At 65.0% G+C, this 55119-nt stretch carries 57 protein-coding genes (2 of these 57 cut by a window edge); 27 read left to right on the forward strand and 30 right to left on the reverse strand.

Features of this window, described 5'->3' with window-relative positions:
* Positions 1–249: the 5' portion of a hypothetical protein gene (locus tag DT069_RS14165; RefSeq protein ID WP_119460951.1), read on the reverse strand. It extends 180 nt beyond the left edge of the window; 249 of the gene's 429 nt are visible here — the first part of the coding sequence; its start codon is at positions 247–249; its stop codon lies beyond the left edge, outside the window.
* 8 nt (positions 250–257) lie between these two features.
* Positions 258–578 (reverse strand): hypothetical protein, encoded by a 321-nt coding sequence (locus tag DT069_RS14170; RefSeq protein WP_119460952.1) that lies wholly within the window; start codon positions 576–578, stop codon positions 258–260.
* Between the two features lie 431 nt (positions 579–1009).
* On the opposite strand from DT069_RS14170, the gene DT069_RS14175 reads away from it, so the two are divergent.
* Positions 1010–2554: a PAS domain-containing hybrid sensor histidine kinase/response regulator gene (locus DT069_RS14175; RefSeq protein ID WP_119460953.1), complete on the forward strand. Its 1545-nt coding sequence runs from the start codon at positions 1010–1012 to the stop codon at positions 2552–2554.
* A 20-nt stretch (positions 2555–2574) separates the two neighbouring features.
* Here the strand turns inward: DT069_RS14175 and DT069_RS14180 are convergent, their stop codons facing one another.
* The 9 genes from DT069_RS14180 to DT069_RS14220 all read right to left on the reverse strand — a co-directional run bounded on the left by DT069_RS14180 (position 2575) and on the right by DT069_RS14220 (position 12097).
* On the reverse strand, positions 2575–3258 hold the full coding sequence (locus tag DT069_RS14180) for a response regulator (protein ID WP_119460954.1): 684 nt from the start codon (positions 3256–3258) through the stop codon (positions 2575–2577).
* Between the two features lie 321 nt (positions 3259–3579).
* Complete coding sequence (locus tag DT069_RS14185; protein ID WP_425450244.1) at positions 3580–5256, reverse strand: ABC transporter substrate-binding protein; 1677 nt, start codon at positions 5254–5256, stop codon at positions 3580–3582.
* 195 nt (positions 5257–5451) lie between these two features.
* Complete coding sequence (locus DT069_RS14190) at positions 5452–5724, reverse strand: DUF2160 domain-containing protein (RefSeq protein ID WP_119460955.1); 273 nt, start codon at positions 5722–5724, stop codon at positions 5452–5454.
* 15 nt (positions 5725–5739) lie between these two features.
* Positions 5740–6537 (reverse strand): carbohydrate ABC transporter permease, encoded by a 798-nt coding sequence (locus tag DT069_RS14195; RefSeq protein WP_119460956.1) that lies wholly within the window; start codon positions 6535–6537, stop codon positions 5740–5742.
* Entirely contained in the window at positions 6537–7406 is an 870-nt protein-coding gene (locus DT069_RS14200) for a carbohydrate ABC transporter permease (RefSeq protein WP_119460957.1), read from the reverse strand. Before DT069_RS14200 ends, DT069_RS14195 begins: the two co-directional genes overlap by 1 nt.
* A complete protein-coding gene (locus DT069_RS14205; RefSeq protein ID WP_119460958.1) occupies positions 7403–8497 on the reverse strand; it encodes an ABC transporter ATP-binding protein in 1095 nt (364 codons plus the stop codon). Before DT069_RS14205 ends, DT069_RS14200 begins: the two co-directional genes overlap by 4 nt.
* Complete coding sequence (locus DT069_RS14210) at positions 8497–9612, reverse strand: ABC transporter ATP-binding protein (RefSeq protein WP_119460959.1); 1116 nt, start codon at positions 9610–9612, stop codon at positions 8497–8499. Before DT069_RS14210 ends, DT069_RS14205 begins: the two co-directional genes overlap by 1 nt.
* The gene (gene glpD, locus DT069_RS14215) at positions 9609–11132 is read right to left on the reverse strand and encodes a glycerol-3-phosphate dehydrogenase (protein WP_119460960.1); all 1524 of its coding nucleotides are present in this window, start codon (positions 11130–11132) and stop codon (positions 9609–9611) included. Before glpD ends, DT069_RS14210 begins: the two co-directional genes overlap by 4 nt.
* Before the next feature lie 149 nt (positions 11133–11281).
* On the reverse strand, positions 11282–12097 hold the full coding sequence (locus DT069_RS14220) for a DeoR/GlpR family transcriptional regulator (RefSeq protein ID WP_119460961.1): 816 nt from the start codon (positions 12095–12097) through the stop codon (positions 11282–11284).
* 177 nt (positions 12098–12274) lie between these two features.
* Here DT069_RS14220 and glpK point away from each other — a divergent pair, with 177 nt between their 5' ends.
* On the forward strand, positions 12275–13783 hold the full coding sequence (glpK, locus tag DT069_RS14225; protein WP_119460962.1) for a glycerol kinase GlpK: 1509 nt from the start codon (positions 12275–12277) through the stop codon (positions 13781–13783).
* A gap of 19 nt (positions 13784–13802) precedes the next feature.
* Here the strand turns inward: glpK and DT069_RS14230 are convergent, their stop codons facing one another.
* Positions 13803–14819 (reverse strand): proline racemase family protein, encoded by a 1017-nt coding sequence (locus DT069_RS14230; protein ID WP_425450237.1) that lies wholly within the window; start codon positions 14817–14819, stop codon positions 13803–13805.
* 121 nt (positions 14820–14940) lie between these two features.
* Here DT069_RS14230 and DT069_RS14235 point away from each other — a divergent pair, with 121 nt between their 5' ends.
* The gene (locus tag DT069_RS14235; RefSeq protein ID WP_119460963.1) at positions 14941–16179 is read left to right on the forward strand and encodes a Zn-dependent hydrolase; all 1239 of its coding nucleotides are present in this window, start codon (positions 14941–14943) and stop codon (positions 16177–16179) included.
* A 36-nt stretch (positions 16180–16215) separates the two neighbouring features.
* Here DT069_RS14235 and DT069_RS14240 read toward each other — a convergent pair whose 3' ends face one another.
* Positions 16216–16626 (reverse strand): DUF2000 family protein, encoded by a 411-nt coding sequence (locus DT069_RS14240; protein WP_119460964.1) that lies wholly within the window; start codon positions 16624–16626, stop codon positions 16216–16218.
* Positions 16627–16636: 10 nt separating this feature from the next.
* On the opposite strand from DT069_RS14240, the gene DT069_RS14245 reads away from it, so the two are divergent.
* From DT069_RS14245 to DT069_RS14260, 4 genes are all read left to right on the forward strand, one after another.
* The gene (locus DT069_RS14245; RefSeq protein WP_425450238.1) at positions 16637–17494 is read left to right on the forward strand and encodes an AraC family transcriptional regulator; all 858 of its coding nucleotides are present in this window, start codon (positions 16637–16639) and stop codon (positions 17492–17494) included.
* A 498-nt stretch (positions 17495–17992) separates the two neighbouring features.
* A complete protein-coding gene (locus tag DT069_RS14250) occupies positions 17993–19930 on the forward strand; it encodes a serine protein kinase (RefSeq protein WP_119460966.1) in 1938 nt (645 codons plus the stop codon).
* A gap of 88 nt (positions 19931–20018) precedes the next feature.
* Positions 20019–21215, forward strand: coding sequence for a YeaH/YhbH family protein (locus DT069_RS14255; protein ID WP_119460967.1), 1197 nt, complete (start codon positions 20019–20021; stop codon positions 21213–21215).
* Positions 21216–21255: 40 nt separating this feature from the next.
* Entirely contained in the window at positions 21256–22689 is a 1434-nt protein-coding gene (locus tag DT069_RS14260) for a SpoVR family protein (protein WP_119460968.1), read from the forward strand.
* A 47-nt stretch (positions 22690–22736) separates the two neighbouring features.
* Here the strand turns inward: DT069_RS14260 and DT069_RS14265 are convergent, their stop codons facing one another.
* The 3 genes from DT069_RS14265 to DT069_RS14275 all read right to left on the reverse strand — a co-directional run bounded on the left by DT069_RS14265 (position 22737) and on the right by DT069_RS14275 (position 25236).
* Entirely contained in the window at positions 22737–23648 is a 912-nt protein-coding gene (locus tag DT069_RS14265) for a methionyl-tRNA formyltransferase (RefSeq protein WP_119460969.1), read from the reverse strand.
* 272 nt (positions 23649–23920) lie between these two features.
* Positions 23921–24151, reverse strand: coding sequence for a hypothetical protein (locus DT069_RS14270; RefSeq protein ID WP_119460970.1), 231 nt, complete (start codon positions 24149–24151; stop codon positions 23921–23923).
* 95 nt (positions 24152–24246) lie between these two features.
* Complete coding sequence (locus tag DT069_RS14275; RefSeq protein WP_119460971.1) at positions 24247–25236, reverse strand: hypothetical protein; 990 nt, start codon at positions 25234–25236, stop codon at positions 24247–24249.
* A gap of 291 nt (positions 25237–25527) precedes the next feature.
* Here DT069_RS14275 and DT069_RS14280 point away from each other — a divergent pair, with 291 nt between their 5' ends.
* From DT069_RS14280 to DT069_RS14310, 7 genes are all read left to right on the forward strand, one after another.
* Positions 25528–26376: an ABC transporter permease gene (locus DT069_RS14280; RefSeq protein WP_119460972.1), complete on the forward strand. Its 849-nt coding sequence runs from the start codon at positions 25528–25530 to the stop codon at positions 26374–26376.
* Positions 26373–27296 (forward strand): ABC transporter permease, encoded by a 924-nt coding sequence (locus DT069_RS14285; protein ID WP_425450239.1) that lies wholly within the window; start codon positions 26373–26375, stop codon positions 27294–27296. The genes DT069_RS14280 and DT069_RS14285 overlap by 4 nt, the downstream gene beginning before the upstream one ends.
* Before the next feature lie 73 nt (positions 27297–27369).
* Entirely contained in the window at positions 27370–28998 is a 1629-nt protein-coding gene (locus DT069_RS14290; protein ID WP_119460974.1) for an ABC transporter substrate-binding protein, read from the forward strand.
* Between the two features lie 120 nt (positions 28999–29118).
* The gene (locus tag DT069_RS14295; protein ID WP_119460975.1) at positions 29119–30063 is read left to right on the forward strand and encodes an acetamidase/formamidase family protein; all 945 of its coding nucleotides are present in this window, start codon (positions 29119–29121) and stop codon (positions 30061–30063) included.
* A 79-nt stretch (positions 30064–30142) separates the two neighbouring features.
* Entirely contained in the window at positions 30143–31159 is a 1017-nt protein-coding gene (locus DT069_RS14300; RefSeq protein WP_425450240.1) for an ABC transporter ATP-binding protein, read from the forward strand.
* Positions 31156–32139, forward strand: coding sequence for an ABC transporter ATP-binding protein (locus DT069_RS14305; RefSeq protein ID WP_119460976.1), 984 nt, complete (start codon positions 31156–31158; stop codon positions 32137–32139). Before DT069_RS14300 ends, DT069_RS14305 begins: the two co-directional genes overlap by 4 nt.
* Positions 32140–32226: 87 nt before the next feature.
* Entirely contained in the window at positions 32227–32442 is a 216-nt protein-coding gene (locus DT069_RS14310; protein WP_119460977.1) for a hypothetical protein, read from the forward strand.
* A gap of 13 nt (positions 32443–32455) precedes the next feature.
* Here the strand turns inward: DT069_RS14310 and DT069_RS14315 are convergent, their stop codons facing one another.
* Positions 32456–33292 carry a methyltransferase domain-containing protein gene (locus DT069_RS14315; RefSeq protein ID WP_119460978.1) on the reverse strand — a complete coding sequence of 279 codons (837 nt, stop codon included), beginning with the start codon at positions 33290–33292 and terminating at the stop codon, positions 32456–32458.
* 40 nt (positions 33293–33332) lie between these two features.
* Complete coding sequence (locus tag DT069_RS14320; protein WP_119460979.1) at positions 33333–34148, reverse strand: helix-turn-helix domain-containing protein; 816 nt, start codon at positions 34146–34148, stop codon at positions 33333–33335.
* A 125-nt stretch (positions 34149–34273) separates the two neighbouring features.
* On the opposite strand from DT069_RS14320, the gene DT069_RS14325 reads away from it, so the two are divergent.
* Positions 34274–34636 (forward strand): nuclear transport factor 2 family protein, encoded by a 363-nt coding sequence (locus DT069_RS14325; RefSeq protein ID WP_119460980.1) that lies wholly within the window; start codon positions 34274–34276, stop codon positions 34634–34636.
* A gap of 14 nt (positions 34637–34650) precedes the next feature.
* Positions 34651–34983 carry a putative quinol monooxygenase gene (locus DT069_RS14330; RefSeq protein ID WP_119460981.1) on the forward strand — a complete coding sequence of 111 codons (333 nt, stop codon included), beginning with the start codon at positions 34651–34653 and terminating at the stop codon, positions 34981–34983.
* On the opposite strand, the gene DT069_RS14335 is transcribed toward DT069_RS14330, so the two are convergent.
* Positions 34952–35443, reverse strand: a complete 492-nt coding sequence (locus DT069_RS14335) for a methylated-DNA--[protein]-cysteine S-methyltransferase (protein WP_119460982.1) — start codon at positions 35441–35443, stop codon at positions 34952–34954. The two genes, DT069_RS14330 and DT069_RS14335, sit on opposite strands and share 32 nt — an antisense overlap.
* Before the next feature lie 344 nt (positions 35444–35787).
* Here DT069_RS14335 and DT069_RS14340 point away from each other — a divergent pair, with 344 nt between their 5' ends.
* Together DT069_RS14340 and DT069_RS14345 are read left to right on the forward strand one after the other, a co-directional pair.
* Positions 35788–36711, forward strand: coding sequence for an aldo/keto reductase (locus tag DT069_RS14340; RefSeq protein WP_119460983.1), 924 nt, complete (start codon positions 35788–35790; stop codon positions 36709–36711).
* Complete coding sequence (locus DT069_RS14345; protein ID WP_119460984.1) at positions 36711–37418, forward strand: DUF6064 family protein; 708 nt, start codon at positions 36711–36713, stop codon at positions 37416–37418. Before DT069_RS14340 ends, DT069_RS14345 begins: the two co-directional genes overlap by 1 nt.
* Before the next feature lie 38 nt (positions 37419–37456).
* On the opposite strand, the gene DT069_RS14350 is transcribed toward DT069_RS14345, so the two are convergent.
* The gene (locus tag DT069_RS14350) at positions 37457–38236 is read right to left on the reverse strand and encodes an isocitrate lyase/PEP mutase family protein (protein ID WP_119460985.1); all 780 of its coding nucleotides are present in this window, start codon (positions 38234–38236) and stop codon (positions 37457–37459) included.
* Positions 38237–38400: 164 nt separating this feature from the next.
* Here DT069_RS14350 and cls point away from each other — a divergent pair, with 164 nt between their 5' ends.
* The gene (gene cls, locus DT069_RS14355; RefSeq protein WP_119460986.1) at positions 38401–39852 is read left to right on the forward strand and encodes a cardiolipin synthase; all 1452 of its coding nucleotides are present in this window, start codon (positions 38401–38403) and stop codon (positions 39850–39852) included.
* A gap of 17 nt (positions 39853–39869) precedes the next feature.
* Here the strand turns inward: cls and alkB are convergent, their stop codons facing one another.
* The 5 genes from alkB to DT069_RS14385 form a co-directional block, all read right to left on the reverse strand.
* Positions 39870–40520: a DNA oxidative demethylase AlkB gene (gene alkB / locus DT069_RS14360; protein WP_119460987.1), complete on the reverse strand. Its 651-nt coding sequence runs from the start codon at positions 40518–40520 to the stop codon at positions 39870–39872.
* Between the two features lie 12 nt (positions 40521–40532).
* Entirely contained in the window at positions 40533–41276 is a 744-nt protein-coding gene (locus DT069_RS14365) for a 2OG-Fe(II) oxygenase (protein ID WP_119460988.1), read from the reverse strand.
* On the reverse strand, positions 41273–42358 hold the full coding sequence (ada, locus tag DT069_RS14370; protein ID WP_119460989.1) for a bifunctional DNA-binding transcriptional regulator/O6-methylguanine-DNA methyltransferase Ada: 1086 nt from the start codon (positions 42356–42358) through the stop codon (positions 41273–41275). Before ada ends, DT069_RS14365 begins: the two co-directional genes overlap by 4 nt.
* A 445-nt stretch (positions 42359–42803) precedes the next feature.
* Entirely contained in the window at positions 42804–43139 is a 336-nt protein-coding gene (locus DT069_RS14380) for a DMT family transporter (RefSeq protein ID WP_425450245.1), read from the reverse strand.
* 15 nt (positions 43140–43154) lie between these two features.
* Complete coding sequence (locus tag DT069_RS14385; RefSeq protein WP_119460992.1) at positions 43155–43733, reverse strand: TetR/AcrR family transcriptional regulator; 579 nt, start codon at positions 43731–43733, stop codon at positions 43155–43157.
* A gap of 105 nt (positions 43734–43838) precedes the next feature.
* Here DT069_RS14385 and DT069_RS14390 point away from each other — a divergent pair, with 105 nt between their 5' ends.
* The 3 genes from DT069_RS14390 (at position 43839) to DT069_RS14405 (ending at position 45791) form a co-directional block, all read left to right on the forward strand.
* A complete protein-coding gene (locus DT069_RS14390; protein WP_119460993.1) occupies positions 43839–44360 on the forward strand; it encodes a GNAT family N-acetyltransferase in 522 nt (173 codons plus the stop codon).
* Positions 44361–44563: 203 nt separating this feature from the next.
* Positions 44564–44836 carry an ABC transporter permease subunit gene (locus tag DT069_RS14400; protein WP_425450241.1) on the forward strand — a complete coding sequence of 91 codons (273 nt, stop codon included), beginning with the start codon at positions 44564–44566 and terminating at the stop codon, positions 44834–44836.
* Positions 44837–44873: 37 nt separating this feature from the next.
* A complete protein-coding gene (locus tag DT069_RS14405; protein WP_119460994.1) occupies positions 44874–45791 on the forward strand; it encodes an FkbM family methyltransferase in 918 nt (305 codons plus the stop codon).
* Between the two features lie 37 nt (positions 45792–45828).
* On the opposite strand, the gene DT069_RS14410 is transcribed toward DT069_RS14405, so the two are convergent.
* Positions 45829–46638 (reverse strand): HAD-IIB family hydrolase, encoded by an 810-nt coding sequence (locus DT069_RS14410; protein ID WP_425450242.1) that lies wholly within the window; start codon positions 46636–46638, stop codon positions 45829–45831.
* A gap of 156 nt (positions 46639–46794) precedes the next feature.
* On the opposite strand from DT069_RS14410, the gene DT069_RS14415 reads away from it, so the two are divergent.
* Positions 46795–47112 (forward strand): hypothetical protein, encoded by a 318-nt coding sequence (locus DT069_RS14415; protein ID WP_119460995.1) that lies wholly within the window; start codon positions 46795–46797, stop codon positions 47110–47112.
* Positions 47109–47312: a hypothetical protein gene (locus DT069_RS14420; RefSeq protein WP_119460996.1), complete on the forward strand. Its 204-nt coding sequence runs from the start codon at positions 47109–47111 to the stop codon at positions 47310–47312. Before DT069_RS14415 ends, DT069_RS14420 begins: the two co-directional genes overlap by 4 nt.
* A gap of 45 nt (positions 47313–47357) precedes the next feature.
* Here the strand turns inward: DT069_RS14420 and DT069_RS14425 are convergent, their stop codons facing one another.
* A complete protein-coding gene (locus tag DT069_RS14425; protein WP_119460997.1) occupies positions 47358–48500 on the reverse strand; it encodes a VanZ family protein in 1143 nt (380 codons plus the stop codon).
* 145 nt (positions 48501–48645) lie between these two features.
* Complete coding sequence (locus DT069_RS14430) at positions 48646–49533, reverse strand: phosphatase PAP2 family protein (protein ID WP_162913197.1); 888 nt, start codon at positions 49531–49533, stop codon at positions 48646–48648.
* Between the two features lie 207 nt (positions 49534–49740).
* On the opposite strand from DT069_RS14430, the gene DT069_RS14435 reads away from it, so the two are divergent.
* A complete protein-coding gene (locus tag DT069_RS14435; RefSeq protein ID WP_162913198.1) occupies positions 49741–50040 on the forward strand; it encodes a hypothetical protein in 300 nt (99 codons plus the stop codon).
* On the opposite strand, the gene DT069_RS14440 is transcribed toward DT069_RS14435, so the two are convergent.
* Complete coding sequence (locus DT069_RS14440) at positions 50037–50396, reverse strand: hypothetical protein (RefSeq protein WP_162913199.1); 360 nt, start codon at positions 50394–50396, stop codon at positions 50037–50039. The two genes, DT069_RS14435 and DT069_RS14440, sit on opposite strands and share 4 nt — an antisense overlap.
* A 222-nt stretch (positions 50397–50618) precedes the next feature.
* Here DT069_RS14440 and DT069_RS14445 point away from each other — a divergent pair, with 222 nt between their 5' ends.
* A complete protein-coding gene (locus DT069_RS14445) occupies positions 50619–53789 on the forward strand; it encodes a CheR family methyltransferase (RefSeq protein WP_119461001.1) in 3171 nt (1056 codons plus the stop codon).
* A 130-nt stretch (positions 53790–53919) separates the two neighbouring features.
* Positions 53920–54327 carry a response regulator gene (locus DT069_RS14450; protein WP_119461002.1) on the forward strand — a complete coding sequence of 136 codons (408 nt, stop codon included), beginning with the start codon at positions 53920–53922 and terminating at the stop codon, positions 54325–54327.
* 63 nt (positions 54328–54390) lie between these two features.
* Here DT069_RS14450 and DT069_RS14455 read toward each other — a convergent pair whose 3' ends face one another.
* A protein-coding gene (locus tag DT069_RS14455) for an FAD-dependent oxidoreductase (protein ID WP_119461003.1) crosses the window boundary here: on the reverse strand, positions 54391–55119 show its 3' end. 801 nt of this gene lie beyond the right edge of the window; the window shows 729 of its 1530 coding nt (coding positions 802–1530); the start codon falls outside the window, past its right edge; it ends in the stop codon at positions 54391–54393.

Here is a 55119-nt window from a genome sequence, read left to right on the forward strand (position 1 = left end):
CTTTTCCCATTGCGCCTGCATGGTCGGGTTCTGGCCGAGCGACTCCCAGGTGAGGCCCTGCCAGGTTACGGTGCCATCCTCGGCCTCGATCTGCGTGACCCCGTCGGGAAGCACCGTTTCGGTCGCACCGCCGGTGAGCCCCAACAGGATCGGCAACAACAGCGCCGCATAGACCAGCGCCATCAGGAAGAACGAATCGATGAACTGCCCCAAGCCGCTCTGCTTGGGGGGATCGTATTTCTGAGCCATGAGTCGCCTCACTCTGCGGGTTGTCGGACACCGCCTTGAACCGACGCCGCGGCACGGCGCTCGTCGAGGTGGCGAATGTCGAGACCGTAGATGAACTCTTTATCGTGCGCGTAGTGGCGTACCATGGCGAAGATCGCAGCGGTATTGAACACCAGCAGAACGATCGCGCTCACCACCATCACGGTCCGAACACCGTCGCTAGGGGCAAGGGGATAGATCGAAAAGAACACGAACCCAACAACGAGCCAAAGCACGAGCACGAACCCCCAGGCAAAGAGGCGATCGCGCAAAAACATGGCATCGATGCGGGAAGCGAGATTGGCTGTCATCAACAGTATCCTTCCCTGTTGCGTTGCGTGACTGCGCAACCAGCGGAGCTTCTTGTTGACGACCCCATGAGAGGGCCTGGCCCGGCTCCTTGCTGTTCGTTAGGGATGTTTGTTTCCCTGACGTAAACTTTAATTCCCGCGATGAGAATTAAGTCGCTACCCTGAGGCTCCAGTCGAATGTTGTCTATCGCCCATTTGGCGGAGAGGCACATAGCCATTCGATGGTACAAATCGGATCGTATTAGGGGGAAGCATCCTCCTATCGGGGGGTGCATACTCCCCAGTCTTGCGCTAGGCTTCGCGACCCAGCGATAGAGTCGAAACGGTGCCTTCCGAACCGATCGACATGCAGGAGGTCGACCATTCCAAAGCAGACGCAGTCTTCCCTCGCTTGGTTGCTTGACGCGATCTCCGGCCTGCCGCAGGCAGGAATGGAGGCCGTCGACCTGGGCGAGCGGGAGGCGTCGCAGGTCGACCGCCTGTTCGAGGCGATCGCCAACTATACCTACGACTGGGAAAGCTGGATGGGCGATGACGGTCGGCCACGCTGGATCAATCCGGCGGTCGAGCGCATGACGGGCTACACGGTCGCCGAATGTCACGCCATGTCCGACTATCCATTGCCGCTCGTTCACGAGGACGATCGCGCCGACATGGCCGCCCACCTGCGAAACGCGGCGGCCGGCCTGAGCGGCAACGACATCACCTTCCGCATCCGGCATCGGGCCGGCGAGATCCGGTGGGCGGCGGCATCCTGGCAGAGCGTGCTCGACGAAGACGGCCGGTCGTTGGGCTATCGCACCAGCATACGCGACATCACCAGGCGCAAGCAGGCTGAGAATGCCTTGCAGGAGGCGCATGCGGAGGCCGATCGCGCGAATCGGGCGAAGTCACGGTTTCTCGCCGCCGCCAGCCATGACCTTCGACAGCCGCTGCAGGCGATCAGCATGTTCGTGTCGGCGCTGAAGAGCACCGCGAGCGGGCCGGCGAACGAGGAGATCATCGCCGCCCTCGAGGATTCGCTGCGCGCGACCAACGGCCTTCTTGACTCGCTGCTCGAGATGTCGCGGCTCGACGCAGGCGTCCTCGAGCCAAAGCCGCGCGATTTCGCGATCGGCGATCTGCTCGACCGCATGGAGCATGAGTTCGCGGGTCCGGCCGCGGAGAAGGGCATCGGCCTTCGTGTGGTCGCGTCGAGCGCCTTCGTCCATAGCGACCCGACCCTGCTCGATCGGATGCTGCGCAATCTTGTCTCCAATGCGGTCCGCTACACCAGCAAGGGCCGCATCCTGATCGGCTGCCGTCGGCGCGGATCGACCCTTCGGGTCGAGATCTGCGACACCGGCATCGGCATTCCCGCCGACAAGCTCGATGCCATCTTCGAGGAATTCTTGCAGCTCGGGAATCCGGAACGGGACCGGACCCGCGGCCTGGGACTGGGACTCGCGATCGTTCACCGTCTGGCGAAGCTGCTCGGGCACCGCATCGACGTCCGGTCCGAGCCGGGCCGAGGGTCGCGCTTCGCCGTCGAGATGCCCGTCGCCCATGCCAGCGCACCGGTCGGACGATCGACCGAGACGGCCGCGGACAGCCTCGCCGGCGCCTTGCTCGTGGCCATCGACGACGAAGCGATGCAGCTTCGCGCCATGAGCGAGGTCTTCCGGCGCTGGGGCTGCGTCGTGATCGCCGCCGTCTCCGCCGCCGAGGCGATCGATAAGCTTTCGAGTGACGGTCGGGTGCCGGCCGCCGTCATCGCCGACTACCGGTTGCGCGATGGCGCGACCGGGGTGGAGGCGATTAGCGCGATCGGCAGCAGCGTGGGCCGCCCGGTACCGGGCATCATCCTGACCGGCGACATCGAGCCGGTCCGTTTGCAGGAAGTGGTGGCGACGGGGCTCGTGCTGCTGCACAAGCCGATCGACGCGGAGTCGCTCCGCCAGGTGCTACAGAGGCTCGTTGGGCAAGACGCGGATTAGTTAGAGCGCCGAAGGGCCGCTCACACCGGCGATTTGTCGGTGAACTCCGGCTGCGGCCATCCCAGATCGGCGGCCACCATGGCGGCCTGGGTTCGGTTCGCCACGTTCAGCTTGCTCAGGATGATCTTCACATGCGCCTTCACGGTGCTCTCGAGCAGCCCGAGATTCCGCGCGATCTCCTTATTCGACTGCCCGCCCATCAGCAGCGTCAGCACATCGCGCTGGCGCGGCGTCAGGGTGCTGAGAGGATTGTCCGACGACAGCCGCAAAGGGGGGTTTCCGGCACCACCGACCCAGCGGCGCTGGCGATCGAGAAACGCGTCGGACGGGATGTAGGTCTCTCCGGCAAGGACCAGTGACAGCGCATGCTTCAGCGTTTCGTCGCTCGCCGACTTGAGGATATAGCCGCGTGCCCCGGATTCGATCGTGCGGACGATATCGTCAGGATTGGAGATGGCGGAAAGAATCACGATCGGTGCCTTGGGAAGACGCTGCGCCAAGGCCTGCAGCCCCTTCAGCTGCTCCATGCCCGGCATCGCGAGGTCGCAGAGGATGAGATCGAGATCCGCCTGCTCGTTGGCGATTCGCAAAGCGCCGTCGGCGTCCGCCGCCTCGACCGCATCGATGTCGTCATAAAGGCTCGACAGCAGGAGCCGGAGGCCCCGACGGAAGAGCGTATGGTCGTCGGCAATGAGCACTTTCATGACGAAGCGGCTTCCTGACCCGCGGAACGGAACGTTCTGTTGGCAATCATCCGAGCGACCGGGCGACACATTCGCCAAGTAGGTCGGTTGGAGTCATGCAATCCTGGAGGACACTGAGATCTTCATCTGCCGAAGATAGATCCAGCCCCGACGCGGCACAAGCGGAGTCCCGCCCTGGCCCTTTTGGGGCCGGCCTCGGTCGATCCGTCGGATGGCGGCCGGCCTCGCCCGGTCTTGATGCGACGACGCCGGAAGACGAAGCGAAGAAGGGGACGGTGCGATCACACCGTCCCCTCCCGTCGCTTTACCGCCGGACCGGGACTACCGAACCCGGCCTTCCTTCCAGGCCTGGAGAAGCTGGTCATAGGGCACGGTCTCGCCCTGCGGCTTCTCGTTGGCCAGCTTCGGCTTCGGTGCGCCGGGCTGGTCGAGCCAGTACTGGGCGTCCTGCTCCTCATTGAGCTTCGGCGCGCATTCCTCCATGCCCGCCCGTTCGAGGCGCTGCAGCACCCGGTCCATCTCCTCGGCCAGGTTGTCCATCGCTTCCTGCGGTGTCCGCTCGCCGGTGACGGCCAGCGCGACGTTCTGCCACCAAAGCTGCGCCAGCTTCGGATAGTCGGGCACGTTCGTGCCGGTCGGCGACCAGGCGACGCGGGCCGGGCTGCGATAGAACTCGACCAAGCCGCCGAGCTTGGGCGCGGCGTCGGTCATCGCCTGGCTGTTGATGTCCGACTCGCGAATCGGCGTCAGGCCGACCAGCGTCTTCTTCAGCGACACCGTCTTCGACACGACGAACTGGGCATAGAGCCAGGCCGCCTTGCGCCGCTCGAGCGGCGTGCTCTCCAGCATGGTCCAGGACCCGGCATCCTGATAGCCGAGCTTCATGCCCTCCTCCCAGTAGGGCCCATGCGGCGAGGGCGCCATCCGCCATTTCGGCGTGCCGTCCTCGTTGACCACCGGCAGGTCGGGCTTGGTCAGCGCCGCAGTAAAGGCGGTGTACCAGAAGACCTGCTGGGCAATGTTGCCCTGGCCGGGCACCGGTCCGGCTTCGGAGAAGGTCATGCCGGACGCTTCCGGCGGCGCATACTGCTTCAGCCAGTCGATATATTTGGTCAGCGCATAGACCGCCGCCGGGCTGTTCGCGCCACCACCGCGGGTCACGCTCGAGCCGACCGGATGGCAATCCTCGACCCGGATGCCCCATTCATCGACCGGCAAACCGTTCGGGATGCCCTTGTCGCCCTCGCCGGCCATTGACAGCCAGGCATCGGTGAAGCGCCAGCCGAGCGACGGGTCCTTCTTGCCGTAATCCATATGGCCGTAGACGCGAACGCCGTCGATCTCCTTCACGTCATTGGTGAAGAAGTTGGCGATATCCTCATAGGCTGACCAGTTGACCGGAACGCCCAGCTCGTAGCCATACTTCTCGCGGAACTGTTGCTTGAGGTCTTCGCGCGCGAACCAGTCGGCGCGGAACCAATAAAGATTGGCGAACTGCTGGTCGGGAAGCTGATACAGCTTGCCGTCCGGCCCGGTGGTGAAGCTCTTGCCGATGAAGTCGTCAATGTCGAGCGTCGGCAGCGTGACGTCCTTCCCCTCGCCCGTCATGAAGTCGGACAGCGGGATCACCTTGCCATAGCGGAAATGCGTGCCGATCAGGTCGCTGTCGTTGACATACATATCATAGACGTTCTGTCCCGACTGCATCTGAGTCTGCAGCTTCTCGATAACGTCGCCTTCCTGGATCAGATCGTGAGTCAGCCTGATCCCGGTAATTTCGGAGAAGGCCTTGGCGAGAGTCTCCGATTCATAGACATGCGTGTCGATGGTCTCGGAGACGACGTTGATCTCCATGCCAGCGAACGGCTTCGCCGCATCGACGAACCATTGCATCTCTTCGAGCTGCTGCTCGCGCGTGAGTGTGCTCGGATTGAACTCGGAATCGATCCACCGTTCCGCCGCCGCCATGTCGGCCTCGGCGGGGCGTGGATCGACCATGACGGCCGCGGCGATCGCGAACATCGCGACGCCGGTCAGCAGCGCCCCCTTATCAAGAATTCGAGAACGTTTCCTCTGCATTTGCATTCTGTTCTCCCTCATTGCCCCTTCGCTTTTCTTCATCGGCGTGGATCGCGGTGCACGGAAGGGGATTATCCACCGCCCGGGGCGACACCCGGTTCTCCGAAGCCGAATTCAGCCCCAGCGCATGACGCCGGCCAGATAGAGCACCGACAGGACGACCGCACCCCACTGCGTCCAATCGGTGAGGCCGAGCCAGGCGAGATTGATGAACGCGCTGCCGAGCAGGCCGATGAACAGGCGATCGCCGCGCGTCGTCGCCATCGGCAGGAAGCCGCGCCGCGGCACCGAGGGGGAGGCCAGCTCCCACAGGGTCATCGTCGCCAGGATCAGCGCGATGACGACGAAGAACACAGCGGTCGGCAGCGTCCAAGCCATCCATTCCATGGGCCACTCCCCTCGTCACACTCGTCCCAGGGCGAAGCCCTTGGCGATGTAGTTGCGGACGAACCAGATCACGAGCGCGCCCGGCACGATGGTGAGCACGCCGGCCGCCGCCAGCACTCCCCAGTCCATGCCCGCCGCGCTGACCGTTCGCGTCATGGTGGCGGCGATCGGCTTGGCGTCGACCGTCGTCAGGGTCCGCGCAAGCAGAAGCTCCACCCAGCTGAACATGAAGCAAAAGAAGGCGGTCACGCCGATTCCGGACCGGATCAACGGCAGAAACACCCGGACGAAGAAGCGCGGGAAGGTATAGCCGTCGAGATAGGCGGTCTCGTCGATCTCACGCGGCACGCCGGACATGAAGCCCTCGAGGATCCAGACCGCGAGCGGCACGTTGAACAGCATGTGGGCAAGCGCCACGGCGAGGTGGGTGTCGAACAGGCCGATGGTCGAGTAGAGCTGGAAGAAGGGTAGCAGGAACACCGCCGGTGGCGCCATCCGGTTGGTCAGCAACCAGAAGAACATGTGCTTGTCGCCGATGAACCGGTAGCGTGAGAAGGCATAGGCCGCCGGCAAGGCCACCAGCACGGACAGCACCGTATTGATGCAGACATAGATGATCGAGTTGATGTAGCCGCTGTACCAAGCCGGGTTGGTGAAGATCTCCACGTAGTTCGTCAGGGTGGGATTCTCGGGGAGCAGCGAGAAGCCGACGAGGATTTGGTCGTTCGTCTTCAGCGACATGTTCACCATCCAGTAGATCGGCAGGAGGATGAACAGGAAGTAGACGATGAGGGCGAGGCTGCGCTTTCTCATTACCGGGGTGCCCGACCTAGGTTTTCGATCACGGTGTAGAAGATCCAGCAGAACAGCAGGATGATCAGGAAATAGATGATCGAGAAGGCGGCTGCCGGGCCAAGGTCGAACCGCCCCACGGCCAGCGTCGTGAGGAACTGGCTGAGGAAGGTCGTCGAGTTGCCGGGCCCGCCGCCGGTGAGCACGAAGGGTTCGGTATAGATCATGAAGCTGTCCATGAACCGCAGCAGCACGGCGATCATCAGCACGCCGCGAAGCTTCGGCAGCTGGATGTAGCGGAACACCGCCCAGGCGGAGGCGCCGTCGATACGCGCCGCCTGATAGAAGGCGTCGGGAATGGCGCGCAGGCCGGCATAGCAGAGCAGCGCCACCAGCGGCGTCCAATGCCAAACATCCATCACCAGCACGGTCAGCCAGGCGTCGAACGGCTCGGCCGTGTAGTTATAATGAATGCCGAGCCGATTCACCGCGACGCCGGCAAGGCCGATGTCGGGGCGGGCGAAGATCTGCCAGATCGTTCCGACGACGTTCCAGGGAATCAGCAGCGGCAGCGCGATCAGGACGAGACAGAGCGAGGCCAGCCAGCCGCGCACAGGAAGCGCCAGCGCAATCGCGATGCCGAGCGGAACCTCGATCAGCAGAACCCAGAAGGAGAACAGGAGCTGCCGCTGCAGCGCCTCGTGCAGGTCGCGGTCCTGGAGCACCATCTCGAAGAATTCGGTGCCGACGAAAACGCGGTTATAGGGCCCGAAGATGTCCTGGACCGAATAGTTCACCACGGTCATCAGCGGGATGATCGCGCTGAAGGCGACGGTGACGAACACGGGCAGGACCAGGAACCAGGCCCGGTTGTTCGGGATCTTCTTCATTGCCCCGCCTCCACCACCTTCCCATCCGCATAAAGCCGCGTCCATTCCGGCGGAAAGATCAGCCAACCGGCATCGCCGGCGATTTCCGCCTCCTCGGGCAGCTTGACCTTCAGCATCTGGCCGTCGAGCCGGGCGGTCATGATCTTGAAATTGCCGAGATCCTCGACCACGGCGATGTCCGCCGGCACGGCACCCGGCTCGGCGGTCGTGGAATAGCGAAGGAACTCCGGCCGGATGCCCAGAGTCAGCTCACCGCCGACAGCGCTTGCCTGGGCTGCCAATTCCGGCGCCAGCGGAATGCGGTGATCGCCGACGCGCGCGGCGCTCCCTTCCAGCCGGCACGGCAGCAGGTTCATGCCCGGGCTGCCGATGAAATAGCCGACGAAGGTATGGACAGGGTCCTCGAACAGCGCCTGCGGCGTGCCGAGCTGCACCACCTGGCCGTCGACCATCACCACCACCTGATCGGCGAAGGTCAGCGCTTCGACCTGGTCGTGCGTGACGTAGATGAGGCTGAGCCGGAACTCCTGGTGGATCTGCTTCAGCTTGCGACGCAGGATCCATTTCAGATGCGGGTCGATGACGGTGAGCGGCTCGTCGAACAGGATCGCCGCCACATCCTTGCGCACCAGCCCGCGGCCGAGCGAGATCTTCTGCTTGGCGTCGGCCGCCAAGCCGCTCGCGCGGTTGCGGAGATCGTCCGTCAGCTCCAGCATCTCGGCAACCTCTTGCACGCGCGCCCGGACCTCCGCCTCGCCGACCCGCCGGTTGCGCAGGGGGAAGGCCAGATTATCGAACACGGTCATCGTGTCGTATATGACGGGGAACTGGAACACCTGGGCGATGTTGCGCTGCTGCGGCGGCAGGTCGGTGACGTCGCGACCGTCGAACAGCACCCGGCCGTGGCTCGGCCGGATCAGGCCCGAGATGATATTGAGAAGCGTCGTCTTGCCGCAGCCGGAGGGGCCGAGCAGCGCATAGGCGCCGCCATCCTCCCAGACCATGTCCAGGGTCCGCAGCGCGTAGTCCTCAGGCCGTTCCGGCGCCGGCTGATAGCTATGGGCGATATCCTTCAGCTCGATACGTGCCATCAGGCTGCTCCGCTGACGGTGCCGGGCTGGCGCTCAGGCGCGGCGATCAGCCGCCCGTCGGCATCGAAGGCGAACAGGCGCTGCGGATCGAGATGGAGGGCAACCGTCTCGCCGATACGATAGCTATGGACGCCCGCGGTGTGCGCGACGATGGCAAGATCATTGTGCCGCCCATGGATGAAGGTTTCCGACCCGCTGATCTCGGCCAGCTCGACCGTCGCCGGAATCGCGATGTCGGCCGGCGAGGACGGCGCCAGGGCGACATGGCTGGCCCGCACGCCGAGCCGGCAGGGGCCCGGCGGAAGCGCCCGCATATGGGATGGCAGGGGGAACGACAGATCGGGCGAGAGCCGCACGACGCCGCTGCCGCGGCGTTCGATGGCGACCGCCAGAAGATTCATCGGCGGATCGCTGAAGATCTCTCCGACGCGGACGGAGGCCGGCCGGTGATAGACATCAAGGGTCGCGCCGAACTGGATCAGTCGACCGGCGTCCAGCACCGCCGCCTGGCCGCCGAGCAGCAGCGCCTCCTGCGGCTCGGTCGTGGCGTAGACCACGGTCGTGGTGTGGCGCGCGAAGATCTCGCGCATCTCGGCGCGCATCTCCTCGCGGAGCTTGTAGTCGAGATTGACCAGCGGCTCGTCGAGCAGCAGCAGATCGGCCTCCTTGACCAGCGCCCGGGCGATGGCCGTGCGCTGCTGCTGACCGCCGGACAGCTCGCCGGGCAGCCGATCGAGCAGCTTGTCGATATGCATCATCTCGGCGACCGCAAGGACCTTGCGGTCGATCTCGGCCGCGCTCAGCCGTCGCCCGAGGCGGAGCGGCGAGGCGATGTTCTCGTAGACGGTAAAGGAGGGATAGTTCACGAACTGCTGGTAGACCATCGCGACGCTGCGCCCGCGCACACCCAGGGAAGTCACGTCGCGGCCGTCGATGCGGATCTTGCCAGAGGTCGGGTGGTCGAGACCCGCCATAAGCCGAAGCAGCGACGTCTTGCCGGCGAGCGTGGGTCCCAGCAGCAGATTGAACGACCCCGGCTCCAGCGTCAGGCTGATGTCGTCGAGATGCATCGACCGGCCGACCCGCACGCCGATGTGATCGAGCACGAGCTTCATCGTGCCCCCGCCTGCGCCAGAGGCGGCGCCTCGCTCAACCATGCCTCCAAGGCGGCGCGCGTCGCCGGCGCGACATGCAGCCCGAGCTTCGAGCGGCGCCACAGGATGTCCTCCGCGGTTCGCGCCCATTCATTGGTGATCAGATAATCGACTTCGCGGCCATAGAGATCTTCGCCGAAATGCGGCCCGAGATCGGCCATCCCGCCGGCGCCATCGAGCAGCCGGTCGGCGCGGGTGCCGTAGGCGCGCGCATAGCGCCGCGCCAGCGCGGCAGGCAGCCACGGGAACCGGGCGCGGAACGCGGCCAGGAAATGGTCGAAATCGGCCTCCGGCATGTCGCCGCCCGGCAGGGGCACCTGCGCCGTCCAGGACGGGCCCATCGCGGGAAAGCGGGGCTGCAGCTTCGTCAGCGCATGCTCGGCCAGCCTCCGATAGGTCGTGATCTTGCCGCCGAACACCGACAGGATCGGCGCCCCGCCGGCCTCTTCGAGGTCGAGCACATAGTCGCGGGTGACGGCGGATGCGCTCTGCGCCTCGTCATCATAGAGGGGGCGAACGCCGGCATAGGTCCAGACCACATCCTGCGGCGCAACCTGCGGAATGAAATGGCGGTTCACGACACCGCACAGATAGGCGACCTCGGCGTCCGAGATGCTGACGCTCGCCGGATCGCCGTCGAAGGCGATATCCGTGGTGCCGATCAGGGTATAGTTCCGCTCGTAGGGGATCGCGAAAATGATGCGGCGATCCTCGTTCTGCAGGATATAGGCATGCTCCCCGTCATAGAGCTTGCCGACGACGATGTGGCTGCCCTTGACGAGACGGAGCCGGTGTTGCCCGCGACTCCCGAGCGCCTCATCGACGAACGCGGCAGCCCAGGGGCCGGCGGCGTTGATCAGCGCCCGCGCCCGGACGGAGTCGCGCTCGCCGGTCGCCACATCCTCGATCACCGCCTCCCAAAGATCATTGCGCCGTTCGGCGGCGATGCAGCGCGTCCGCGGCAGGATTCGCGCGCCCCGTTCGGCGGCGTCGAGCGCATTCAGCACCACGAGGCGCGAATCCTCGACCCAGCAGTCGGAATAGATGAAGCCCTTGGTCAGCGAGCGCTTGAGCGGCGCACCGACGGGATCGCGCCTGAGGTCGACGCCGTGCGAGCCGGGCAGGCGCTTGCGGCCGCCGAGATGATCGTACAGGAACAGGCCGAACCGGATCATCCAGGCCGGCCGCAGCGACTTCTCGTGCGGCAGAACGAACCGCAGCGGCCAGATGATGTGCGGCGCCTGGGCGAGCAGCACCTCGCGCTCGATCAGCGCCTCGCGTACCAGCCGGAATTCGTAATATTCGAGATAGCGCAGGCCGCCATGGATCAGCTTGGTGCTGGCCGACGAGGTCGAGCTGGCAAGGTCCGCCTGCTCCACCAAGACCGCACTCAAGCCCCGACCGACCGCATCGCGGGCTATCCCGGCGCCGTTGATGCCGCCGCCAACCACCAACAGGTCAACGATCGCGTCGACCGGCAAGGCTCGTCCTCCCGTCGCGCCTGCGATCCCGTTCGCCTCCGCAAAGGCGCCTCGGCCACAGGCATTGCAAGCTTTGCCGGTCAGGCTAATGCGCGCCGATAATTTTCACAATCGAAAATTCACGGCCGCGATGTTTGCGGAAAGGAAAATCAGTCGGCCGCATCGATTGGCGCTGCGGCCGTGTTGTATCCGGCTTCCTCGGCCTCGTCGGCGACATAGAGGCGGACGCCGCTGGCGGCGAGCAGTTCGGCGACCGGCGCCGGCGGTGGCGCATCGGTGAAGAAGGCGCTGAGGTCCTGGAGCCTGCCCAGCCGCACCATCGCATTGCGCCCGAACTTGCTGTGGTCCGCGGCAAGGAAGACCTGGCGCGCATTGGCGATGATGGTCTGCGACACGCGGACCTCGCGATAGTCGAAATCGAGGAGCGCGCCGTCGGCGTCGATTCCGCTGATGCCGATGATGCCGTAATCGACCTTGAACCGGTCGATGAAATCGACCGTCGCCTCGCCGATGATCGCGTGGTCGGCGCTACGAACCACCCCGCCGGCGACGATCACCTCGAAATCCTTCTTCTGCGCCAGCGTGCTGGCGACGTGGAGATTGTTGGTGATCACGCGCAGGCCATGATGCTTCAGCAGGGCCCGGGCGACTTCCTCGGTCGTCGTGCCGATATTGATGAACAGCGACGCCTCGTCCGGGATGTGGCGCGCGACCATGGCGGCGATGCGCCGCTTCTCCGCGAGGCAGAGGATTTGACGCGTCTGGTAGGCGGTGTTCTCGACGCTGGACGGCAACCCGGCGCCGCCGTGATAACGGCGCAGCAGGTCGCGGTCGCACAGCGCGTTGATATCCCGCCGGACGGTCTGGGGCGTGACCGCGAAATGCTCCGCCAGCGCCTCGATCGAGACAAAACCACGCCGCCGTACCAGATCGACGATTTGTTCCTGACGCGAATTTTGAGGCATGGCCGCCGATCCTGCTCCGAATGCACAGTCTAGCCGGTTGCGAATGTTCGCAAAACAACAAAGATCGGGGATCTCGCGCATCTGCGCGTTGCGCTTTTCGCTTCCGAAGCCGGCGCCTTGACAGGGCTTCGGCCGGCCCGGATCATCCAGTAATCTAAGAGATAGGGAGGTTCGGCCATGGCGTCCCCGCGCATGGTCCTGGCGATCGACCAGGGAACGACCAGCACCCGGGCGATTCTGTTCGACGACAGCGGCATGGCGGAGGCCGCCGTCCAGCAGGAGCTGCCGCAGATCTATCCGGCGGACGGCTGGGTCGAGCATGATCCGGAGGAGATCTGGCGGGCGACCCTGGCGGTCTGCCGCGGCGTTCTCGACAAGGCGCGCCTGGCGCCGACCGACGTCGCCGCCATCGGCATCACCAACCAGCGCGAGACGACGGTGCTGTGGGACCGGGCGACGGGGCGGCCGCTGCATAATGCGATCGTCTGGCAGGACCGGCGCGGCGCGGCGCTGTGCAGGCAACTCGCCGCCGACGGTCACGAGCCGCTGGTGCAGGCGCGCACCGGGCTGCTGGTCGACCCCTATTTCTCGGCGACCAAGATCGCCTGGATTCTAGATAATGTCGCCGGCGCGCGCGACGCGGCGGAGCGCGGCGACGTGGCATTCGGCACGATGGACAGCTTCCTGCTCTGGCGCCTCACGGGCGGCAAGGTGCATGCGACCGACGCGACCAACGCCGCGCGCACCATGCTCTACGAAATCCACAAGCAGGATTGGGACCAGGAGCTCCTGAAGATCCTGAACATCCCGCCGCAGATTCTGCCCCGGGTCCTCGACAATGCCGCCGATTTCGGCACGACCGAGAAGGATCTGCTCGGCGGCCCGCTGCTGGTCGCCGGCATGGCGGGCGACCAGCAGGCGGCGGTCGTCGGCCAGGCCTGCTTCGCGCCCGGCATGATCAAGAGCACCTACGGTACCGGCTGCTTCGTGCTGCTGAACACCGGCGAGCGGGCGGTGCCCTCGCAGAACCGGCTGGTGACCACCCTCGCCTACCGGCTCGACGGCAGGCCGACCTATGCGGTCGAGGGCAGCATCTTCGTCGCCGGCGCGGCGATCCAATGGCTGCGCGACGGGCTGAAGCTGATCGCCGCCGCCGGTGAGAGTCAGGCGCTCGCCGCCAGCCTCGCCGGCAATAGCGGCGTCTATCTCGTCCCGGCCTTCACCGGCCTGGGCGCGCCCTATTGGGACCCGGAGGCGCGCGGCGCGATCTTCGGGCTCACCCGCGACGTCGGCATCGCCGAGATCGTGCGCTCGGCGCTCGAGGCGGTCTGCTACCAGACCCGTGACCTGATGGAGGCGATGGCCTCGGACGGCGCAGCGCAGGGCACCGAGCCGCCGACCACCCTCAGGGTAGACGGTGGCATGGTGGCGAACGACTGGGTGATGCAGTTCCTCGCCGACATCCTCGACCTGCCGGTCGAGCGTCCAGTGGTGACCGAGACGACGGCCTTGGGCGCCGCCTATCTCGCCGGCCTCAAGGCCGGGATGTTCCAGTCGACGGATGACATCGCCCAACGCTGGCAGATCGACCGCGTTTTTCAGCCGCGTATGTCGGCCGATCAGCGCGAGTCGCTCTATGCCGGCTGGAAAGAGGCGGTGGCGCGGGTGCAGACGCAGGCAAAATAGACTGGGAAAGCAAGCCCGATCATCGAAGAAGAAATCCGCTTCCCAGCGAATCGTCGGGCTCGACGGTGAAGCGGCAGCTCCCGGTGTAGTAAGCTTGCCCGCCAACCTCGACGGTGACGGCGTCGAACGGGCCGGCCGTCGTGCGAGCGACCGCCCGGCCGGTGAACCGCGCGCCGGTGACGCTTTCGAACAGACGTTCCTGCCCCAGTTCGATCAGCCCACGGGCATGCTGCACAGCGATGCGCGCGGTGACGCCGCTGCCTGTGGGGCTGCGGTCGACCTCGCGCTCGGCGAAGACGCAGATGTTGGCGGTAGGCTCCGAGCCGTAGGTGTCGGAGCCGTCGGTCAGGATCGTGCCGTAGAGAAAGGCCAAATCCGGGTCGTCTGGATGGGAGAGTGGAATTTGCGCCTTCGCCGCCTCTGTCACGCGCACGGCCGCATCGACGAGATCGCGTACCGCCGAGCGGCGCACGTCCAGACCGAACACCGAAGCAGGCACGAGCGCATAGAAAGCGCCGCCATAGCCGATATCCACCATGATTCGGCCATGCCCCGGAACCTCCACCGGTGCGTCGAGCGCGAAGGCGAAGGCCGGCACGCTCTCGAACCGCACCGCGCCTGCCCGGCCGTTCTCGATTGCGACGCGGGCGCGCACGAGGCCGCAGGGGCATTGGATGTTGACCCGCGTCTCCGGCTCGCGGAGCGGAACCCGGCCGGTATCGACGGCCCAGCGGCCGAGCGCGATCACCGCATGGCCGCACATGGTGCTGTAGCCTTCATTGTGCATGAACAGCACGGCGAGGTCGACCTTCGGCAGGTTCGGCTCGACCGGGATAACGCCATACATATCGTAATGGCCGCGCGGCTCGAACATCAGCATGCGGCGCAGATGGTCGAGATGCTCGCGGGCGTGGCGCCGCTTGGCGAGGATCGTCGCGCCGGGAATCGGCGGATAGCCGGACGTCACGATCCGCACCGGCTCGCCGCCCGTGTGCATCTCCGTCGTTTCGATGACCAACGACTCCGAGTCCGCCATATCGACCTCTTGTGACGCCATGCGCCCGAAAGGGTACCCCTCGCCTTGGCGGCGGCGCAAGAAAGCGTCAAGATGCGATACCCGTCGCAACGGATCGGTATCGAAAGCAGGGGAGGCAGACATGGCCACCAACGTCCGGATTAACGGTCAGCGGCTGTGGGACAGCCTGATGGAGATGGCGCGGATCGGCGCGACGGCGAAGGGCGGCGTCTGCCGCCTGGCGCTGACCGACCTCGACCGGCAGTCGCGCGACCTCTTCGTGCGCTGGTGCAAGGAGGCCGGCTGCAGCATCACGGTCGACAGGATGGGCAACATCTTCGCCCGCCGGCCGGGCAAGGACGACTCGCTGCCGCCGGTGATGACCGGCAGCCACTTGGACAGCCAGCCGACCGGCGGCAAGTTTGACGGCGCCTATGGCGTGCTAGCCGGCCTTGAGGTCGTCCGCACGCTGAACGACGCCAACTATGAAACCAACGCGCCGATTGAGGTCGCGGTCTGGACCAACGAGGAGGGCTCGCGCTTCGCCCCGGCGATGATCGCCTCGGGCGTCTTCGCCGGCGTCTTCGACCTCGATTACGGTCTCGGCCGCGCCGACACCGAAGGCAAGACAATGGGCGAGGAGCTGAAGCGCATCGGCTATGCCGGCGATGCCGAGGTCGGCGGCCGCGACATCGGCGCCTTCTTCGAGGCGCATATCGAGCAGGGGCCGATCCTCGAGGCGGAGGGCAAGACCATCGGCGTGGTCCGAGGCGTCCAGGGTATCCGCTGGTACGAGATCACCGTAACCGGCCAGGAGGCCCATGCCGGGCCGACCCCAATGCCACGCCGCAAGGACGCACTGGTCGGCGCCGCCCGCATGGTCGAGGCGGTCAACCGCATCGGCCTGGAGAACCAGCCCGATGCCTGCGCCACCGTCGGCATGATGCAGGTGAGCCCGAACTCGCGGAACGTCATCCCCGGCACGGTCTTCTTCACGGCCGACCTCCGCCATCCCGACGCCGACACCCTGGCCGCCATGAGCGCCGCCTTGCAGCAGGAATGCGAGACGATCGCCGAGAAGGCCGGCCTGACGCTCGATTTCAACGAGATCTGGTACTCGCCGCCGGTCGGGTTCGCGCCGGAATGCGTGGCCGCGGTACAGAAGGCGGCCGACGACCTCGCGATCCCCAACCGCAAGATCGTCAGCGGCGCCGGCCACGATGCCGTCTATCTGTCGCGGGTTGCGCCCACGGCAATGGTCTTCGTGCCCTGCGAGAACGGCATCAGCCACAATGAGATCGAGAACGCGACGGCGGAGGACCTTGCCGCTGGCTGCGACGTGTTGCTGCGGGCCATGGTCGAGCGCGCGAACGCGGTGTGAGCCGATCCCTATGAGCCGATCGCCACCCCGTTCGAATCACGGATGCAGCGCCAAGTCCTTCGTCACCTTGTCCACATCCTTCCGGCCGGCATGAAGCGCCAGGCCGACGAGGTCCAGGGCATCGGTCGGCACCGCGGCGACGGCGGCTCGGTTGTCCGCGTCGTTCTTGGTGGCGAAGAGCTCATAGGTGTAGATCGAGACGCGGAGTCCCCGCTCGGTAGCTCTCCGCAACGCCTTGCCCAGCTCGTCGGCCCCGGCCGCGAACAGGAGGATGGGTTGGCGGACCAGCGGGCCATAGGCCCTTCCGGAGGCGTCCGCATAGGGCTCGCCGACGATCTCGGGGCTGGAGCCGGCGAGTCCGCCGGCCAGGAAGCAGGCGACATTGAGCTTCTGCCAAGTGGCGAGGTCCTCGCGGACGATGACAGCGATCTTAGTTTCATAGCGCATGGACAGGATCTTGCACGACAGCACCCTGCCCGGTCTTGAACGATCTTGCGGTCCGTCCCACGACTGGGTGAAGCTCGCCCCGTCGCGCCCCGGCCTGATGCGGATCGAGGCGTCCTTCGCGGGCCACGCCTACGACCCGCATCGGCACGATACCTATGCCATCGGCGTGACGGTGGGCGGCGTTCAGTCCTTCGACTATCGCGGGTCGCGAGCCGACAGCTTGGCGGGCCATGCCATCATCCTCCACCCCGACGAGGTCCATGACGGCCGCGCGGGGACGGAAGCCGGCTTCCGCTACCGGATGCTCTATCTGGAGCCCCGCCTGATCCAGGAGGCACTGGACTATAGCCGGAGCCTGCCGTTCGTAAAGACGGCGGTCTCGACCGACCGCCGTCTGCTCCGGGCGCTACATATGGCCCTCGACGACCTGGACCGGCAGCCGGAGGAGCTGGAGACCGACGGAACCGTCCTCGCCATCGCCGAGGCGCTGGCGGCGCTCGACCCTAGCGTGTCGGGCCGGTCGCACCCGGCAGCCTGTGCGCATGCCGTCACGAAGGCGCGGCAGTTCCTGGACGACAATCTGGACCGAACGGTCGGCTCCGGGGAACTCGAGGCCGTCACAGGGCTGGACCGCTATTTGTTGGCGCGCCACTTCCGTGCCATCCTGGGCACGAGCCCTTACCGTTACCTTGTAATGCGCCGGCTCGACCGGGCGCGGTTGCTCATCAGGGATGGGCGCTCCCTCGCTGAGGCCGCCATGGAGGCGGGATTCGCGGACCAGAGCCACATGACGCGCCACTTCGGGCGCGCCTTCGGGCTGCCGCCAGGTCGCTGGCGAACGCTGCAGAGCCGCCTCTCCGCCCGCTGATCGGGAAAATAAAAACAGTTGTGTGCGGTTTCGTCGACAAAACGCCGGCGCCGCAGATTTGCCGTCTTTCTTCGTCACCATCGAAACCGAAGGTCGACGCGGGCCCGATGCAGCCATGCCCTGCGCCTCCTACCGGCGACAGACGTCCGGCCAGTGAAACTGCGGCTGTGAAATTGCGTCTGTCGGAACGCAACTTTAAGCCGCGTCACGCAGTTAATCCTTACGTGTGCAAAAAGGATGACACAGGCGGTTTTAACCATCTTATGTTAACCATTCCTGGGCGATGCTGGACGGGCTGCCGGACCGAGGCGCGGGTGCCGGACGATTTGCCCGAAGCCCGCCGCAGGGCCGGTGAAATCAGGGCGACAAGGGGTTGATCCCTTACCCTACGCGGTCCACGTCAAGAGGGAGGTTGGAGAGCAAGAGAACGGATCACGGGAACCATAGGGAACAACGTCAGGCTCAGGGCTTTTAACCATTCGGTGTTTGGGAGTGGCCATGGACAAGCAGAAAGAAACGCGTTCGTTCGTCGAGCTTATCGAGAAAGATCGGAGCCTCCGCGAGGCCCAGTTCTGGCGCGGTAGTTTTCTGCAGTACCTGGAGAAAGTGAAAGAAGATCCGAGCGTCCGCGAGCTCGCCCATGCCCGGCTCTACGACATCGTCATAGGCCAGGGTCAAGAGGACCTTGCGAAGTCCGAAGATCCTCGAGTTCAGCGCCTGTTCGGCGACGATCCCGTCAAAACCTACAATTTTTTCAAGGACGAGTTCTTCGGCATCGAGCGCACGATCGCGCAGCTCGTCCGCTATCTTCATTCCGCCGCCCTGAAGGGCGAAGAGAGCCGCCAGATGCTCTATCTCCTGGGTCCGGTGGGCGCCGGCAAGAGCTCGCTGGCCGAGAAGCTGCGCCGCGGACTCGAGGAATCGGAGCCGATCTACGCGATCGAAGGCTGCCCGATGCAGGAGGAGCCGCTGCATCTGATCCCGCGGCATCTCCGCCGCGAATTCGAGAAGATGCTGGACGTGACGATCGAGGGCGATTTGTGCCCGATCTGCCGCTATCGCCTCGAGCATGAGTTCGACAACCGCTATGAGGAGGTGCCGGTCACGACGATCACCTTCTCGAAGCAGGCCCGGCGGGGCATGGCGATCGTGCCGCCCGTCGATCCGAACAATCAGGACACGTCGATCCTCATCGGCTCGGAGGATATCTCGAAGCTCGACCGCTATGCCGAGGGCGATCCGCGGGTGCTTGAGCTGAACGGCGCCTTCAACGCGGGCAACCGCGGCATCATCGAGTTCATCGAGATCTTCAAGAACGAGACCGAATATCTGCACACGATCATCACGGCGACGCAGGAGAAGTTCGTTCCCGCCCCCGGCCGGCATGGCACGGTCTATGTCGATACGGTGATCGTCGCGCATTCGAACGAGGCGGAGTGGCAGAAATTCAAGGCCGACCCGACGAACGAGGCGATTCTCGACCGTATCGTGCGGATCCGCGTGCCCTACAACCTCCGCCTGACCGAGGAGGTGAAGATCTATGACAAGCTGCTGAAGAGCTCGCGCTTCGACGCGCATGTGGCGCCGCATACGCTCGATATCGCGGCCATGTTCGCGATCCTCAGCCGTCTGACGCCGTCGACGAAGTGCGACCTGATGACGAAGCTGAAGCTTTATAACGGCGAGGAGGTCGTCGAGAAGGGCCGCACCAAGAAGGCCAATCTGGACGAACTCCGCGAGGAGGCGCGCTCCGAAGGCATGACCGGCATCTCGCCGCGCTTCATCATGAAGGCGCTCGATAATGCGCTGGCCGACAGTCCGGAAGGCGTCACGCCGATCCATATGCGCGAGGCCCTGATCAAGATGGTCAAGGAGGCGGACTTCCCGGACAACACGCGGAAGCGCTATCTCGAGTTCCTCCAGGACACCATCCACAAGGCCTATCTCGAGATCCTCGAGACGGAAATCACCAAGGCCTTCGTCTATGCCTATGAGGAGCAGGCGGAGGATCTGTTCCAGAACTACCTCGATCACGCCGAGGCCTACGTCAACAACGAGCGGGTCAAGGATCGCAACACCAAGGAAGAGCTGCAACCGGACCAGGTTTTCCTCCGCTCGATCGAGGAGCAGATCGCGATCATCGGCCCGGCCGCGGACGGGTTCCGGCAGGAAGTGATCGCCTATCTCTGGGCCGCCGGTCGGCGGGGCGAGAAGATCTCCTACAAGAGCTACGAGCCTCTGAAGGAAGCGATCGAGAAGAAGCTGACGAGCTCGGTGCGCGAGATCAGCCGGGTGATCACCAAGGCCCGCACGCGCGACGAGGACCAGAAGGACAAGTACGACTCCCTGGTCCACAACCTGTTCGAAAAGGGCTATAATGAATATTCAGCCGAGGTGGTGCTGAAATATGCGGCGAACAATCTGTGGAAAGATTAGTGCGCCTTTTTCCCCGTTGTCGCCGGGGCGTCGGCGGCGCCGTCACGGGCGCCGCCCACCAAAGGCCGAATCGGCCAGGTAGGCGACCATGAGTGCCGTGTTCCGTCCCTATTCCGCATCCGACTCGCTGCGATCCGACCGCAGCGCCACCGACCGGCTGCGCCATCGTCAGAAGGTGCGGCAGGCGATCCGCGAGAACATCGCCGATATCGTCGCCGAGGAGGCGATCATCACGCAGGATCCCGACCGCGTGGTGAAGGTGCCGATCCGCGGCATCAAGGAGTACCGCTTCGTCTACGGGAAAAACACGCCGCAGGTCGCCGCCGCCGGCGAGGGTGAGGTGGAAAAGGGTCAGGTGGTCGGCAAGTCGCAGGCGGAGGGCCCCGGATCCGGGGCCGGCGATGCCGGCGACCGGCCCGGCGTCGATTATTACGAGACCGACATCACGATCGAGGAACTGGTGGAGATCATGTTCGAGGATCTCCATCTGCCCGATCTCGAGCGCAAGAAGCTGCGCGAGAGTCTCGTGGTCCACGGCACGCGCCGGCTCGGCTACCGACGGGCCGGCATCCGGGTGCATCTCGACAAGCGGAAATCGGCCCGCCAGCGCATCCGCCGCAAGGTCGCGATTCACGGGCAACAGTCTGACGCGGAGACCGCTGAGCGGCGGTTCCCCTTCCATCGCGACGATCTGCGCTATCGCCGGCGCGTTCCGGACGTCACCGCCGAGTCGAACGCGGTTGTGATGTGCATCATGGACACCTCCGGCTCGATGGATGCGATGAAGAAGTATCTCGCCCGCAGCTTCTTCTTCCTGCTCTACCATTTCGTGCGAACCCGCTATCGCAATGTCGAGCTCGTCTTCATCTCGCATCACACGGAGGCACGCGAGGTGAGCGAGCAGGAGTTCTTCTATAAGGGCGAATCGGGCGGCACGATGCTGTCGTCCGGCTACGGCAAGGCGCTCGAGGTGATCCAGGAGCGCTATCATCCCTCGCTCTGGAACATCTACGCGTTCCACTGCTCCGACGGCGAGAACCTGCGGACCGACAATCCAGAGGCGCGGAAGCTGGCGCAGCAGCTTTGCCAGGTGTGCAACCTGTTCGGCTATGGCGAGATCAAGCCGCGCGCGTCTCTGTTCGGCCACAGCTCTATGCTCGACGTGTTCAAGGACCTGGACGCCGACAACTTCGAGGCCGTCGAGATCAAGCGCAAGGAAGACCTCTGGCCGAGCTTCAAGGCGCTTCTGCTCCACGAACGCAACCCCGAAGAGATGATGCCGTAGCGGGCCTTTGAACGAGGCCGGCCGGCGGAGACGGAGGGAGATGACAAGAACCTACGACGTCGAGGATCTGGCTCACTGGGACGCGCGCATCCGCGAGAAGGTCCAGGAATTCGGCCTGACATGCTTCTCGCAGGAGTTCGAGGTCTGCGACCATGTCCAGATGCTGGGCTACATGGCCTATCACGGGATGCCGTCGCACTACCCGCACTGGTCCTACGGCAAGGCTTATGAGCGACTGAAGACGCTCTACGATCACGGGATGACCGGCCTGCCCTATGAGATGGTGATCAATTCGGACCCGTGCCTAGCCTATCTGGTGAAGGAAAACTCGCTCTGCCTGCAGATCCTCACCATCGCCCATGTCTATGGGCACAACGACTTCTTTCGGAACAATTTCACCTTTCAGTCAACGCATCCGGAGCTGGTGATCCGGGCGTTCAAGGCGCGCGCCGACCGCGTCCGCTCCTATATCGAGGATCCGTCGATCGGACTGGAGAAGGTCGACGCCGTGCTCGACGCCGCTCATGCGCTGTCGCTGCAATGCCGCCGCAATCCTGCCATTCGCAAGCTCTCGCCCGAGGAGCAGCGCGCGCGCGCGATCGCGGCGGCCGAGCCTCCGGCCGACCCCTTCCGCCAGATCCACAAGCGCGTGGAGCGCAGCGAGCCGGATCTCGAAAAGGTGCCGCTCGAGCCGGAGGAGGACCTGCTTCTCTTCATCCGCGACCATAACCGGCGACTCGCAGAGTGGGAGAAGGACCTGCTGACCATCGTCCATGAGGAGTCGCAGTACTTCATTCCGCAGATCGAGACCAAGATCATGAACGAGGGCTGGGCCACCTACTGGCACCGGCAGATCATGAACAGCCTCGACCTGCCGCAGGACGTCTATCTGGAGTTCCTGGTCCGCCACAATCAGGTCGTGCAGCCGGCTCCTGGGGACATCAATCCCTATTGCCTCGGCCTCGGCATCTGGGAGGACATCCGCCGTCGCTATGACGAGCCTGCGTCGACGGAGAGTGAAATCGACGACCTGCCGCGGAAAAGCGGCCGCGACAAGCTGTTCGAGGTCCGCGAGGTCGATCGCGACGTATCCTTCCTACGCCGGTTCCTGACGAAGGATCTCGTGCGCGAAATGGGCCTGTTCGAATATGCGCCGCGCGACGATGCGCTGATCGTGACCAAGGTCCCGAGCGACGAGGAGTGGGAAGAGATCAAGCAGACCCTTCTCCATCAGGTCGGCATGGGCGGCGTCCCCGTCATCCGCATCGTCGATGCCGACTACAACCATCGGGGCGAGCTGCATCTGCAGCACGACCATGACGGGCGCGACCTGCAGCTCGAGCATGCCGAGAAGACCCTGGCCCATCTCTATCGGCTCTGGACCCGGCCGGCCCACCTCGAGACGGTCGTCGACGGCGAGTCCTGCATGCTGAGCTATGATTCGGACGGGTTCAGGCTGAAGGAAATGGATTAGGTGTCGTAGGGGCGGGTTTGAAGCCCACCCCTACTCGAAATCGGCGTTCAGCCGAGGCGCGCGCCCTTGGCCAGCCCGTTCTGGGCGAACTCCGCGGCCGCGACCTTGCCGCCGCCCTCCGGCTTAACCCGCTTCACCAGGATCTGCCCGCCCTTGGCGGCGACCTTGAAGCCGTCGCCGCCGACCTCCGTAACCTCGCCGGGAGTCCCGGCGGCCGACGCGATCTTCTCCGCGTCGAAGATCTGCAGCGTCTTGCCGTCATGGGTGGTCCAGGCGCCGGGCTGCGGATTGGCACCGCGGATCAGATTGTAGACCTCGTCGACCGGCTTGCTCCAATCGATCTGGACATCGTCCTTCCGGCACCAGCCCTCATAGGTCGCCTTCGATTCGTCCTGCTTGACTTTCTGCGCCTTGCCGTCGCGCACCAGATCGACGGCCTCCAGCATGGCCTTCACGCCCATCGGGAACAGCCGGTCGAAATAGATGCTGCCCAGCGTGTCGTCGGGGCTGATCTCCACTTCCCTCTGCAGCAGGATCGGACCGGTATCGAGGCCGTTATCGGGCCAGAAGACGCTGAGCCCCGTCTTCTTCTCTCCGAAGATGATCGGCCAGTTGATCGAGCTGGGGCCGCGATGCAGGGGGAGCAGCGACGGATGGTACTGGATCGTGCCGTGGGTCGGGATATCCAGCACCTCCGTCGGCACGAAGAGGGTGACATAGGCCATCACGCCGAGATCGGGCTTCAGCGAGGCGATCTGCTCGCGCACTTCCGGAGTCTTGAACGAGGGCGGCTGGAACAGGGGCAGGTTCTTGCTGAGCGCGAATTCCTTGAGAGGATCGGTCTTCCGCCCCTCCTTGTCCGGCGCGCAATAGACACCGACGACCTGCTCGCCCCGCTCGAGCAGCGCCTCGAGAACCGCCTGCCCGAATGCCTGTTGTCCGTTGAAGATGATCCGCATGAAGCCTCCTCCTTACCTCCGATCTCCGCTGACGAAACGGTCCGGCTTGCGGCACCGGTGGTTCCGTCCGACGACCTTGGTATACCAGAAAAGCCGCCTTGGTATACCAAAACCTGAGCCGTGATCGGCATCGCACCGTCGCTCGAGCGCGCTCGAACGGCGTCAGGCCGCGTTCGAGGACGCGGCCTTTTCCAAAGCAATGATTTGAACAATGCCGATGATTCGATGCGACAAGCCGGGCGACAAGCCGGTCAAGCGGCGTGCGCCGCCGTTCACAAATCCTTCTGGCTTGCCGCGCTCGCCGATTTCCAGAGGATCGTATTACCGTCACGATCGTAATCGATCGAATCGACGGCAACCGCCAGCGATTGATTGAGGGAGTCGGGGCTCAGATAGCTCCATCCAAGCACGATGCCTACATTGAGAGCGGTTGCCGCGCAGATCAACAGGACGAAGCCAGCCATATAACGAGCGCAGACGGCGGTACTCTTCACGACGGACATGCTCGCCTCCATGCGCGACCAGATGTGACACTGCACTGTGGATAACCCGGCCGGGCGCAAGAAAGTTCCAAGGTAGATCGGCTTGGAATCATGACCTAAAGGATTGCCGCGTCGTTCGGGAGCGGTTCGGCGAAGCGCAGACCGAGCCTGTCGAGAAGCAGCAGGACGGACTGGAACATGATCCAGCATTCGAGCGCGAACGGCGGAAAGCCGAGCAGGCCTGGCACTGGCATCTCGAAATAGCGGATGCTCTCCAACGGGCCAAGGAACGGCAGATCATAGGTCCATTTCGCCGTCGCCCAATAGTTCCAGAACTCCCAGAGGAAGCCGCAGAGCAGGCCGCCGGCCATCAGCGCAACCGTTCGGCTCCAGCGACAGGCCGCCCAATCGGCGAGCAGGCTGGGCGCGCCGAACCGGTGATTGATCGGGTCGAGCAAAAAAATGAAACCGAGCCAGAGCGGCACCGTTCCGATCGGATTGCGGATCAGGAGCGGAAGCAGGACGAGCCCCAGCCCGATCAGGGCAAGCACCGTCTGCGCCCGCGGGCTGAGCCACAGCACCGGCCCCTCGAGTCGCCGGAGGCCGGCGCGCTGGAAGAACTCGGCCGCGAGCAGCATCGCCGGCACGATCGCACCGAAGGAGAAGAAGTAGCTGATGAGGCGGTGCAGGTCGCTCCGCGGCAAGCCGTGATAGCGCCAGGCGTCGAGCAGACCGAAATTGATGGCGTCGAAGACCAGCCAGATCGGGATGCTGGCGAGGAAGCAGAGGATGAACCGCCGCGGCCGCGCCCGGACGGGCGAGATCTCGCCGCTGCCGCGGCCCTGTCGCTGCAACAGCCCGTCGAAGGCGAAGAGATAGCCGACCCAGCAGAGCGGCGTCATGTTCTGCGCCACCCACCGTGTCACCGTCTGCAGCGGTCCGACGGCCGGCAGTAAAGCGTCGTAAGGCACGACGGCGCCGTCCCGCAGGACAACATCGACGGCCAGCAGGATCTCGCAGACGAGGATCAGCCCGAGGCCGACCAGCAGCGTGATCGGCCAGGCAGACGGGCCATTGCGTTCTGCGGCGGTGACGGTTGTCGGCATCACTCTGCGATCCGGTTCCCGGCGACGAGAGGCCTATAGAGTAACGGATTGCCGATGGACCGCACAGTCGACCTTTCCCGCAAGGATGCGAGTGGAATACTCCCCCTCCGGCCGGCAGGCCGCAGCAATGAATGCTCCAACACGGCGAAACGCGGGAATGTTCCGGGCGTCCGACACCGTTGACGGTGATGTTCCTGCCGCTAGGATCGGATCACATCATGTCTTGCAAGGCGCACTCCGGACTCGAGAGGCGCCCCGCATCGCAATCCATGGAAGAGGCCGGAAACGCCGATGTCCGCCGCCTGGAAACGCTTTCGCCGGGACCGTCTCGCGCTCGTCGGGCTGGCGGTGATCCTGGTCATGGTCGGGGCGGCGGTGCTGGCGCCGGTGATCGCGCCCTATGATCCCTCGGAGCAGTTCTTTGACGGGCTGACTCTGGAGGGCGCGCCGAACCCGCCCGGCGGCAAGTTCCTGCTCGGCACCGACCTGCTCGGCCGCGACCTGTTCTCCCGCCTGCTCTATGGCGCGCGCACCTCGCTGATCATCGGGGTCGTGGCGAACGGCGCGGCGGTGATCCTGGGTACGCTGCTCGGCGTCGTCGCCGGCTATGTCCAGGGCTGGCTGGGCGCGGCGATCATGCGCTTCACCGATCTGATGATGGCCTTCCCCGCCCTCCTCCTGGCGATCGCGCTCGCCGCGATCTTCACGCCGTCGTTGTGGATCGTCGCGATGGTCATCGCCCTGGTGAACTGGGTGCAGATCGCCCGCGTCGTCTATACCGAGACGACGGGCCTGGCCGCGCGCGAATATATCGAGGCGGCGCGGGCGCTGGGCGCCGGCAGCGGCCGCATCCTGGCCCTGCACATCCTGCCGCATCTGGTGCCGACGATCCTGGTTTATGCGACGCTCGGCATCGCCACCACGGTGCTGCTCGAGGCGACGCTGTCCTTCCTCGGCATCGGCGTGCGGCCGCCGACCCCCTCCTGGGGCGGCATCATCTTCGAGAGCCAGTCCTATTTCCTGTCGGCGCCCTGGCTGGTGTTCTTCCCCGGCCTCGCGATCATGCTGCTGGCACTTGCCTTCAACCTTGTCGGCGACGCGCTGCGCGACGTGCTCGACCCAACGCAGCGGGGACGATGATGCTGCGCTATCTCACCCGGCGGTTCGCGGCCTCGGTCCTGATCCTGCTCGGCGTCACCGCCGTCACCTTCTGCCTGAGTTTCCTGATCCCGGCCGACCCGGTGCGGATGATCGCGGGCCGGAGCGCCTCGGCGCAGACGGTCGAGTCGATTCGCCATCAGCTCGGCCTCGATCAGCCGCTGCCGGTCCAGTATGTCCGTTATGTCGGCCGGCTGGCGCAGGGCGATCTCGGCCGGTCCTACGTCCAAAAGACGGAGGTGGCGACGCTGATCTGGAGCCGCTTGCCGGCAACGCTGCTGTTGATGGCCGGCGCCATCTTCTTCGAGCTGCTGATCGGCCTGCCAGCCGGAGTCTACGCCGCGATGCGCCGCGGCCGAACGGCCGATCGCGGCATCATGATGTTGTCCTTCGCGGGGGTTTCGACGCCGCAGTTCGTCGTCGGCCTGTTGCTGCTCTATGTCTTCGCCTATCTGCTCGGCTGGTTCCCGTTGAGCGGCTACGGCACGGTCTGGCATCTCGTCCTGCCGGCGCTCACGCTCGGGATCGCCGGCGGCGGCTGGTATTCGCGGATGATGCGGTCCAGCATGATTGAGGTGCTGCGCCAGGATTACATTCGTACCGCCCGGGCCAAGGGGCTGAGCGAGCGCGGCATGGTGATGGTCCATGGACTGCGCAACGCGATCCTGCCGGTGATCGCGATGATCGGCCTCGATATCGGCATCTTCATGAGCGGCGCCGTGGTCGTCGAATCGGTGTTCGGCTGGCCGGGTATCGGGCAGCTCGCCTGGCAGGCGATCCAGCGCATCGACATTCCGATCATCATGGGGGTGACGCTGGTCGCGGCGATCGCGATCGTGATCGGCAACCTGCTGGCCGACTTGGTGACGCCGCTGATTGACCCCCGCATCAGACTGCGCTGATATAGAACGCAACGCCCGCTTGCAGAACGGCGATGGGCGCCCGCGGCCGGGCGAAACAGGGAGAGCGACAGCCATGCGATCCGCATTTCTCGCGGCAGCGGCAGCCACCGCGCTGCTGGCCTCCGCGCCGACGACGCCGCTTTTCGCCCAGGACATGCCCAAGCCGGGCGGCGAGATGATCGTCACCTACAAAGACGACGTCTCCACGCTCGATCCGGCGATCGGCTACGATTGGCAGAACTGGTCGATGATCAAGAGCCTGTTCGACGGGCTGATGGACTACAAGCCGGGCACGACCGAGCTGATGCCCGATCTGGCTGAAAGCTATGAGATTTCCGAGGACGGCAAGACCTTCAGCTTCACCCTGCGCGACGGCGTGACCTTCCATAACGGCCGCGAACTGACCGCAGCCGACATCAAATATTCGATCGAGCGCGCCGTGAATCCGGAGACGCAGAGCCCCGGCCAGGGATTCTTCGCCTCGATCGAGGGCTTCGACGCGATGGCCTCCGGCGAGGCGCAGGAGCTGTCCGGCATCACGACATCTGACGACCGCACAATCGTTTTCCAGCTGTCGCGACCCGATGCTACCTTCCTGCATGTGATGGCGATCAACTTCTCCTTTGCGGTGCCGAAGGAGGTCGTCGAGGAGCAGGGTGCCGATTTCGGTCGTAACCCGGTTGGCACCGGTGCTTACAAGCTGGCGGAATGGACGCTCGGCCAGCGCGTCGTATTCGAGAAGAACCCGGACTATTACCGGGACGGCGTCCCCTATCTCGACCGCATCACCTTCGAGATCGGCCAGGAGCCCAATGTGGCGCTGTTGCGCCTGCAGCGCGGCGAGGTCGACATCCTCGGCGACGGCATTCCCCCCGCCCAGTTCGTCCAGGTGATGAGCGATCCGGCGAACGAGGGGCTGATCGTCGAAGGCGGCCAGCTTCACACCGGCTATGTCACCATGAATGTCGGGACGCCGCCCTTCGACAACCCGAAGGTCCGGCAGGCCGTCAACATGGCGATCAACAAGGACCGCGTCGTGCGAATCATCAACAACCGCGCCGTGCCGGCGAACCAGCCGCTGCCGCCGGCCATGCCGGGCTATGCCGAGGATTACGCGGGCTATGCGCACGATCCGGACAAGGCGAAGCAGCTTCTCGCCGACGCCGGTGTCGGCGACGGCTTCGCGACCGAGCTCTATGTGATGAATGTCGACCCCAACCCGCGCATCGCGCAAGCGATCCAGCAGGACCTGGCGGCGATCGGCATCAATGCCGAGATCAAGTCGCTGGCCCAGGCCTCGGTGATCGCGGCGGGCGGCGAGGGACAGGCGCCGATGATCTGGTCGGGCGGCATGGCCTGGATCGCCGACTTCCCCGATCCGTCGAACTTCTACGGCCCGATCCTCGGCTGCGGCGGCGCTGTCGAAGGCGGCTGGAACTGGGCGAAGTACTGCAACGAGGAGCTCGACGCCAAGGCCGCCGAGGCGGACGCGATGGTCGATCCCGCCAAGGCGGAGGAGCGGCTGGCGCTGTGGCGCTCGATCTTCCTCAAGATCATGGAGGACGCGCCCTGGGCGCCGGTCTTCAACGAGCAGCGCTTCACCATGCACTCGGCCCGGATCGGCGGCGAGGATGCACTGTTCGTCGACCCGGTGCATATCCCGGTGCATTACGACTATGTCTACGCGACGGACGCGGAGTAGGCATCGGCGGCCTCACCCTTCGGCAGGCTCAGGGTGAGGCCGCTTAATCGAACATGACGCCCCGCCCCTCATGCTGAGCCTGTCGGAGCATGAGAGAAACCGCACCGGCCGGAGCACCTCATGACCACATCCTGCACGCACACGATTCACAAGCATCAGAACCATATCGGCTGGAACCGGCAATTCGAGCCGGTGCTGACCGTCGCGCCGGGCGAGACGGTGGCGTTCGAGACCGTCGATTCTTCGGGCGCGCAGCTCGGCCCGGACTCGACCGTGGCGGACATTGCCACGCTCGATTTCGGCAAGGTGAACCCGGTCACTGGCCCGGTCGTGATCGACGGGGCAGAGCCGGGCGACGCGGTCAAGGTGACGCTGCTCGATTTCCAGCCCTCCGGCTGGGGCTGGACGGCGAACATTCCAGGCTTCGGCCTGCTCGCCGACCAGTTCAAGGAGCCGGCGCTCCATATCTGGAAATATGACCCGGCCGACATGGCGCCGGCGATGTATGGGCCTGGCGGCCGCGTGCCGTTGAAGCCGTTCTGCGGCACGATCGGCCTGGCGCTGGAGGAGGTCGGGCTGCACAGTGTCGTTCCGCCGCGCCGTGTGGGCGGCAATATGGACATCCGCGACATGTCCGCCGGCACCGAACTCTATCTCCCGGTCGAGGTCGCCGGCGGCCTGTTCTCGGTCGGCGATACCCACGCCGCGCAGGGCGACGGCGAGGTGTGCGGCACCGCGATCGAAAGCCCGATGACCGTCGCCCTCAAATTCGACCTGGTGAAGGGTGCCAACCTGCCCTTCCCGCGCTTCACCACCACGGGACCGGTCAGCCGCCATTTCGACGTTCGCGGCTATGAGGTCACGACCGGCATTGGTCCGGACCTGATGGAAGGCGCCCGCGCCGCGGTCAGCGGCATGATCGACCTGCTGACCGCCCGGCACGGTCTCTCGGCGATCGAGGCCTACATGCTCTGCAGCGTCTGCGCCGACCTGCGGATCAGCGAGATCGTCGATATGCCGAACTGGGTGGTGTCGCTCTATTTCCCGCGCGTCGTGTTCGAGTGAACGTCATCGCCGCAGCCCCCTCACCCTGAGCCTGTCGAAGGGTGAGGGAGTAATGCCTGATGCCCGGCCGGCAAGCCTCATGCTTCGACAAGCTCAGCATGAGGACTATGATCCGCATATGTCCGCAGAACAGCCGCTCCTGCAGGTAGAGGATCTCTCGGTCGGCTTCGCGACCGAGGAGGGGCGCATCACGGTCGTCGAGGACGTCTCCTTCACGGTCGCCGCGGGGCGGACGGTTGGGCTGGTCGGCGAGTCCGGCTGCGGCAAGAGCGTTACGGCGATGTCGATCATGCGTCTTCAGCCCTCGCCGCCGAGCCATATCGACGGCGGACGCATTCTGTTCGAGGGCACCGACCTACTGGCGCTTCCCGAGAGCGCGATGCGCGGTGTGCGCGGCGACCGCATCGGCATGATCTTCCAGGAGCCGATGACGAGCCTGAACCCCACGCTGTCCATCGGCTTCCAGATCGGCGAGGTGCTGCGGCTGCATCGCGGAATGACCGGCGCGGCGGCGCGCGAGAAGAGTATCGAGATCCTGCGGCTGGTCGGCGTCGGCGCGGTCGAGCGGCGCGTCGACCAGTATCCGCATCAGCTCTCGGGCGGCTTGCGCCAGCGTGTGATGATCGCCATGGCGCTGGTCTGCAATCCGCGGCTGCTGATCGCCGACGAGCCGACGACAGCCCTCGACGTTACCATTCAGGCGCAGATCCTGGAGCTTCTGAGGCGGCTGCAGCGCGAGCTCGGCATGGCGATCCTGCTGATCACGCACGATCTCGGCATTGTCGCCGAGTTCTGTGACGAGGTCGTCGTGATGTATGCCGGGCGCGTGGTGGAGCGGAGCGGCGTGCGACCATTGTTCGCGTCACCCCGTCACCCCTACACCGCCGGTCTGCTCGCGGCGATGCCGCGACTGACCAAGCGCGGCGGCCGGCTAGTGACGATTCCGGGCATGGTGCCGCCGCCGGCGGCGCGCGGCGCGGGCTGCAGCTTCGCCGACCGTTGCCCGCGCGTCTTGCCGCGCTGCCGGGCAGAGCGGCCGCCGCTGGTCCCACACGCCCCGGGGCATGACGCCGCCTGCTGGAATCCGCCGCCATGAACGCCTTGCCGCAGGAAGCGGCGGAAACGCCGCTGCTCGAGCTCACCGACGTCACCAAGCACTTCCCCTCGCGTGACGGGCAGGGCGTCGTGCATGCGGTGGACGGCGTGAGCCTGACGCTCCGGCGCGGCGAGACGCTCGGCATCGTCGGCGAGTCGGGCTGCGGCAAGTCGACGCTCGCCCGCGTCATCCTGCGCCTGGTCGAACCCACCTCCGGCGCCATCGACTTCGAGGGCGAGGATCTTCTCGGCCTCGGCCCCCGTGCATTGCGGACAAGGCGGCGCGACATGCAGCTGATCTTTCAGGACCCGTACGCCTCGCTTGACCCGCGCTTCACGATCGAAGCCGTCATCGGCGAGCCGCTGGCGATCCACGGCATCGGTGGTCGCGAGGCGCGGCGGCGGCGCGTCGCCGATCTGCTGCAGACTGTCGGCCTCAACGCCGATGCGGCGCGGCGCTATCCGCACGAATTCTCCGGCGGCCAGCGGCAGCGGATCGGGATCGCTCGGGCGATCGCGCTGGAGCCGAAGCTGGTCATCGCCGACGAGCCGGTGTCGGCGCTCGACGTCTCGATCCAGTCGCAAATCCTGAACCTTCTGGTCGATCTCAGGGAGCGACTCGGCCTGTCCTATATCTTCATCTCTCACGACCTCGCCGTGGTCGAGCATATCAGCGACCGCGTCGCGGTGATGTATCTGGGCCGCATCGTCGAGATCGCGGACACCGAGACGCTCTATGCGAATCCCAGCCACCCTTATACCCAGGCGCTGATCTCCGCGATTCCCGAACCCGACCCGGAGCGCAGGCGGGAGCGCATCGTCCTTCGCGGCGACATCCCCAGCCCGGAAGACCCGCCGACCGGCTGCCGCTTCCACCCGCGATGCCCCAAGGTCATGCCGCATTGCGGGGACAAGACGCCGACACTCCGGAACATCGGCACGGCGGACCGGCCGCACCTCGTCGAGTGCCATCTCTATTGAAGCCGGAGCCGGCTCGTCATTTGCTTCCGGCCCTCGCGCGCACCACATACCTTCCAGGGGCCGGATGAATTGAGCCGAGAGGCGGAGATGATGGCCGAGGACAAGCCGATTCCGAAACGGCGGACGGGAGCACCGCAGAACGCCGAGCTGATGCCCAGGCGGAGCAAGGACGCCCCAGCGGAGGATAGGAGCAAACCCGAGCGGGAACGGGACAAAGCGGACGACGAGGACCCGGTGACGCGCGCGTCAGAAGAGTCCTTCCCGGCCAGCGACCCGCCGGGCTGGATCGCCACCACGACATAGTGCCGGCGGCTGGTTAGTCGGTTCTCTCGAATACTGCCTGCACGACCCGAAGCCGCTCCTCCCGGATATTGCGATCGAGATTCGCTAGCCTGGTCCGAAAATCCGGCCCCACGACGAGATGTCGGCCGGGAACCTCGGCCGCGGCACTGTCGCGGCGCGCCCGCATCTCCTGAAACCAAGCGATGACGGCATCGGTGCAATCCCGCCAGGCGCATTGGCGAAAGCCCGCCGACGTCAGAAGGTCGCGCAAGGCGTCGGGCGGGATGAGAAAGCTCAGCTCCGCCGACGAGGCCCAGGGAACCGGGAAGTGCAGGCCGTCCACTTTCGGGCCGGCGAGAACGTCGTTGAGCGCGAGCCGGCCGCCCGGCCGCAGCACGCGATGACTCTCCGCATAGAGACGGGCCTTGTCGGCGATGTTCATCGCCGCATGCTGGGTCCAGACAACATCGAAATCGCCATCGGCGAATGGCATGGCGAGCGCGTCGCCCTGCCGGAAGGATACACGATCGGCCAGCCCGGTGCGGGCGGTCAGCATTGTGGCGGTACGGCAGAAATCCTCCGTCAGGTCCAGCCCGGTCACGCGACAGCCGAATTCCGTCGCCAGGAAACGCGCCGGCCCGCCGATGCCGCTGCCGACATCGAGCACCGCGAGATCTGGCCGGAGTTCTGCCATGCCTGCTAGCTCACGGGTCGCGGCGTCGCCGCGGAGGTGGAACTGGTCGAACGGGGTGAGATCGGCCGGCACCAATGCGTTCGGATCTTTTCCGGCGGCGCGCACCGCCTCCAGGATCTTGTCTCCGAGGTCCGCTTGGCTGTAATGGCGCTCGACGACGGCTTTGGCATCGGTCATCCGACCCTCCCTTGGTTGAAGACACGAACTCGCAAGGCACTCAACCGTGCTCCTGCCTCGGCGCCGCAGTTGCGGAGCCGCGCAAGACCTCCGCCGTCGCGGTGTCGGCGGGATAGAAGGCCTCCAGCGCCAGTTCCGAGAGGGTGATGTCGACCGGCGTTCCGAAGACCGTCGTCGTGCTGAAGAGGCTGAGAATACCGCCGTCCGTGACGAGCCGAAGGGGAACGACCACTCCGGCATAGTCTTGGTCCGTCGCAGTCTCGCCTTGGTCCAGGACCGGATAGTCGCGGAGTTCGTTCATGAGATCGGCGAGGACGGAATCGGCGGTGACGTCGATCTGGTGACGCAGCCGCGCGAGCAGATGCGAACGCCATTCCGAAAGATTGGCGATGCGCGGTGCGAGGCCTTCCGGGTGCAGGCTGAGGCGGAGCACATTGACAGGCGGTCGCAACAAAGCGGGGGCGGCACCGGCGAGCAGAGGTGCGACCGCATCATTCGAGGCGACGAGCGTCCAATGGCGGTCGACGGCAAGCGCGGGATAAGGCTCGTGCCCCTTGAGCACCAGCTCCACGGCCTTGCGTGCCGTCTCGAGCGCGGGATCCGCGAGGGGCCGCTCCGGAAAGACAGGGGCGTATCCGGCGGCGGTCAGCAGCGCATTGCGCTCGCGCAGCGGGATATCCAGGCTCTCGGCAAGATGCAGGACCATGTCGCGACTCGGCAGCGAACGCCCGGTCTCGAGAAAGCTGAGATGCCGCGTCGAGATATTGGCCTCGCAGGCCAGGTCGAGCTGACTCATGCGCCGGCGTTGGCGCCAGCTGCGCAGAAGCTCGCCGACGGGATGCACGGAACCCATCATGGCCGGGAGGATAGCCCACAGGTGTCCGGACCGCCATTACCTCCGGCGTAATCGACACCGCTCCGCCGACGGCGCGATAGTGCCCTCACCCGGACGCCCCGGGCCATATTCGAGGGAGCATCATCATGACGAACGCCGCAGAAATCGCCGACCGCTACATCGCGCTTTGGAACGAGACCGACGCCGGTCTCCGGCGCGAGCTGATCACGCAAACCTGGACCGAAACCGCGCGCTATATCGACCCGATGATGCAGGGCGAAGGCCATGACGGCATCGACACCATGATCGCCGGCGTCCAGCAGCAGTTTCCCGGCCATCGCTTCTCGCTGGTCGGACAGCCGGACGGCCACGCCGACCGCATCCGCTTTTCCTGGAAGCTGGCGGCCGACGGAGCACCAGCCGTGGCGCAGGGTACCGATTTCGCCATCGTGGCCGCCGACGGACGGCTTGAAGGCGTGACCGGGTTCTTGGATCAGGTCGCTGCCTAAGGGAGAGATAGCAGATGAGTGAGTTCGCCGTCATCGTTTCCCTCCACCTCAAGCCCGGCTGCGAGGAGGAGTTTCTTCGCCTCCTCACGCCGGTGCTCGACGCCATGCGGCATGAGCCGACTTTCATCAATGCCGCGCTCCATCAGGACCCCGAAGATCCGACCCGCTTCATGCTCTACGAAACCTGGGCGGACCGGGACGATCTGGTCGACGTCCAGATGAAGCGCGCCTATCGGAGCGCCTATGAGGCTCGCTTGCCCGACCTGCTCCAGGAACCGCGGCGGCCGAAGGTATGGCGGCCCTTGCGCAGAGATTTCACGTTCTTCGCGACACGCCCTCCCGCTTGAGCAGCGCCCGCTTGCGCTTGACGCCCCACCGGTAGCCGGCCAGTGCGCCGTCCTTGCGCCGGACCCGGTGGCAGGGAATAGCGACGGCGATCATATTCGCCGCGCAGGCTTCGCCGACGGCATAGGCCTCCTTCGGCGCGCCGATGCGCTCGGCGATCTCCGAGTAGCTCGCCGTGGAACCGGCAGGAATCTCTCGCAGCGCCTGCCAGACGCGCTGCTGGAAGTCCGTGCCGCGCGGGTCGAGCGGCAGATCGAGCCCCTGTCCCGGCGCTTCGATGAAGCCGACGACCTTGGCCATCAAGGGCTCGAGCGCCCGATCACCGCCGACCAGCCGCGCCCCGGGGAAGCGATTCCGGAGATCCCGCCGCAAGATGGCGGGATCGTCGCCGAGGAGGATGGCGCAGATGCCCTTGTCGGTCGCCGCGACAAGGACCGAGCCGAGCCAGCATTCCCCGATCATGAAGCGGATCGGCAGGCCGACGCTGTCGAAACTGTCCGTGCTCCGGTCATGCTCCGCGACGACGGCCTTACACTTGCCATCGTCGGCCGTGGCGGGCGGTGCTCTTCGATTCTCGTCTCTGCGGAGGTCATCATGATGCTCCTTCTCGCTGCCGGCCGCGCTGTGCGGCCTCTGGCTTCGATAGTGGAGATTCGCGGGCCAGGTGGCACTCCGGGCCTTGCTTTAGAATTGGAAAATGCCCTTGGGAACGACGGGTCCGAGCCCTTAGTTTCAACTGTGAAAGCGCATCCGGCTCTCGACCCGCGATAGGCCCGCGATAGGCCCACGATAGGATGGAGCATCGCATGACGACGACGCGGCGGACGATTCTCCAAGCTGTCCTGGCGACGGCGGCGGCCGCGATATTGCCGCCTCCGCTGAAAGGAGCGGCGCAAGGCCGTCCGCCGGCGACGAAACCCATTCCCTCGACAGGGGAGGCCCTTCCCGTCGTCGGCCTCGGAAGCTGGATCACCTTCAATGTCGGCGACGATCCGGTGCTCCGGGACGAATGCGCGGCCGTGATGGCGGCTTTCTTCGACGCGGGTGGGCGGATCATCGACTCTTCGCCCATGTACGGCTCGTCGCAGGACGTGATCGGCTATGGCCTCGAGAAGCTCGGGCGGCCGTCGCGCCTGTTCTCGGCGGAAAAGGTCTGGACCTCCTCGGGCGACAACGGCCCGGCGCAGATCGAGGAGTCGCGCCGCTTCTGGGGCGTCCCGCGCTTCGATCTTCTCCAGGTCCACAATCTCGTTGCGTGGGAGGAGCATCTGAAGACGCTGTTCGAGATGAAGGCGGCCGGACAGTTGCGCTATGTCGGGATCACGACCTCGGAGGGCCGGCGCCATGACCTATTCGAGGAGATCATGCGCACGCAGCCGCTCGATTTCGTCCAGATCACCTACAACGTCGTCGATCGCGAGGTGGAGGACCGGATCCTGCCGCTGGCGAGAGACCGCGGCATGGGCGTCATCGTCAACCGCCCCTTCCAGCAGGGAGTGCTGACCCAGCGGCTGGAGGGCGAGCCGCTGCCCGAATGGGCGACCGAGATCGGCGCGTCGACCTGGGCACAATTCATCCTGAAGTTCATCGTCTCGCACCCGGCCGTGACAGTGGCGATCCCGGCGACGACCCGCGTCGATCATGTGCGCGAGAACCTGGCCGCCGCCACAGGCCCGATGCCGGACGAGGCGACGCGTCGGCGCATGGCCGCCTATGTGCAAGACCTCTGATGCCGGAATGGTGGACCTACAGGCTCGAGGACTTCCTGCTCTTCTCTCCGCGCGTCTACTGGCGGATGTTCGAACTGCACAACGCGGCCGTCTGGCCCCTCCAGATCCCGGCTCTGGCTCTCGGCGCGATAATCCTGGTATGGATCGTTCGGCCACGTCAGTGGCCGGATCTGGGGTCGGACCGGCTCGTCTCGATCATTCTGGCGGCGGCTTGGGTCTGGGTCGCATGGAGCTTCCTCTGGAACCGCTACGCCACGATCAACTGGGCCGCGACATACGTGGCTCCGGCATTCGTCCTGCAGGCGCTGCTGCTCCTCTGGATCGGGAGCCTGCGGGGCCGCCTGCACTTCGCGGCGGACCGGACCGTTCGGGGCGTGGTCGGCCTCGCCCTCTTCCTCTATTCACTGGTCCTGCACCCGCTCGTGGCGCCGCTCGTGGCGCCGCTCGCGGGCCGGCCAATCCAGGCGGCGGAAGTCTTCGGCATCGCGCCGGATCCGACCGCGATCGCGACGCTCGGCCTGCTGTCGATCGGGGCCGGCGGCGCCATTGCATGGCTGCTCCTCGCAATTCCGCTGGCTTGGTGTGTCGTGAGCTGGGCGACCCTTCATGCCATGGGGGCGTCGGAGAGCTGGATCCCGCTCACGGCCGCTGGTCTTGCCGTCCTGTCACGGCTTTGGCCTCGGATCGGCAGCGGCGCTCTCCGATGAGGGCGCCATAGCCGCTCCCATCACGAAACCTTCTGTTATCAGGCTCGCCGGAAAGCCTGCGGAGGCAACATCCCCTGATCGCGGAGCAGTCTGGCGGCCTCGTCGAAGCCGGCCCATGCGGCCCGGGCAAGGCAGCCACCGACGCTGACGCGCCGGACGCCGCGGGCGGCCAAGTCCTCGACCCGCATGTCCGGACCGAGCAGAAGGACGTTGACCGGCTTCGGGGCGACGGCGGCGACGACCGCATCGATATGGGCGGGATCCTGAAGGCCGGGAGCGTAGAGGCAGTCGGCCCCGGCATCGGCGTAGGCGGCAAGACGTTCTATCGTGGCGTCGATATCGGTGCGGCCGATGAGGAACCCTTCTGACCGGCCGACGAGGACCACATCCGCGCCGGCCTGGTCGATAGCCTCGCGGGACGCCTTGATGCGCTCGACCGCCAAGGGCAGCTCGTAAAGCGTCCGCCCAGTCCGGTCCTCGATCGAAAGACCGGCCACGCCGGTATCCACGGCCAACCGGACATTGGCCGCGACATCCTCGGGCCGGTCGGCGAAGCCGGCCTCGAAATCGGCGTTCACCGGAAGATCGGTCGAGTCGCAAAGGGTGCGCAGATGGTTCAAGACCTCATCCCGCGCGACCTCGCCATCCTCGCGTCCCAACGCCCACGCCATTCCGGAGCTTGTCGACGCCAGGGCCACGAAACCGAGCTTCTCCAACCGCCGCACGCTGCCGATGTCCCAAGGGTTCGGAAGCAGGAAACATCCTTCGCCATGAAGCGACCGGAAGGTCGCGCGCTTGGATTTCAGGTCGACCGTCATGGGATGCTCCTCCTTCAGGAATTTTCTCGGGACTGCTTCATGAGAAGATTACGCCAGCGCTTCGCGGTCGAGAAGCGCCTGCCTTCTCTCTGCGCCGATCCGGGCCGTGTCTGTACCGTTTACGCCGCCTCCTACATATCCTTTGCTGGGAAGGAGCGAAACGCATGAGTCATCTGGGCACGATCCTGACCGCGTCGCTTGCGCTCTATGCATTCGTGACGGCGGTGTTCCTCATTTCGGAGAACCGACGGCCGCAATCGACCTTGGCGTGGATGCTCGCTTTCTTCGTCGCTCCCGGAATCGGCGTGTTGATCTATCTTCTTTTCGGCAGAAACCGGAAGGCCTTCAGCAAACAAAGCAAACTCCTCCGGCAGGATCTTGAGGCGAACGCGCGTCCCCTCCTGTCGCCCGTCCTTTCCCGCCAGGATAAAGAGATCGCCCGACTCGAGGGCGAGAGCGCCAGCCGCAGGAGACTGATGAAGCTCGTGAGGGACAACTCTGATTCCGTGCTGACGACGCGCAATCATGTCCGGATTCAGCAAGATGCGACAACGTTCTACCCCAGCCTGATCGAGGACATGAAGACGGCCCGGCGCTCGATCCATCTCCAGTACTTCATCTGGGGTGCGGACAGATTCACCAAGCGCTTGAAGGAGATCCTGATCGCCAAGGCGATCGAGGGAGTCGAGGTGCGGCTGCTCTACGATCCGCTCGGATCCTACTTCCATCTGAACCGCGCCTATATCCGGGAACTGCAGGCGGCGGGGGTCAAGATGGCGCCGACCTCACCCCTCTACAGGCTGCATACGATCAGCTATCGCAACCACCGCAAGATCACCGTGATCGACGGCACGATCGGCTATACCGGCGGCATGAATATCGGGAAGGAGCATCTCGACGGCGGCAGAGGCTTCGAGTCCTGGCGCGACACCCAACTGCGCATCGTCGGGGAAGGCGCAGGGGTGTTGCAGGCGGTGTTCATAGTGGATTGGCACAACGCCGCCAGAGAGAACCTGTTTTCCGACGCATACTTCCCGATGGATGCGACGGAACCCGCAGACAACGACATGCCGGTGCAGATCCTGACGTCAGGACCCGATTCGCGATGGGCGGCGATCCGACAGCTCTACGCCTCGATGATCACGACGGCGCAGCGGCACGTCTTTCTGCAGTCGCCCTATTTCATCCCCGATGCGACCATCGCCGAAGCCCTGAGAACGGCGGCCCTGGCCGGCGTAGATGTCAGGGTCATGTTGAGCGCGCAACCGTCGGGGAACAGGCTCCCGGACTGGGCGGGGAACACATATATCGCCGATATCGTCGCGGCCGGCGTACGCGTGTTCCTCTACCGGAAGGGCTATCTGCACGCCAAGACGATCAGCATCGACTCCGAGATCTGCTCGATCGGATCGGCGAACATCGACATCCGCAGCTTCAGCATCAACTACGAGCTGAATGCCGTGCTGTATAGCAAGCGGCTCGCCACGGAGTTGGAGCAGGACTTCGAACGGGACCTCGCCCACTGCACCGAGTTCGATGCCGCCGAGTATGAAAATCGCAACGTCGTCGCCCGGTTCAGGGATTCGGTCGCACGACTCCTCTCCCCCTTGTTGTGAGAAGCATCGACCAAGTCCTAAAGTGCCTTGCGGAGAGTCAGATTTAGTCGTCGGCGTCCGACCGTCGGGTGCTCGCCATCCTTCAGCGGCATGACGCCGTGATAGGCAAGGCGGGACGGCCCGCCCCACACGGCGATATCGCCATGCCTCAGCGGAACCCGTTGCTGGGGATCGCGTCGCCGCAATCCGCCGAACAGAAACGTCGCGGGCAATCCAAGCGAGACGGAGACGATCGGACTGTCGAATGCGCGCTCATCCTTGTCCTGATGAAGCGAGAGCTTCGCGCCGGGCTCATAGCGGTTGATGAGGCAGGCGTCGGGAAGGAAGCCCTCAAAGCCGGCCTCGGCCGCCGCCCGCATGGCGAGGTCGAGGAAGACCGGGGGCATCGCCGGCCATCGTTTCCCGCTTTCGGGATCCTTCGCGTCATAGCGATAGCCGGCCCGATCCGTCACCCACCCGGCGGATCCGCAATTCGTCATCGCCGCCGACATTATATAGCCGCCGGGGGTGGTCATACGCCGAAACGGCGCCGCATCGGCGACCTGCCGCAGCGCCGCCAGAACTTCCTCTTCGACGTCAACGCAGAATCCCCGCAACAGGACCGCGCCAACACCCAGCGACTCGTTCCGGGTCTGCCCATCGGCCCGATCATCGAAGAGATCGCGCATCGATCGACTCGCTTATGTTGCGTCGTGAAAGATGATGCCGAGGGTGTGCCGGCGCCCGGACCGGACGCGGCTGACGCCGTGACGCAGATTGACCCGATAGGTTCCCCGGCTGCCGGCGACCGGGCGATGATGCACCGCGAAGGCGACGGCATCGCCTTGTCGAAGCGGCACGACTTCCGGCCGCGACTGCATGCGCGGGCGCTGCTCGGTCAGGACGAACTCGCCCCCGCTATAGTCCCGTCCGGGTTCGGACAGGAGGATCGCCACCTGCAGCGGGAAGGCGAGATCGCCGTACAGGTCCTGATGCAGGCAGTTATAGTCGCCCGCGCCATATTGCAGGAGAAGCGGCGTCGGCCGCGTCTGCCCGGCCTTATGGCAAAGCGCGAGGAAGTCGGCATGCCCGGCCGGATAGCGCAGGCCGATCTTCATCAGCGCGTTCCAGTGGTTGGCGATCGGCACGAGGCGGGGATAGAGGGCCGTTCGGAACCCTTCGACCAGATCCGGCAGTGGATAGGCGAAATATTTGTATTCGCCGCGCCCGAAGCCGTGGCGGCTCATGACGACCTTGCTGCGGAACCGGCCCTCCTCGGAATAGAGCGAGGCGATCTCGCGGCATTCCTCGGGCGATAGAAGCCCCTCCAGCACTGCCGAGCCCTGCGAAGCGAGATCGTCTGCGATGCGGTTCCAATCGAGCGCCGTCACGCGATCGTCGGGCAAGTCGGCAACGGCCGGTTTGATCTTCGTTTGGACGGTCATGCCGCCGACTCCCTTTCGAGTAGCGCCCGCTTGCGCTCGACGCCCCAGCGATAGCCCGAGAGCGCGCCATCGGTGCGCACCACGCGGTGGCAGGGAATCGCGACCGCGATCTCGTTCGACGCGCAGGCCCGGGCGACCGCGCGCACGGCCGTCGGTCGGCCGATGCGCTCGGCGATCTCGGCATAGCTCGCCGTCGTCCCGGCCGGGATCTCGCGAAGTGCCTGCCAGACCCGCTGCTGAAACGCGGTGCCGCGCAGGTCGAGCGGCAGATCGAGGCCCTGCCCCGGCGCCTCGACGAAGCCGACGACCCTGGCGACGAGTTGCTCGAACGCCGCGTCGCCGCCAATGAGCTGCGCCTTCGGGAAGCGGTCCTGGAGATCGCGCAGCAGGGCGTCCGGGTCTTCGCCGAAGCGGATCGCGCAGACGCCCTTGTCCGTGGCCGCGACGAGGATCGAGCCGAGCGAGCATTCGCCGACGGCGAAGCGGATCGCGGCCCTGTTTCCGCCGGCGCGGAACTCCGTCGGGGTCATGCCCAGAAGATCGGACGCGGCGGCATAGAAGCGCCCGCTGGAATTGAAGCCGGCGCCGTAAATCGCCTCGGTGACCGTTCCGCATTGCGTAAGCTCTTCCCGCACACGCCGGGCGCGATGCGCATCGGCATAGGCCTTCGGCGTCACGCCGGCGACAGCTTTAAAGACCCGGTGGAAGTGGAAGCGACTCATGCCCGCCGACTCCGCCAGCGCATCGAGACCCGGCATCTCGTCCGCCTCCTCGATCAGCCGGCAGGCCTTCGCCACGACCGATGCCTGCCGGTCGGCAAGCGTGGGCTCGTTCGGCCGGCAGCGCTTGCAGGGACGGAAGCCGGCCCGCTCGGCGTCGGCGCAGGTCGCGTGGAAACGGACATTCTCGCGGCGGGCGAGGCGCGCCGCGCAGGACGGCCGGCAATAGACGCCCGTCGTCCGCACCGAGTAGTAGAAGCTGCCATCGGCCGCACGGTCGCGGCGCCGGACCGCCTCCCAGCGCTCATCGTCGCGGGAGGAGGACGGCAAAGGATGATCGGTACTCATTGCCAAGGAAACCATGACGGCTCTCCTCTTGGTTCTGCGGAGCCGGTCGAGCGGCTCGTTTCCTGACGGTAATATGGGGACCGCAGAACCATGGGCACTCCGGTCCTTGCTCTCAAATCGAGGAAAGATTGCCCCCAATTCAAGAGCAAGAAACGAGGTTCGCCGCACCCGCTCTTATGATGACCATGGTTCTTCCCGACTGGCGGCAGCCATGAGAGAGGGAGTCATGAAACCAGCGATATCGACAACGGTTTGCGCGACCGCACTCGTCCTGATGCTGCCGGCCTTCGCGGCAGGCGCCGCGGAGATGAAGACGGCGAAGGAGCGGCTGTCCGACAAGGCTTCCGATGAGCAGCGTGTCGACAATTGCGGCGTGCTGCCCGAGCGCCGCGGTCCGGTGCCGCGCCCGGATTGCGCGGAGAAGGCCCCGAGTCCCGGCAGCCGCGAGCGAAGAGGTTCGTCAATGGTTGAGGCTCTTGGAGAAGACATTGACGATGACCACTCCCGCGATGATGAAGGCGAGGCCGATGATCGCCGCCAGATCGAGCTTCTGCCTATAGAAGATGAAGGCGATCGCTGAAATCAGGACGATGCCGAGTCCGGCCCAGATCGCATAGGCAATCCCAACCGGGAGCACGCGAAGCGTCAGCGACAGAAAGTAGAATGTGCCTGCATAGCAAAGAACCATGAGCAGCGTCGGCACGGGGCGCGTGAACTGTTGCGATGCCTGCAACGCCGAGGTGCCGGCAACCTCGAAACTGATGGCGACCACAAGGTAGAGGTAGGTCAGAACCATATTCATGCATGCCCCTTATCCGGCGCGAGGGTGTTTCATGATCACGCTCAGCCGCTCGACGATTTCCGTCCGTAGCTCCGGTTCGATATCGTAGAAGCCGAACAGGTCGGCCAACCAAAGGCCGTCCGCCGCAAGACGCCCGATCATCGCCTCGACGGGGGGCGTGGCCTCCGCCTTGTCCGCCTCGAGATGCTCGTCCAGCCAGGACCGCCATCGGCCGCGCAAGGATGGCTCGGCCAGAATCGCGATCGTCAGGACGCCCCACAGCTTCGCCTCGTCTTCATCGGCCGGCTGGCCGGCGACCGCGCGCAGATAGGCCCGGGCCGTGCGCGCCCGCTCGTCCGGATCGTCGGCAATCTCCTGATCGACGGCTTGGCGGAAACGCCCGGCCAGATCGTCGAACAGAGCTTCGATCAGCGCCTGCTTGCTTGGGAAGTGATGCAGGAGCCCGCCTTTGCTCACGCCGGCGGCCCGGGCAACGGACTCCAGCGTGAGCGTGCTCACTCCGGCCTCCAGCGCGAGCGTGGCGGTCACGTCGAGCAGATGTCGACGCGTGAGGTCGGGTTGCTTCCTGCGGCGGTGCGCGTCACCCATGATATTATAATACCGTCTGGACGGTATGTTTCAAGTTCGCTGAAATGCGCCTGATGACCGCGGCGTCGCAAAATTCGGCATTTCGCGATACTCCTGTTGTTCCGAATGAGAAGAGGTGGACCCGCGTTGTTGATTCGAGAGGAACGGACAGGTGATCGGGAAACCGTTCGGCTTGTGGTCGCGGAAGCGTTCAAGGAGCATCCTCACAGCAGCCAGCGTGAGCATCATCTCGTCGACGCGCTACGCGATGCCGGCGCGCTCACCTTGGCCCTGGTGGCCGAGGAGAATGGCGAGGTCGTCGGGCATGTCGCCTTCTCCCCGGTCCGGATCGGCGGCGTGGTCGAGCAGTGGTATGGCCTGGGGCCGGTGGCGGTCCGTCCGGATCGGCAGCGGCAGGGAATCGGGACGGCCCTTATCCGTGAAGGCCTCAAACGACTCAAGAGTCTTCAGGCCGCCGGCTGCGTCCTGCTGGGCGAGCCCGACTATTACGGCCGATTCGGTTTCGCCGCATATCCGCAACTGCGCCTCGAGGGCGTTCCGCCCGAGTTCTTCCTCGCGCTGCCGTTCAACGGCACCGTCCCGGCCGGCACCGTCGAATACCACCCTGCCTTCTCGGAAGCGGGGTAGTTCGGCGCTAATCATTCTTCTTCCGGTATTCGAAGGTCGCGTCGATCATGTCGAGCAGATGCCGGCCGCCGGGCGCTCCATTTTGGTCGGACCGCTGAGACTCACGTCGAGCACTTTCCAAACTAGCCAGCTTCTACCGGCCGTTGTCTCGGACCGGGAGCGCGGCGCAAGCTCGAATGTTGAGAATCTGACGGGACGATCGAATGGGTCTCATCGAAGGATCAGATCGCCGCCAAGCCAGCCTCTTGTCCTGGGGCAACTTCCCCCTGTCGCTCTACACCACCGGCGCTGGCACGACCGTGCCGGAATATCTCTACGCCAAGATGATCGCGGGCTATACGCCGCAGGTGCCGACGCTCGGCACGCTGTCGACGATCGGCGCGACCCTGCTGCTGTTCGGCGGCTATGCGCTGATCCTGCTCGTGCGGCGCGCGCGGAGCGCCGGTGACCAGAGGCTGATTCACCGATCAGGTTGAGTCAAGCTGATCGGATCGTAGCCCTAGGGAGGATCCCATGCTTGGTCAGCTGACGCTTTCCAAAGCCCGAGGTTACATGCGATGGCTGCTGTCCCATCCCGATTTCAGGGAACGCCCCGCTCAAATACTCTGGCGGGCCATACAATGGCAGATCCGCTCCAGGCTTCACCGCGAGCCTGTCGTCCGCTTCGATGATGCGATCGAGATGCGCTCTCCCCGGCGGAACGTCAGCGCGAGCTCGACTTTCTATTTCGGGTTCTCCGAACCCGCGTTCCACAAATTCTTGAGCGCCTATCTGCAACCCGGCATGACCGTGGTCGATATCGGAGCGAACGTAGGCGCTTACACGCTTTTGGCGGCGAAGCGGGTCGGACCCGGAGGACGGGTCGTTGCGTTCGAGGCCGCACCCCAAATTTATCGCTTTCTCATGGAGAATGTTGACCGCAATCGCTTCGGCAATGTCGTTGTCGAGAATGTTGCCGTCGGTCAGGCGGAAGGTCATCTGCGGTTCACGGTACAGGCCGGCGACTTGGGCAAATCCCACGTCCACTCTCCGCTCGAAGACGATGGAGTGGAGGTGATTGATATCTCCGTTATCGACCTCGACGGCTATTGCTCCCGTTCGGGCCTACGCCGCATCGACTATATGAAGATCGACGTGGAAGGGTACGAGATGCCGGTCCTTAGGGGAGCGAGACGGACCCTGGCAGACAACCCGACCATGCTGGTGCAGATGGAGGCGATTGATCACCATGCGAAGCGGTTCGGATCCGACCTAAGATCGATCATGGCTTTCATGGGAGAAATCGGGTTCAGGCCGCATGAAATAGACAAATCCGGGAGCGTCCTGACCCGACTCGAGGACCTCGACGGCTATTGGGGCGATGTTATCTGGATCCACGACAAAGCTCTGGACCGACTTGCCGGCATCGCATCGGTTCGGAGCACAGTTTGACATCAGCAAATAGGTCTTTGGCCTCGACAAGATAAAACTAGCAGACCGTCCGCGCGGCCAGCAGCGCGTCGGCCAGCTCGACGAAGCCGGCGCCGCCGCGCCCGCCCGTGACATAGGCGGGCGGTGCGGTCAGCCGGTCGGCGAAATCGCGGACGTTCGCGACTCCCACCGAATACGGGAAGAAGCCGAACATCGGCGAATCGTTTGGCGAGTCACCGGAGAAGACGAATTCGTCGCGGGCACCGTCAAGGTCGATCCCATAGACTTCGCGCAGCAGAATCCGGGTCATGCCGAGCTTGTCGTAGGACCCGAACCAGCCATTGACGTGGATCGAACTGATCTTCGCCGTGGCGCCCGCGGCCTCGAACAGCGTGACGATCCGGTCCACTTCGCTCTTCGGCAGCGGCGACACGTCCTCGCAGAAATCGATCGCGAGATCGGCCTCGCGGTAATGCTGGTCGGAGGCGAGCGCCGTTCCCGGAACCTCGGCGAGGATACGGTCCCGCACCGCCTCGAGCCGCCGGCGGTTGGCGGCGCGGACGTCGTCGGGCAGGAGGAACCGCTTCACCAGCTTTCGCCGCTCAACATCATAGCGGAAATAGAATGCGCCGTTCTCGCCGACGACGCCGTCGACCGGCCACATGCGGGCGATGTGGTCGCACCATCCGGCCGGCCGGCCGGTGATCGCGAAGGTGAGCAGCCCGCCCGCTTGCAGCCGCTCCAGCGCGTCATAGGCCGCCGCCGTCAGCTTTCCGTCCGTGGTCACCGTATCGTCAATGTCGGTCAGCACGCCGCGGATGCGGCGCCGCGCCGCCGGCGAAAATCGGTCGAGAGGTTGCATGGGCATGGAAGATCTCGTCGGGTGGAGGCGCCGCCAAGACAACTGCATCGCACGGGAAAGATCAACCTCCGCTCCTTGCCGGCCCCCTTGTCGCCTTCACCCGGACGGACCATCTGACAAGCGAAACAGAAGCTTGAGCAGAATGGAGCCCCGGGAGAACCGATGCGGCGATACATTCTCGGCGCGAAGCTCGTCACGCTTGCCGTCTGGACCGTGGTCTGCCTCGGCGCCTATGTGCTGCTGAACCTGGTCGGCGACGGGTTGATCCGGCATTTGGACGCGCTGCCCGTCGGGCCGGAAGAAATCGAATTCGTGTCGTGGCTGCTCGCCCTGTTTCAGCAGATCGGCTTCGGCCTGGTCATCGGCGTCTGGCTGTTTGGCGCGGTCGTGATCCTGGTGGTCGGCTGGATCGCCCGGCGGTTTGCATCGGGACCGGAGCAGCGATTGCCGGACTCGTCCAGGATGGGAGACAGGAGATGAAGCGGATACTCTTCACCCTCGCGCGTCATGTGGCGACGAACCCGCGGATGCGGGCCCAGGCGCTGCAGGCAGCGCAGAAGATGCGACCCCACATGGAGGAGGCCGGCCGTCAGATCGCGGCGGCGGCGCGGGAGAGCGATCCGCGCCGCGACCCGGTCGGCTTCGGCCGGCGCGTCAGGGAGCGCCTTTTTCCGAAGTGAACCCGTTGAAGTGGATTTGAGAGAACCGACGGGTCACTCTTACTCTCAAGACGTGGCGGCGGCCGGCGCCCGCCGGCCGCCGGACAGCAGGAACAACAGGACAACGAGCAGCACCGCGAGCAGCGGATCGGTGATCTCCGGCGTATGGCCGGCGAAGCGCGTCTGCGCCGCCTCGATCAATGCGAGCGTTCCTGCCGTCGCAAGCGCCGCCCTGGTCCAGCCGGACCGGCTCTCCAGCAGCAGCCAGATCAGGCTGCCGTAGAGGAACAGCTTTTCGAGAAGGCTGATCACCGCCGTCATCATGTTGCCGCCGAGCGCGCCGGCGAATGGCACCCAGTGGAACGACGCCGGCGCGGCGCGCAGATCGAATGGTGCCAAGCCCTGAAGAACCAGGAGCGCGAGTAGCAGCGCGGCAAGGCCTGAGGTGCGCGCCGGCACCCGATGGAGCGCCAGCCACCAGACGACGACGGCGAGGAGCGCACCCGCGACATTGCTCGCGCTGACCGTGTTGTCGAGGATGAACACTTCGGCGACGAAGACGCCGGCGATCAGCAGGAGCACGAGGCGGTCGCGTGCGCCGCGGCGGCGCACGCTCGCCCAGAGATGCAGCACGATCAACCAAGCAACGAAATCGTGGAAGACGCCGAGCGCCGAAAGCTGCGGCCTCAGCAGCAGCGGCTTCAGGCTGTCCTTGACAAGCTGAAAGTCGACCGACGGCACGAAGGGGGCAAGGCGGTAGCCGAGCCAAGCGGCAATCAGCAGCCCGGGCACCGAGGCGCCGAGATTGCGCTCCAGATTCTGCAGCAGACGACGGACGAGCGGCACCGCCGTGGCGGCCGTGCCGAGCGCGAGGCCGAGACCATTCCAAACGACGTCGGTGAAGGTCGGCACGCGGCTCGGCAGAAAGAGCTGCGCGACCTGCAGCGCCGCCGCAAACGCCAGCCCCAGCAACAGAACCGGCAGGACACGCATAGCGCTACCGCCCGCGCGGACGGCGGCAGCGCCGAGCAGGCCGAGCGGCGCGAACAGCACGACATTGCCGAGAATGTCACCGCGCGTGGTGCCGAGCGGATCGACAGTCAGCAATCGATGGATTTCACCAGCGCCATACGCCGCAAGATCGAAGTTGAACGGATAAAGCGAGCCGTAGGCGATCAGGGCGGCGGCAGTCAGCAACAAGAGGAGCAAGGGGAGTCACCCGATCATCGTGATGCAAGCCGCCGGCCCGGAGGGAAACGATGAGCGAGTCTGGCTGCCCATGAGATAGGAGCGATGACGGACCGCTCTGTCGAGAAAAAAAGACATCGCTTTTCATACCGGTCATACCGGTCTCTCAGGGGCCACCGACATCCTGTGTGCGCTGCCGGAGATATTCGGCGATGGCGAAGCCGACCAGGAGCCAGAACCCGCCGACGAGAAAGCCGGCCGCGACGTCGCTGGCGTAATGCACGCTGAGGAAGACCCGGCTGAAGCCGATAAGCGCGATCAGGATCGCGGTCCAGAAGGTGACCTCGAAACGCTGGCGCGGATGGACGAGATCGCGGACGATCGCATAGGCGAGAAAGCCATAGACCGCCATGGCCCCGGTCGTGTGGCCGCTGGGGAAGGAAGGCGAGACCGCGGTCGCCTCGGTAACGAAGTCCGGCCGCTCGCGGCCGAAGCCGAACTTGCCGATATAGGTCGTTGCCTGGGACCCGACGATGTTGACCCAGAGCGGCAGGATGACATGCCGCCGGCGGTGCGCCCAGAGAAAGCCGGTCGCGACGAGAGCGGCGGCGGTCAGCGCGGCGGTGCCGCCGAGCGCCGTGATCCAGGCGAACAGGTCGACCAGAAGGGTGGTGCGCCATGGTCCGACGAGCGCATCGATGCGGCTGTCGAACCGGGCGAGTTCCTCCGCCTCTCCGAGTTCCTCGACGAGGCCGCCGAACAGGGCCGCGAGATAGGCCGCGGCCACGACCGTCAGGGTCAAGGGCAATCCGCTGAAGCCATGCGGGTCGAGCCGGCGGGCGAAATGGGCGTAGACCCTCGGGAACTGCCGCGCCGTCGCGGCGCGCAGCGGGTGAATGCGCGCCCAAGCCTGGCGCCCCGCGGCGGTTCCCGGAAGACGGTGCGCCGCCTGCAGCCCGTGCCGCACCAGAAACCAGGCGAACCGCCACAGAACCACTATGGCAAGCACGGTCACAACCAGGAAGATGGCGGAATCAAGCGGCGGATTGGTCATTGCGAAAGGCAGGACAGCGGATAGAGAGCGGAACGGCCGAGTGTTGAACCGGAGCGATACCAAAATACAGAGTCTAGTGAATAATCATTGCCCTGTATCTCCCCGTCTCTACAGAGACTCCACGGAACCCGCATCCTTCACAGACCGTTAGCCAGAAGAGCGGAGGGAGCAGCGGATATGGCAGCAGCGCGGGATCAGGCGTATCGGATGAGGACGACGCAGGACCGGACGCCGACCCGGGTGCTCACCATGGCGCGTGTCCCAACGGTTCCGCCGGATCCGGTTCCCAAGAAGCCACCGGTGCCGGATCAGCCGCCCGGACCGGGCCGGCCGCCGGACCCAATCCGTCCACCGGGCCCGTCGCCCGACCCGATGGTGCCGCCGACGAACCCGCCGGGTCCGATAGAGCCACCCGTCAATCCACCCGACCCGGACGAGGAGCCGATGGATCCGCCGCCGGTCGAGCCGCCGACCGAACCGCCCGAGCCGATACGCATTTGCGGTTAGGCGAACCAACCGAACCAGCTGAATACGACGAGGAAGAAACCGATGACGCCGGCTGCCACCGCCGCCAGGGTGACGATCCGGTCGGGCAAGGCAAGCCGCGCGGGCGGGTGATAACGTGTCGGCGTAGCCGCGTGGGCGTCGGTGAGCGTGGGCAGCGGATCGCGCTGATCGAGTGAGCGGTTAATCTCCCGAAGCCACCATTGGCGGCGCATATAGCCCCATCCGCCCCAGACAAAGATCAACAGCAGGCCAAGCCAGAACAAAGTCACCCCTCCCCGTCTGTGGAAGATCGGTTGCGCCACCCGTTCCGTGGATGAAACACCGGAAAGAGGGATGCGGCCAAGATGAATCACCATCAGGTTGCGCCACCGGCCGGCGCCGCGCCCGGCAGCCGGCCCTCTTGCCCACGATCTCATCTTTGGCCGAGCCAAAGGAAATATTTGGACATGATTATGGCAACTATCCTTTTCCTCCGTCTCTGAGGCCGTTATCGTCTTGATGATGGCGGTTCTTGCAACCGCCGAACTCATTTCGTTCCGTTGCGTTTGGACCGTCGCAGAGCATCGGTATGTGCCGACATGGCTGAACAGTCACCTTCTAATTCGGCACGATATCGGCCTCGCCGAACCAGCGACACGCATCTGATCGTCGGGATTGGCGCGTCGGCCGGCGGCTTGCCGGCCCTGAAGGCGTTCTTCCATCAGGTTCCGGCCGATGCCGGAATCGCGTTCGTGGTGCTTCAGCACATCAGCGACTCCGAACGGAACCTACTGCCCGAGCTGCTCGACAAGATGACCGAGATGCCGGTCGTTGCCATCGAGCGAGATGTCAGTCCCGCCCCGAACCACGTGTATGTCACGCCGCCGAGCACGATCCTCTCTCTCCAGGGCGGCCGGTTCCAGTTCCGACCGCCACGAAATGCGAATGAGAGCCGCGATCCCATCGACATCTTCTTCCGCTCGCTCGCGGCTGAATACGGCCCCCGGGCGGTCGGCATCATTCTTTCGGGCGGCGGCACCGACGGGACGCTCGGCATGGAGGCGATCAGCGGCGGCGGCGGCATGACGATGGTTCAAGATCCGGAGAGCGCCGCCCACGCCGGAATGCCAAGCAGCGCCACCTTGGGCGGCCTCGTTGACCATATCGTTCCACCGGTCGAGTTGGCGGCCGAACTGCTTGCCTACGCGAGGCATTGGAACGATACCGGAGCGGCAACAGGAGCGACAGGCTGGAGCGAGGAAATCGCCGGTCGAATCACCGACATTTGCGAACTGCTGCGTCGACAGACCGGGCACAACTTCAAACACTACAAGACCAGCACGCTCGTCCGACGGATCCAGCGGCGCATGCAGGTTCTGCACCTCCATGACGTGGAAACCTATCTCAGGCGTCTTGCCGAGGACGCGCAGGAAACGCAGGCCCTCTTCAAGGAGCTGCTCATCGGTGTCACCGCGTTCTTCCGTGATCCCGAAGCCTTCGACGCGCTCAACGAAGAGGTGCTGCCCGGCTTGTTCTCAGCGCGTGCGCCGGGCGATCAGATTCGCATCTGGGTTCCGGGCTGCGCGACCGGTGAGGAGGCGTACACGATCGCCATGCTCGTGCGCGAGCAACTCGATCGGCTCGACGTCGCCAGATCCGTTCAGATCTTCGCCACCGACATCGACGAGCGCGCGCTGGCCATCGCCCGGAAGGGCCAGTACGCACAGGGCATCGCCAATCAGATCACGCCCGATCGCCTGAAGCGCTTCTTCATCAAGCGTGGCCGGTATTATCAGATCAGCAAGGAGATCCGGGAGCTGTGCCTGTTCTCGGCGCATAACCTCATCAGCGACCCGCCCTTCTCCCGCATCGACCTGATCTCCTGCCGCAATCTGCTGATCTATCTCGGCCCGCATCTGCAGAAGAAGCTGTTTCCGGTTTTTCACTATGCGCTTCGGCCAGGGGGATACCTGTTCCTGGGCTCGTCCGAAACGCTGACTGGACATGCCGAGCTGTTCCGGCCGATCGACACGAAGCACCGCCTCTCGCAGCGCAAGGAAACCGGGCTTCGCGCGCCGGAACCGTTGCACGACCTCGGCGGGGCGGCCTTCGGTACGTGGCGCAGCTTGCCTGCGACCGGCACGCCGGATCTTGCGGCGATCGCTCAGCGCATCGTCCTCGACGAGTTTGCACCAAAATACGCCATCGTCGGGGAGGAGGGGCAAGTTGTCTATCTCTCGGAAGGTATGGCCAAATATGTCGAGCCGCCCACCGGCAACTTCAGCAACAGCATCGTGCGAATGGCACGCCAGGGACTTCGGGTGGGCCTGCGCGCGGCCCTTAACGAGGCCATCAAGACGCGCCGGAGCGTCGTTCACGACGCCCTGTCCGTGAAGACCGAACAGGGCCTGCAGCAGATTCGGCTCACCGTGCAGCCCATGCCCGCGCTCGGCCAGGATACCGGGATGTTCATGCTCGTCTTCCAGGACATGGGCGCTCCCGTCGATCGCCGGGATCGCGCCGACGGGAGCGCGATCCGGGACGCCGACATGGTGATCGACCAGCTCGAGCGGGAGCTGCTCCGCACGCGCGAAGACCTGGAGCGGACGGTGCAGGACCTCGAGGCCGCGAACGAGGAACTCAAATCCTCGAACGAGGAACTCCGGTCGATGAACGAAGAGCTTCAATCGGCCAATGAGGAGCTGGAGACATCGAAAGAGGAGGTGCAGTCCGCAAACAATGCGCTAGCTAAGGCCAACGCCGATCTCGAGAACCTGCTTCGCAGCACGCGCATCGCCACGATCTTCCTCAATAACGAGCGCCATATCCGCAGCTTCACGCCGGTGGCGGCACAGCTCTACAATCTGATTCCGGGCGATGTGGGGCGGCCTCTGAATCACGTGACGCACCGTTTCGCGGCCCTGCCGCCTCTGCCATCGGACGACGAGATCGATTCGCGCAGCAGCCCGATCGAGCATGAAGCACAGACCGTCGACGGCCGCTGGTTTCTCCGCCGGGTCCTGCCTTATCGGACGCTGGAGGGGGCAGCCGACGGCGTCGTGATCACCTTCCTCGACATATCGAGGCTGAAACAGACGCAGGAGGCGCTGAGGTCAGTCGTCGCGGAGAAGGAGGATCTGCTACACCACAAGGACGTGCTGCTGAAGGAGCTCAATCATCGGATCAAGAATAGCCTTCAGCTTGTGGCGAGCTTGCTGGCGCTACAGAGCAGGACCGTTCCGAAAGAGGCGCAGCAGCAGTTGGCCGAGGCGACCAGCCGAATCAATGCGGTGGCTCGGGTCCACCAACGGCTGTATCAGAGGAGCGAGATCGACCGGGTCGACTTCGGCGCGTACCTTCATGAGTTCTGCGCCGATCTCGCCGACACGCTCGGGATGGCGAACAGAGCCGTTCATCTTCGAATCGAGGCGGAGCCTGTCGAACTACCGACCGATCAGGTCATCCCGCTCGCCTTGATCATCAACGAACTCATCACCAACGCCTTCAAATACGCCTTTCCCGGCGACTCTATCGGCACAATAGCGGTCGAGAGCCGACTGGAGGCAGATGGCACGCTGCAGATCACCGTAAGGGACGACGGAGCGGGCTTGCCGGTCAACGTCGCCGACGAGACGGGTGGCCTCGGCATGAAGCTGATCAACGCCTTGGCACATCAACTCGACGCCCGGTTCGAGATCCTTCCAGGATCACGCGGCGCGGCTTTTCAGATTCGGCTGTCGGTTCCACAGGGCGGCCAAAGCGCGTCCTGAACCGGTAATTTTTCCCGTCCGTCGGAAACTCTTGCGAACAGTGCCTGTTAACCACGTGACATTATCGTGACCAGCGGGACCATTTCTCGATCACACTAAACTTGCGCTGCCGTCCAAGACGAAGGCCGTGATGTCCCAGATTGTATCCAAGCCGGCCAGCATCCTCATCGTCGAGGACGAGGTGCTGATCGCGCTATTCACCTCGGCGACGCTCTCCGACCTCGGCTATGACGTGATCGGGATTGCAAAGACGGCAGAGGACGCGCTGCAAACGGCCAATAGACATCGGCCGGATCTGGTGCTGATGGACATCACCTTGCGTGGGCAAGGCGACGGTATCGAGGCTGCGCAACGGCTCAAGGAACACCTCGGCGTCCCGGTCCTGTTCGTCACCGCCCATGCCGACGGCACGACGATGGAGCGGGCTGCGGCGGCAAAGCCGGCCGGTTATCTGGTCAAGCCGTTCTCGCCTCGGCAGCTGGGAGAGGCTGTATCGGGCGCATTGGATGTTACCATCCGGCCCGGCGGCCAATCTTAATCAAGGTCGCACCGTCCCCGACTTCAAGCAGGAACGGCGAATCGCAACCGAACCGAATGCCCGTCAGGTCCGCGCGACCCGGTTCTCCATCGCGACCTCCGCCTCCAGGCTCTCCTTGTCGCGTCCGATCGTCACGACCGCGAGCGTCTTGCCGTCGCGTTCATAGGCGAGCCGACAATCGCCGTCTTCGATCCGACCGTCGATGGCGATGCGGTCCCACCGCTCCGCATAACCGACATAGTTGACGCTGGTGTCATAGTGCTGCGTCCAGAAGAAGGGAGGGATATCGAACCGTTCGCGCCGGCCGAGGATGTTCTTCGCAGCCGTTTGCCCCTGGCGCTCCGCCACGACCCAGTGCTCGACACGAATCCGATCGCCCGTGAGCGGGTCCGGCCAGCGCGCGATGTCCCCAATCGCGAACACGCCCGGCGCGCTCGTCTCGAGATATTCGTTCACTAGAATGCCCCGATCCGTCCGGATGCCGGCCTGTTCCGCAATTTCGGTCACCGGCCTCACGCCGATTCCGACGATGACGAGATCGGCCTCGATCGTCTCGCCGTTCTGCAGGGTCACCGACCGGTCGTCGATCGCGGCGAGGGTCTGTTCGAGATGGAAGCGCACGCCGCGCCCCTCATGAAGCTTGCGGATATGGTCTCCCATCTCCGGGCCAAGCACGCGCTCCATCGGGCGTTTGCCCGGCGCCACGACATGCACCTCCAGGTCGCGCACGCGCAGGGCGGCCGCAACCTCCATTCCAATAAAGCTCGCGCCGACCACGACGGCACGCGTCGC

The sequence above is a fragment of the Virgifigura deserti genome (genome assembly GCA_003576685.1).
Classification (GTDB): Bacteria; Pseudomonadota; Alphaproteobacteria; order Dongiales; family Dongiaceae; genus Virgifigura; species Virgifigura deserti.

Coding starts and splice junctions, on each gene's coding strand:
- DT069_RS14380 (WP_425450245.1), bottom strand. CDS start 43,139: ATGGTTCTGACCTACCTCTACCTTGTGGTCGCCATCAGTTTCGAGGTT.
- DT069_RS14200 (WP_119460957.1), bottom strand. CDS start 7,406: ATGAAGAAGATCCCGAACAACCGGGCCTGGTTCCTGGTCCTGCCCGTG.
- DT069_RS14330 (WP_119460981.1), top strand. CDS start 34,651: ATGAGTGAGTTCGCCGTCATCGTTTCCCTCCACCTCAAGCCCGGCTGC.
- DT069_RS14255 (WP_119460967.1), top strand. CDS start 20,019: ATGAGTGCCGTGTTCCGTCCCTATTCCGCATCCGACTCGCTGCGATCC.
- DT069_RS14410 (WP_425450242.1), bottom strand. CDS start 46,638: ATGCCCATGCAACCTCTCGACCGATTTTCGCCGGCGGCGCGGCGCCGC.
- DT069_RS14400 (WP_425450241.1), top strand. CDS start 44,564: ATGGGTCTCATCGAAGGATCAGATCGCCGCCAAGCCAGCCTCTTGTCC.
- DT069_RS14280 (WP_119460972.1), top strand. CDS start 25,528: ATGTCCGCCGCCTGGAAACGCTTTCGCCGGGACCGTCTCGCGCTCGTC.
- DT069_RS14320 (WP_119460979.1), bottom strand. CDS start 34,148: ATGATGGGTTCCGTGCATCCCGTCGGCGAGCTTCTGCGCAGCTGGCGC.
- DT069_RS14310 (WP_119460977.1), top strand. CDS start 32,227: ATGATGGCCGAGGACAAGCCGATTCCGAAACGGCGGACGGGAGCACCG.
- cls (WP_119460986.1), top strand. CDS start 38,401: ATGAGTCATCTGGGCACGATCCTGACCGCGTCGCTTGCGCTCTATGCA.
- alkB (WP_119460987.1), bottom strand. CDS start 40,520: ATGCGCGATCTCTTCGATGATCGGGCCGATGGGCAGACCCGGAACGAG.
- DT069_RS14220 (WP_119460961.1), bottom strand. CDS start 12,097: ATGCCTCAAAATTCGCGTCAGGAACAAATCGTCGATCTGGTACGGCGG.
- DT069_RS14260 (WP_119460968.1), top strand. CDS start 21,256: ATGACAAGAACCTACGACGTCGAGGATCTGGCTCACTGGGACGCGCGC.
- DT069_RS14420 (WP_119460996.1), top strand. CDS start 47,109: ATGAAGCGGATACTCTTCACCCTCGCGCGTCATGTGGCGACGAACCCG.
- DT069_RS14235 (WP_119460963.1), top strand. CDS start 14,941: ATGGCCACCAACGTCCGGATTAACGGTCAGCGGCTGTGGGACAGCCTG.
- DT069_RS14240 (WP_119460964.1), bottom strand. CDS start 16,626: ATGCGCTATGAAACTAAGATCGCTGTCATCGTCCGCGAGGACCTCGCC.
- DT069_RS14265 (WP_119460969.1), bottom strand. CDS start 23,648: ATGCGGATCATCTTCAACGGACAACAGGCATTCGGGCAGGCGGTTCTC.
- DT069_RS14315 (WP_119460978.1), bottom strand. CDS start 33,292: ATGACCGATGCCAAAGCCGTCGTCGAGCGCCATTACAGCCAAGCGGAC.
- DT069_RS14275 (WP_119460971.1), bottom strand. CDS start 25,236: ATGCCGACAACCGTCACCGCCGCAGAACGCAATGGCCCGTCTGCCTGG.
- DT069_RS14365 (WP_119460988.1), bottom strand. CDS start 41,276: ATGACCGTCCAAACGAAGATCAAACCGGCCGTTGCCGACTTGCCCGAC.
- DT069_RS14185 (WP_425450244.1), bottom strand. CDS start 5,256: ATGGTCGATCCACGCCCCGCCGAGGCCGACATGGCGGCGGCGGAACGG.
- DT069_RS14175 (WP_119460953.1), top strand. CDS start 1,010: ATGGAGGCCGTCGACCTGGGCGAGCGGGAGGCGTCGCAGGTCGACCGC.
- DT069_RS14195 (WP_119460956.1), bottom strand. CDS start 6,537: ATGAGAAAGCGCAGCCTCGCCCTCATCGTCTACTTCCTGTTCATCCTC.
- DT069_RS14445 (WP_119461001.1), top strand. CDS start 50,619: ATGGCTGAACAGTCACCTTCTAATTCGGCACGATATCGGCCTCGCCGA.
- ada (WP_119460989.1), bottom strand. CDS start 42,358: ATGGTTTCCTTGGCAATGAGTACCGATCATCCTTTGCCGTCCTCCTCC.
- DT069_RS14430 (WP_162913197.1), bottom strand. CDS start 49,533: ATGACCAATCCGCCGCTTGATTCCGCCATCTTCCTGGTTGTGACCGTG.
- DT069_RS14300 (WP_425450240.1), top strand. CDS start 30,143: ATGCTTCGACAAGCTCAGCATGAGGACTATGATCCGCATATGTCCGCA.
- glpK (WP_119460962.1), top strand. CDS start 12,275: ATGGCGTCCCCGCGCATGGTCCTGGCGATCGACCAGGGAACGACCAGC.
- DT069_RS14190 (WP_119460955.1), bottom strand. CDS start 5,724: ATGGAATGGATGGCTTGGACGCTGCCGACCGCTGTGTTCTTCGTCGTC.
- DT069_RS14390 (WP_119460993.1), top strand. CDS start 43,839: ATGAGAAGAGGTGGACCCGCGTTGTTGATTCGAGAGGAACGGACAGGT.
- DT069_RS14230 (WP_425450237.1), bottom strand. CDS start 14,819: ATGGCGGACTCGGAGTCGTTGGTCATCGAAACGACGGAGATGCACACG.
- DT069_RS14385 (WP_119460992.1), bottom strand. CDS start 43,733: ATGGGTGACGCGCACCGCCGCAGGAAGCAACCCGACCTCACGCGTCGA.
- DT069_RS14180 (WP_119460954.1), bottom strand. CDS start 3,258: ATGAAAGTGCTCATTGCCGACGACCATACGCTCTTCCGTCGGGGCCTC.
- DT069_RS14435 (WP_162913198.1), top strand. CDS start 49,741: ATGAGGACGACGCAGGACCGGACGCCGACCCGGGTGCTCACCATGGCG.
- DT069_RS14270 (WP_119460970.1), bottom strand. CDS start 24,151: ATGTCCGTCGTGAAGAGTACCGCCGTCTGCGCTCGTTATATGGCTGGC.
- DT069_RS14295 (WP_119460975.1), top strand. CDS start 29,119: ATGACCACATCCTGCACGCACACGATTCACAAGCATCAGAACCATATC.
- DT069_RS14205 (WP_119460958.1), bottom strand. CDS start 8,497: ATGGCACGTATCGAGCTGAAGGATATCGCCCATAGCTATCAGCCGGCG.
- DT069_RS14210 (WP_119460959.1), bottom strand. CDS start 9,612: ATGAAGCTCGTGCTCGATCACATCGGCGTGCGGGTCGGCCGGTCGATG.
- DT069_RS14305 (WP_119460976.1), top strand. CDS start 31,156: ATGAACGCCTTGCCGCAGGAAGCGGCGGAAACGCCGCTGCTCGAGCTC.
- DT069_RS14450 (WP_119461002.1), top strand. CDS start 53,920: ATGTCCCAGATTGTATCCAAGCCGGCCAGCATCCTCATCGTCGAGGAC.
- DT069_RS14405 (WP_119460994.1), top strand. CDS start 44,874: ATGCTTGGTCAGCTGACGCTTTCCAAAGCCCGAGGTTACATGCGATGG.
- DT069_RS14345 (WP_119460984.1), top strand. CDS start 36,711: ATGCCGGAATGGTGGACCTACAGGCTCGAGGACTTCCTGCTCTTCTCT.
- DT069_RS14290 (WP_119460974.1), top strand. CDS start 27,370: ATGCGATCCGCATTTCTCGCGGCAGCGGCAGCCACCGCGCTGCTGGCC.
- DT069_RS14250 (WP_119460966.1), top strand. CDS start 17,993: ATGGACAAGCAGAAAGAAACGCGTTCGTTCGTCGAGCTTATCGAGAAA.
- DT069_RS14350 (WP_119460985.1), bottom strand. CDS start 38,236: ATGACGGTCGACCTGAAATCCAAGCGCGCGACCTTCCGGTCGCTTCAT.
- DT069_RS14340 (WP_119460983.1), top strand. CDS start 35,788: ATGACGACGACGCGGCGGACGATTCTCCAAGCTGTCCTGGCGACGGCG.
- DT069_RS14440 (WP_162913199.1), bottom strand. CDS start 50,396: ATGGTGATTCATCTTGGCCGCATCCCTCTTTCCGGTGTTTCATCCACG.
- DT069_RS14415 (WP_119460995.1), top strand. CDS start 46,795: ATGCGGCGATACATTCTCGGCGCGAAGCTCGTCACGCTTGCCGTCTGG.
- DT069_RS14170 (WP_119460952.1), bottom strand. CDS start 578: ATGACAGCCAATCTCGCTTCCCGCATCGATGCCATGTTTTTGCGCGAT.
- DT069_RS14285 (WP_425450239.1), top strand. CDS start 26,373: ATGATGCTGCGCTATCTCACCCGGCGGTTCGCGGCCTCGGTCCTGATC.
- DT069_RS14335 (WP_119460982.1), bottom strand. CDS start 35,443: ATGATCGGGGAATGCTGGCTCGGCTCGGTCCTTGTCGCGGCGACCGAC.
- DT069_RS14325 (WP_119460980.1), top strand. CDS start 34,274: ATGACGAACGCCGCAGAAATCGCCGACCGCTACATCGCGCTTTGGAAC.